Here is a 57,671-nt window from a genome sequence, read left to right on the forward strand (position 1 = left end):
GCTACCGCGTCCACCAGGACCCGGCGCACCAGGCGATCGCGGGTACGGCCGAGGGCGGCACGTGGGCGCTGCGCACCGGGCTCTCCCGGCCGGGCGGGTTCGGCTACGTCGGCTCGTTCTCCGGCCTGGCCACCGAGGCCGGCGGCAAGCCCGACGCGCACGCGATCAACCGCACCGTGAAGCTGCTGCGCCTGTACACGGGCAACGTGACCGACCCCGCGTACAACGCGACCGTCCGGCTGACCAGGGCGCTCGACCGCGCCGGCGTGCGGTACGGGTTCGACGGGGTCAACCCCGACGCCGGCGGGAACTGGCACGCCTGGCGGGAGAACCTCATCGACTTCCTGCCGCGGCTGTTCCGCAAGGCCGCCGACAACGGCCCGAGCCCCGGCCACGGCAGGCTGAAGGGCGAGTTCGTCCCGCCCAAGCCCGGCACCACGCCGACCCCGTTCGTGTCCGAGGACGGCTTCGTCACCTTCGACACCCCGGCCGGGTACAGCGGCGCCCGGCACGTCACGGTGTGGGCGAACTGGGGCCCCAACGGGAGCTGGCTGCGCGTCCCGATGACCCGGGCCGGCGACCGGTGGCGGGTGACCGTCGGCCCCCTCGAGCCGTGGTTCTACTACTACCAGTTCTTCGTCGACCTCAAGCAGGTCAAGGACACCGCGAACCCGACGAAGATCACCTCCGAGCCGACCTGGAGCACCTTCCTCGTCAAGGGTGAGCGGGCACGCCTCGTGACCGACGTCCCCAAGGGCAAGGGCGGCAAGGTCGAGAGCCTGACCTACCGCAGCAACGTGGTCAACGAGGAGCGCACCGCGCTGGTGTGGCTTCCGCCCGGGTACGACCCGCGGCGCGCCGAGCCGTACCCCGTGCTCTACCTGCAGCACGGCGGCGGCCAGAGCTACACCGACTGGGTGGAGATGGGGCGCGCCAAGCAGATCCTCGACAACCTGTTCCTCGACGGGAAGCTGGTGCCGATGGTCGTGGTGATGGGCAACGGCAACGTGCCCGACTTCACCCGGGAGCTGCTGGAGAACATCGTCCCCGCGGCCCGCGACCGCTACCACGTCTCCGGCGACCCGGCGCGGCAGGCACTCGCCGGGCTGTCGATGGGAGGTGCGCAGACGCTCGAGGTGCTCAAGGCGCGGCCGGGCACCTTCGGCTACGTCGCGGCGTTCTCGTCCTGGTTCGGCCCCGCCGACGGCGTCGACGTGGACGCGATCAACAACGGGACGAAGCTGCTCCGGCTGTACGTCGGCGACCAGTCGGACTTCGTGTACCCGCTGTTCATGCAGTCCCTCGCCACGCTGGACGAGCTCGGCATCCGGTACGAGTTCGACGGGCCCACCCCGGGCCCGCACGGCTGGGACGTGTGGCAGAAGAACCTCATCGACCTGGCGCCGCGGCTGTTCCGGCGCTAGGCCGGGCCCGCCCGCGCCCCCTCCCCGGTGCCGCCGTCTCCGCGCGGTGGCACCGGGGACCGGATGTTAACGCTCACATTCGATCGGGTGGACGAGGGCGCCGGTCGCGGCACCGGCGTCCCTCGCCCACCGGCCGCCCGCCCGGCCTCGGCGGCGGCGCACGGTCCCGGGTGCGCCGCGATCCCGGAGGGGAGATGACCGTGAAGAGGAGAAGACTGCGCCACGCGATGGCGATGGTGGCCGCCGCGACCGCGCTCGCCGCCTGCTCCGCCGGCGGCGGGGAGCCGGGCGCCGGCAAGGCGAGCAACTGCACGAACGAGATCCCCAAGAAGAACCTGCCGGTCGTGACGATGTGGGGCTGGTACCCGAACATGAACCTCGTCGTCGACAACTTCAACCGGCTCAACGACGAGGTGCAGGTCTGCTGGACCAACGTCGGCCAGGGCGGCGACGAGTACGACAAGTTCCAGACCGCGATCACGGCGGGCTCCGGCGCGCCCGACGTGATCATGATCGAGATGGACCGCATCCCCACGTTCCAGATCCAGAACGCCCTCGTCGACATCCGGCGGTACGGCTACGAGCAGGTGAAGGAGAACTACGGCGAGGGCGCGTGGAAGGACGTCTCGGTCGGGGACGCGATCTACGGCGTGCCGGTCGACGGCGGCCCGGTGGCGATGATCTACCGCAAGGACATCTTCGAGAAGTACGGCATCACGCCGCCCAAGACCTGGGCCGAGTACGAGCAGGCCGCGCAGAAGGTGAAGGACGCGGGCGGGCCGCTCTTCGGCGACTTCGCCGCGAACGTCTCGGCCCTCACCATGGCGCTCCAGATCCAGAAGGGCGCCAACCCGTTCACCTACGACCCGACCCAGCCGAGGACGATCGGCATCCGGCTCAACGACCAGGCGTCCAAGGACGTGCTCGCGTACTGGGAACGCCTCGTCCGCAAGGGCCTGGTGGGCACCGAGGACCAGTTCACCCCCGAGTACATCTCCGGCGTCATCAACGGCCGGTACGCGACGTACATCTCGGCGGCCTGGGCGCCCGGCTACCTCACCGGCGCCGGGGTCGGCCAGGGCGAGGACACCGGCAAGTGGGCGGTCGCGCCGCTGCCGCAGTGGGACCCCGACAACCCGGTGCAGGTGAACTGGGGCGGGTCGGCGTTCTCGGTGACGAGCCAGGCGAAGAACCCCGAGCTCGCCGCGAAGGTGGCCTACGGCCTGTACGCCGACGACGAGTCGCTCAGCCACGGCTGGAAGAACCAGATCATCTTCCCGCTCAACCTCAAGGCGCTGAACAGCCCCGAGTTCGTCGACCACAAGGTGCCGTTCTTCGACGGGCAGCAGGCGAACAAGGAGGTGTACGTCCCCGCGGCCAACGCCTACCAGGGCGTCACCTACAGCCCGTTCGGCCAGTACTACTTCGACGCGATGACGAAGCAGGTCAGCGCGCTCATCCAGGGCTCGGTCACCGCCGAGCAGGCCGCCGACCGGCTCCACGAGGACGTCGTGACCTACGCCAGGGAGCAGGGTTTCACCGTCCAGTGACGCCACGGGCGGGCCGGACGCCCCGGCCGCCCGGCCCGCCCGCGATCCCCCGCATCGACCCCGGAGCCCCACATGCCCCTCCTGATCGAGAAGGACGCGCCGCGCGTCCGGGAGAAGCCGCGCACGGCCCGCGGCAGGGTGCGCCTCCGCGAGCACCTGCTGGGCTGGCTGTTCGTCGGGCCGTTCGCGTTCGTCTTCCTGGCCTTCCTCATCGCGCCGCTCGGTTACGCGGCCTACCTCAGCCTCTTCCAGCGGAAGCTGATCGGCGGCACGAGCTTCGTCCTGTTCGACAACTACCTCAAGGCGTTCACCGACCCGAGCTTCCTGTCCGGGACGTGGTTCGTCATCCGCTTCTCGCTGGTCGCCATCCCCCTGCAGATCGGCATCGCGCTCGCGCTCGCCCTCATCCTCGACGCGGTGACGTCGCTGTTCGCCCGCTTCGCCCGGCTCATGATCTTCCTGCCGTACGCGATCCCCACCGTGATCGGCGCGATCATGTGGGGATTCCTCTACAGCAAGAGCTTCGGGCCGCTCGCCGACGTCTTCGGGCTGTTCGGCGCCGCCGCCCCCGACCTGCTCAGCAGCAACCTGATCTTCGCCGGCCTGGTGAACATCGTCACCTGGCAGTGGGTCGGCTACTACATGATCATCCTGTACGCGGCGCTCCAGGGCATCGACCCGACCCTGTACGAGGCCGCCCGCATCGACGGCGCCGGACGCTGGCAGATCGCGCTCCGGATCAAGATCCCGCTGATCACCCCCGCGCTCCTGCTGATCCTGGTCTTCTCCCTCATCGGCACCCTGCAGTTCTTCAACGAGCCGCAGATCCTGCGCCCGCTCGCGGCCGGCGCGATCGGGCCGGACTTCACCCCGAACATGTACGCCTACCAGCAGGCGTTCGGGCTCGCGAACATCAACTACGGGTCGGCGATCTCCTTCGCCCTGGGCGGGGTGGTGTTCGTCGGGGTCTACGCCTTCCTGTTCCTCACCCGGAAGCGGAGGAGTTTCCTGTGACCCGTCACCGCCCCGGCACCGCGCGCCGCCGCCCGCCGAGCCGCCACCTGCCCCTGCAGGTGTTCCTCGGCTTCGTCGTCGTGTACTTCCTCGTGCCGTTCTGGTGGGTCGTGGTCAACGGCTCCAAGGACGCGGCGGGACTGTTCGGCGGCGGCAACACCCTGTGGTTCGCCGGCCGCGTCGACTACCTCGGCAACCTGCGCGAGCTGTTCACCTACGACGGCGGCATCTACGGCCGGTGGATCCTCAACTCGGCGCTGTACGCGCTCGTGGGCGGGGTCGGCGCGACGATCCTCGCCGTCCTCGCCGGCTACGGCTTCGCCCGGTACCGGTTCGCCGGGCGGCGCTTCGGGTTCGCCCTCGTGCTCGGCGCGCTCATGGTGCCCGCGACCGCCCTGGTGATCCCCACCTTCGTGATGTTCGCCGGGCTCGGGCTCACCAACACGATCTGGGCGGTGATCCTGCCGTCGCTGCTCAACCCGTTCGGCGTCTACCTGATGCACGTGTACGCCCGCGACGCGATCCCCGCCGAGATCCTCGACGCGGCGCGCGCCGACGGCGCGGGCGAGCTGCGGGTGTTCCTGCGGGTCGCGCTGCCGCTGATGCGGCCCGCGGTGGTGACCGTGCTGCTGCTGTCCGCGGTGGCCTGCTGGAACAACTACTTCCTGCCGCTGGCCATGCTCTCCGACAACCGCCTGTTCCCGGTCACCGTCGGGCTCGGCGTCTGGCAGGGCATCGCCTCGGCGAACAACGCCGGCACCACCCCGCTGTGGAGCCTCATCATCCTCGGCGCGCTGGTCTCGGTGATCCCGCTGGTCATCGCGTTCTTCACGCTGCAGCGGCACTGGCGCGGCGGCCTCGCCCTCGGCGGCCTGCGGTGAGGAGCGGGCGACGCCCGGCCGGACGCCGCCCGCCGCGGCCCGGCGGTCAGGGCAGCTGCCGTACCGACATCACCGCCCAGGGCAGCAGCTCGACGTCGAGCTCGAGCACGCCGGAGGCGGGCACGGTGAGCGGGTAGCGGAGCAGCGCGTCGGCCGCGGTGCGCAGGTACTCGGTCTCGGCCCGGGAGGGGTTGACCGGGGAGCCGAGCCGGTACCAGGCCTCGGCCGGGTTGCCGTGCTCCCAGTCGAGGATCTCCACGAGGAACGTGGTGCCCGGCCGCAGCCCGCCGATCGAGTGGCGGATCCGCCGGGTCGGCCCGACCTCGGCGAGGTGGCGGGTCGCCTCGTAGGAGCCCACCGAGGGCAGGCCGCGCAGCGCCATGTCGTCGGGGTAGTTGAAGAACACCGCGGACACCGCCGAGGTACGGCTGTCGCGGGTGATCACCCCGTGCGGGGTGGCGTGCAGCAGCCGGTCGCCGAGCCGCGCGAGCATGGCGAACGCGTGGAACGTCGGCTTGTGCACGCCGCTCTCGTTCACCAGCCCGAAGCCGCCGTGGAACGGGCCGATGCCCGCGCCGCCCTCCTCGAACACGTCGGTGAAGGTCCAGTACGAGATCGAGTCGGCGAGCGTGGCGCACTTGAGGTACGCCCGGGTGATGTAGGTGGCCGCGAACACCGTGTCGTGCATGAAGTCGCGGCTCGACGGCGAGGTCGACCACTCGGTGATGTGGATCTCCGCGTCCGGGTACGGGCTGTTCTTCACGATCTCCCGCAGCAGGGTGAGGTCGTCGAAGGTGGCGTCCGCGTACCGGGTGATCTGCACCGCCCGGCCGTCCGCGCCGTAGGCGTAGTCGGTGGGGTAGAGGTGGGTCGAGATGAAGTCGATCGGCAGGTCGCGGCGGGCGCACCAGTCGATGAAGTCCTCGATCCACACCGGCCGCCAGTCGAGCGCGTCCACGTCCGTCGCGGCCGCGGTCTTGTGGGTCGCGGAGCGGTCCTCGGTCTCCCCCTTGTACCGGTCGTCGGGCACGAACACGCTCGTCGCGGGACCGCCCACGCGCAGCGCCGGGTCGATCCCCTTGATCGCCCGCACGGTGTGCTCGTACAGCTCGAAGTACTGGGTCTTCGTGCCGGTCCAGAAGTGCGGCACCAGGTTCGGCTCGTTCCACACCTCGAACCGCCACCGGCGCACCTCGTCGAGGCCGTACCGGTCGATCCAGTGCTCGACGGTCCTGGTCACGAGCTCGACCCAGCGCCCCATGTCCTTGGGCGGGCTGCAGTGCGCGCCCCACCAGAACAGCGTCTCGGTCTGCGTGGCCAGCTCGCGCGGCATGAAGCCGAGCTCGACGAACGGCCGGACCCCGCTGTCCACGATGAAGTCGAACACCTTGTCCACGTAGCTGAACGTGTGCACGGGGGCGGGCAGCGGCGAGTTCGGCCCGAAGCCGCCGCCGTAGCTCTCCCGGTAGACGAACATGTCGTCGTGGAACAGGCCGTGGAAGCGGACGGACCGGAATCCGAGCGTGGACACCGCCTCGGTGAACTGCTGCCGCCAGTCCGCACGCAGCGCCTCGTTCGCCCGCCCGGCGCCGACACACCTGCTCCAGACGTGCGGCAACGCGCTCTCGGCGCAGGGCTCGCCGTCGACGAGCAGGCGGGACTCGAGCACACCGTCGATGGTCATTCGGTTCACTTACTCCTCTGGGTCACGTGTGGGCGACGGATGCCGGCGGCACGGCACGCCGGGCCCGGGCCGCCGGCGCCCGGCCGCCGCGGATCGGGTGCGGGCGGTACGGCGGGGCCGCCGCGGGGCACGGCTAGCCCTTGACGGCGCCGAGCGACAGGCCCGCCCGCCAGTAGCGCTGCAGGCTGAGGAACGCGATGATCAGCGGGATGATCGTCAGCAGCGAGGACGTGATCACGAGATTCTGGATGAGCGCCCCGGCCCCGGCCTGCGACCCGAGCTTGTTCCACTGGTTGATGCCGACGGTCAGCGGGTACCAGGCGGGGTCCTTGAGCATGATCAGCGGCAGGAAGTAGTTGTTCCAGATCGACACGAAGGAGAACAGCAGCACCGTCACGCTCGCCGGGGCGAGCAGCGGGAGCGCGATCCGGAAGAAGGTGCGGAACTCCCCGGCGCCGTCGATCTTCGCCGCCTCGAGCAGCCCGGTCGGCACGGCCTCGGCGGCGAACACCCACATCAGGTACAGCCCGAACGGGTTGAGGAAGGACGGGATGAGGATCGCCCACGGGGTGTTGGTGAGGCCGAGCTTGGCGAACAGCAGGAACTGCGGGATCGCCAGGGCGATGCCGGGGACCGAGATCGAGCCGAGGATGACGAACAGGAAGACCCGCTTGCCGCGGAAGTCGAGCTTGGCCAGCGCGTACCCGCCCAGGGCGGCGAGGAACGTCGACACGGTGGCGCCCACGACGACGTAGAGCACGGTGTTCGACAGCCACCGGGAGTAGACGCCGTCCTGGTAGGTGAACACCTCGACGATGTTGTCCCACAGCGCGAACCTGCCGCCGGGGGCGAGCCCGAACGTCGACACGAAGTCGGCCTGCGTCTTGGTGGAGTTGATCACCAGCCAGGCCAGCGGCAGCAGGCAGTACAGGGTGAACAGGCCGGTCAGCACGGTGAGGGTGACGCTCTTGCGCGGGTTGCCCACCGTGTGCAGCCGCGGGCCGCGGCCGGTACGGCGGGCCGGCGCGGCGGCCGTGCCGGACCCGGCGCGCAGGCTACCGATCGAGTGCATTCCTCAACCCTCTGATCTGGACGGCGTAGGCGATGGCGATCGTGATCACGGCCATCACGAGCGCGAGCGCGGCCGCGTAGCCCTGCTGGGACCCGGTGAACGCCAGGTGGTACGCGTACAGGTTCGGCGTGTAGTGGGTGGTGATGCCGCTGTTCGCGACCATCGACTGCAGGATCTGCGGCTCGTTGAACATCTGGAAGGTGCCGATGATCGAGAAGATGATCGTGACGACGAGCGTGCCGCGCAGCGCGGGCAGCTTGATCCAGCGGATGATCTGGAACTCGTTCGCCCCGTCGATCGCGGCCGCCTCGTACAGCTCGCGCGGGACGGCCTTGAGCGCCGAGTAGAAGATGAGCATGTTGAACCCGGTGAACGCCCAGGTCACCATCACGCCGATGGAGATGAGCGTGGTGTCCGGGGTGAACGGGTCGATGCTCGTGCCCAGCGCCCGGTTGAGGCTGCCGAACAGGCCGTACTTGACGCCGAGCATGAAGCCCCACATGAGGGTGGACACGATCGCCGGCACCGCGTAGGGCAGGAAGATCGTCACCCGCATGAACTTGGCGCCGTGGACGCGCAGGGAGTCGAGCGCGAGCGCGACCGCCATGGCGAACAGCAGCATGATCGGCACCTGGATCAGGGTGAACCACACGACGCGCCCCACCCCGTCCCAGAACTGCGGGTCCTGCAGCAGCTTGGTGTAGTTGGCGAGGCCGACGAAGGTGTCGCCGCCGAGCAGCCGCTGCTGGAACAGGCTGAGGTAGGCGGCGTACAGGATCGGGACGATGAACACGAGCGCGAACAGCGTCCCGAACGGGGCGATGAACGCGTACCCGGCCCACGATCGCCGCCGCCGGTTCGGTGTCGGGTCCCGGGTCGCGCCCGCCGTGTGCTCGTCCGTGGGGGCGCTCGTGCCGATCCGGCTTGCCAGGTCCATGGTGTGCTTCCTCCGCGGTCCGCTGACGGTCTGGTCCCGCCGGTTCCGGTGCCGCGCCCGGCGCGCGCACGGCGCGTGCCCGAGGTGTCCGCGGTACGGCCGCGCGCACGCCGGGCGGTTGGGGCACCGGCCGGTGGCCTAGCTCACCTCGAAGCCCTGCTCGTTGCCGTACTGGGCGGAGCGCTGCCGCCACTGCTCGAGGATCTCGGCGAGGGATCCCCTGCCCGAGGTGTAGTAGGGGGTCGCGATGTCCTCGTAGATGGTGCGCGCCCACTCGAAGAACGGCGGGTACTGCCAGCCGGTCCCGACGATCTCCGAGGCCTCGGCGAGCACCGCGCCGGTCTGCTGGCCGCCGAAGTACTCGTTGGCCTTGCCGCGGAACTCCTCGCTCTGCAGCACCGAGAGGTTCGGCACGAACGCGCCCGCCTCGACCCGGGCCGCCACGCCCTCGCCGTGCGTGAAGTACTCGAGGAACTTGAACGCGGCCTCCTTGTGCTGCGCCGCCTCCGGGATGCCGAACGCGCTGCCGCCGTTCTCCGACCCGACCTTCTCGCCCTCGCTCCACTGCGGCATGAGGGCGACCCGGAAGTCACCGGCGGCCTTCGGCGCCCGCTCCGGCAGGGTCGCGGTGAGCCAGCCGCCCATGATCTGGCTGGCGAGCGTGCCGTCGTTGAGCGCCCGGTTCCACTCGTCGGACCAGCCGCGGATCTTGGTGTTGACCAGGCCCTCGTCGAGCATCCTCTGCCAGAAGGCGATCGCCCGCTTCGAGCCCTCGTCGGTGAAGTCGATCCGCACCTTGGTGCCGTCCACCTGGTACGGCCGGCCGCCGGCCTGCCAGATCAGCGAGAGCAGGAAGAACGGGTCGCCGGTGTCCTGGGCGATGTAGTAGCCGTCGCCGAGCGCGCGGATCTTCTTCGCCGCCTCGTAGTACTCGTCCCACGTGGCCGGCGGCTCCTCGATGCCGGCCTTCTTGAACGTCGCCGCGTTGTAGAACATGGCCGAGGGCCCGTAGTCGGACGGCAGCGCGTACACCTTGCCGCCCACCGTCACGTGCTCCCACGCGGCCTTGACGTAGTCGTTCGCGAACCGCTCGGCGCCGAACTGCCCGAGGTCGGCCAGCTTGCCGGGGATGGCGAAGTACGGCACGGCGAAGTACTCGAACATCACCAGGTCGGGGACGCCGGAGCCGGCCTGGATGGCGTTGTCGAGCGCCTGGTACTCGTCCTGGGACGAGCCCGCGTTGACGACCTCGACCTTGATGTTCGGGTTGGCGGCCTCGAACCCGGGCACGGCCTTCTCGACGGTGCCGTCCCAGCTCCACACCGTGATCTTCACCGGGCCGTCGCCGCCACCGCCGCCGTCGCCGGTACCACCACCGCCGCCACCCGAGCAGGCGGTGAGCGCGAGCGTCGACACGAGAGCCGCGGACAGGAGTTTCGCCTTCAGCGAGAGCCGCACGAGCCTCTCCTCTCGCCGGGTTACGAAAGAATTTCGCAACTTGTTCGGGGTGTGGTTGGACATTAAGGTGCCGGTAACGCCGTGTCAATGGGGTCGTTACATCGAAATCGCCCCGGTTTCGGAGCGGTGAAGGGGGCGTGATACCTTCGAAAAAGTTTCGAAGCCCGGAAAGGAGCCTGGATGCCACGGCGAGGTCGTTCCGAGCGGGTCACCCTGGCGGACGTCGCCCGGCTGGCCGGGGTGTCGCCCACGACCGCCTCCAAGGTGCTCAACGGGCGCAGCGACGTGGGGGCGCGCACCCGCGAGCGCGTCCTTGCGGTCATGGCCGAGCTCGGCTACCGCCCGACGACGGCGCGGCACACCCGTCCCCGGGAGCGCGCGATCCTCACCGTGCTCGACTTCGTCGAGTCACGCTACGCCGGGACCGTGCTCCAGGGCATCCTCCTCGCCGCGAACGCCGCCCAGGCCGAGCTGCTGCTGCGCCTGCCGCCCGAGGATCCCGCGAGCACGAGCCGTACCGCGGCGCGGGCCTGGCTGGAGGAGCGGCAGGAGTCCGGCGTGGTCGGCATGATCGTGCTCGCCGCGGCCGTACCCGACCCGGTGCTGCTCGCCGCCGAGGACCTCGGGCTGCCGGTCGTGGCGATCGATCCGATCGACACCACCGAGTCCCGGGTGGTGAGCATCGGCTCCACCAACTGGGCGGGCGGCCGCTCGGCGACCGAGCACCTCATCAAGCTCGGCCACCGCAGGATCGCCTGGATCGGCGGGCCGCTCGGCTCGGCCCCCTCGGTCGAGCGCTTCCACGGCTACCAGGCCGCGCTCGACTCGGCCGGTATCACGCCGGACCGCGCGCTCGTCCGCCACGAGGCGTTCTCCTTCGAGGCGGGCTTCCGGCACGCCCTCGACCTGCTCTCCCTCGACGACCGGCCGACCGGGATCGTCGCGGGCAACGACGAGATCGCCCTCGGCGTGCTCGCCGCGGCCGGGCGGCTCGGCATCGCCGTACCGCGCGAGCTGTCGGTCACCGGGTTCGACGACACGCCGCAGACCGAGTGGACCACGCCCCGGCTCACCTCGGTACGGCAGCCGCTCGCCGGGATGGGCCGGATGGCGGTGGAGACCGTGCTCGCCATGGCGGACGGCGTGCAGCCCGCGTCCCGGCACCTGCAGCTCGCGACCACGCTCAGCGTCCGCGACTCGACCGGCCCCGCCCCGGCGTCCTGACCCCGGTCAGCGGCGTTCGCGCAGCACGCGCTCGGCGGCGAGGCGGCCGGAGATGAGCACGGGCGGCACGCCGATGCCGGGCGCGGTGTACATGCCCGCCAGGTGCAGGCCGGGGACGCGGCGGGCCACCGAGGCGGGACGGAACCAGGCGGTCTGGGTGAACCGCTGGTCGAGCGCGAACGGCGTGCCCGCGCTGTGGCCGCGCCGCCGCCAGGCCGGCGGGTCGAGCACGAGCCGGGGACGGGCGGACAGGTCCGGGTAGCCGAGCCCGGCCAGGCGCGCGAGCAGCCGCTCCTCCAGGTACGGCCGGAGCCGGGACCAGTCGGCGCGCAGCAGGTTGGGCGCGGGCTCGAGCACGCTGAGCACGGCCTGCCCGGCGGGCGCCGCGTCGGCGTCGCAGGCCGGGTGGGTGACGAGCAGGCTGGGGTCCGGCTGCGGCAGCCCGCGGTCGAGCGCGTCGAACGCGGCGTGCCAGGCGCGGCCGAAGTGGATCGTGTGGTGGGCCTGGCCGGGCAGCGGCCGGTCGAGGCCGGCGTGGATCACCAGGCAGGAGGGGGAGTAGCGGGGGCGGCGCAGCCGCCAGTCGGCCGCCGCCGCGGGCAGCAGGCCGCTCGCGTGCGCGGCGGGCAGGTCGCAGGCGACCACCACCTGGCGGGCGGGCAGCGCCGACCCGTCGGCGAGTCGTACCCCGCGCACGCCGTCGCCGCCGGTCTCCACGCGCACGGCCCGCACGCCGTACCGGAACGCCGCGCCCTTCTTCTCGGCGAGCGCGGCGAGCGCGGCCGGGATCGCGGCCATGCCGCCGCGCTCGGGGAAGTAGACGCCGCCGACGAGGTCCATGTACGCGACGACCGCGTAGACGCCGAGCGCGCGGTGCGGCGGCAGGCCGACGTACATCGCCTGGAAGGTGTGCGCGCGGACGAGCCGGTCGTCGCGCAGGCACGCGGCGGCGAGCCGGTCGAGGCGGCGGAACCCGCCGAGCACGGCGAGCCGGAGCAGCGTCCACGGCCGCAGCATCGACCGCAACCGCGCGGTGTCGGCGTCGATGAACGCGGGCCACGCCAGCGCGAACAGCTCGCCCAGCCGTCGCCGGTAGGCGAGATAGCGGCCCGCCTCCGCCGGGCCGCACAGCTCGCGCACCCGCTCGGCCATGACCTCGGCCTCCGGCACCACGTCGAGGTGGGTGCCGTCGGGGAAGGCGAGCCGGTAGGCGGGGTCGAGCCGCCGCAGCGGCAGCCACGCGTGCAGCTCCTCGCCCGCCGCGCCGAACAGGCCGGCGAGCACCTCGGGCATGGTGAGCACCGACGGCCCCACGTCGAACCGGTACGGCCCGGCGCGCTCGACGGCGCAGCAGCCGCCGGGGCCGTCGGCCGCCTCGACCACGGTGACCTCCCGCCCGGCCGCGGCGAGCCGTACCGCCGCGGCGAGCCCGGCGAGCCCGGCCCCGACCACCACGACCGGGCCGCCCCGGCCGGTCACGCGCCACCTCCGGCGGCCCGCCCGGCCACGCCCGGCGGCCGGGCGTCGCCGGGCGCATGCGGGTCACCCGCTCCGGCCGGGCGGGACCCGCGGCATGACGGTGTCGGGCGGCACGACAGCATTCGGACCTCCGGCGTTCCCCCGATGAACGGTCGCTGCGCCGGTACGTGCCCCCTCGTGCCGCGCCTAGTCCCCGCCCCGGCGGGTCAGGTGAGCCAGGCCGCGGTGTCGGCCGGCAGCAGGCCGTCCTCGAGCGGGCCGCTGGCGAGCAGGACCTCCCGGTGCGGCGGCGGCGCGATCGGGGCGGGGGAGAGGTTGACCACGCAGGTCAGGCCGGAGTCGCGGGTGAACGCGAGCACCTCGGGGCCGAGGTCGAGCCAGGTGAGCGTGCCGTCGCCGAGCAGCCGCCGCCGGATGCGCAGCGCGTTCCGGTACAGGGTGAGCATCGAGCCCAGGTCGCCGGTCTGCGCCTCCACGGTGAGCTTGCGCCAGTCCTCCGGCTGCGGCAGCCACGGCCGCCCGGCGCCGAACCCGAACGGCGGCTCCTCCCCGGACCACGGCAGCGGCACCCGGCAGCCGTCCCGGCCGGGCACGGTGTACCCGGACCGCCGCCAGATCGGGTCCTGGCGCAGCTCGCCGGGGATGTCGTCCACCTCCGGCAGGCCGAGCTCCTCGCCCTGGTAGATGTACACGCTGCCGGGCAGCGCCATGGCGAGCAGCGCGGCCGCGCGGGCCCGCCGGTAGCCGAGCTCGAGGTCGCTCGGCGCGCCGTCCCGCCGGTTCGCGTGGTCCCAGGAGGTGTCGGCCCGGCCGTACCGGGTGACCACGCGGGCCACGTCGTGGTTGGACAGCACCCAGGTCGGCGGGGCGCCCAGCGGGGTGTGGGTGGCGAGGGTGCGCTCGATCACCGCGCGCAGCCGGGCCGGGTCCCACGGGCAGGCGAGGAAGTCGAAGTTGAACGCGGTGTGCAGCTCGTCGGGCCGCAGGTAGCGGGCGAGCCGCTCCTGGTCGGGCAGCCACACCTCGCCGATGAGCACCCGCCCGCCGTACTCGTCGCTGATCCGCCGCCAGCTCCGGTAGATCTCGTGCACCTCGTCGAGGTCGGCGTACTCGCCGCGCAGGTCGGCGGGCTTGGCGAGCAGCGCGGCCGAGTCGATGCGGATGCCGTCGACGCCGCGGTCGAACCAGAACCGCAGCACGTCGTGGAACTCGGCGTGCACCTCGGGGTTGGTCCAGTTGAGGTCGGGCTGCTCCGGGGCGAACAGGTGCAGGTACCACTGCCCGTCGGGCACCTGGGTCCAGGCCGGCCCGCCGAAGATCGACTCCCACTCGCCGGGCTCGTCGCGGAACCAGAACCGGGCGCGCTCGGGGGAGCCGGGACCGGCGGCGAGCGCCTGCCTGAACCATTCGCTCTCGGTCGAGCTGTGGTTCGGCACCACGTCGATGATCACCCGGATGCCCGCCTCGTGGGCCTCGGCGATGAAGCGCTCGGCCTCGGCGAGCGTGCCGAAGGCCGGGTCGATGTCCCGGTAGTCGGCCACGTCGTAGCCGCCGTCGGCGAGCGGCGAGGGGTACCAGGGGGTGATCCACACGGCGTCCACGCCGAGCTCGGTCAGGTACGGCAGGCGGGAGCGCAGCCCGGCCAGGTCGCCGACGCCGTCGCCGTTGCCGTCGGCGAAACTGCGCAGGTAGACCTGGTAGATCGCGGCTCCCCGCCACCACGTTTCGGACATGCGGAAGGTGACTCCTTGTCGCGTTGGGATCGGTCGGGACGTCGGTGATTCGGGGTGGGGCTCAGCCCTTGAGGCCGCCCGCGGTGAGTCCGGCCATGATGTGCCGCTGGAACAGGAAGAAGACGATGATCGACGGGATGCTCGCGATCGTCAGGCCGGCGAGGATCGCGTTCTGGCCCACCGCGCCGGCGGTCTGCGACAGGCCGACGCTGATCGTCATCTTCTCGCTGTCCGGCAGCACGAGCAGCGGCAGCACGAAGTCCCGGTAGACGTTGACGATGGTGAAGATCGAGACCACGCCGAGGATCGGCCGGGAGACCGGGATCACCACCGACCACAGGATGCGCACCGGCCCGGCGCCGTCGAGCGACGCGGCCTCGAGCAGCTCCCGCGGGATCGAGTCGAAGAACCGCTTGAGCAGCAGGATGTTGAACCCGTTCGCCGCGGCCGGGAACCACAGCGCCCACGGCGTGTTGAGCAGGTGCCAGCCGAGGATCGGCACGTCGACGATGGTCAGGTAGAGCGGGATGAGCACGACCATCGGCGGGATCATCAGCGTGGCGAGCATGCCGCCGAGGATCACGTTCCCGAAGATCGGCCGCAGCCTCGACAGGGCGTACGCCGCGGACACGTCCACCGCCATGACGAACAGCCAGCCGCCCACCGCGTAGAAGGAGGTGTTCCACAGCAGCAGCCCGATGTCGAACAGCTCCCACGCCTCGAGGAAGGCGTCGAGCGACGGCTCGGCCGGGAGCAGCGTCGGCGGCATGCGGGCGATCTCCTCGCCCGTCTTCATCGCGCCCGTCGCCATCCAGTACAGCGGGAACACGAAGACGAGCGTGAAGACCACGACCACGGCGACGAGCACGGTCCAGTAGGCGAACCGGCCCCACGGCGTGGTGAGCGCCAGCGGCGAGATGATCGCACGCGTCCGCGGCTCGACCCGGCGGCGCGGGCGGCGGGCGGGCCCGTCTCCCCGCACTGGGGCGGCCGGCCGGTCCAGGGTGAGGTTCGGCATCGCTTCCCCCTCAGCGCGTGTTGTCGCGGGTGAGCCGGAGCTGGACGGCGGCGAAGACGAGCAACACGATCATGAGCATCATGCCGAGGGCGCCGCCCGCGCCGTAGTTGCCGCCGTACACGAAGGCGTACTGGTACATCAGGTAGGCGACGGTGACGGTGGCGTTCTCCGGGCCGCCGCCGGTGAGCATGTACGGCTCGATGAACACCTGCATCGTCGCCACGATCTGGAGCATGAGCATCAGCAGCAGGATCAGCCGGGTCTGCGGGATCGTGACGTGCCGGATCTTGGCGAGCACGCCCGCGCCGTCGAGCTCGGCCGCCTCGTACAGCTCGGACGGGATGTTCTGCAGCGCCGCCAGGTAGATGAGCGTGGCGGTGCCCATGTTCATCCAGGTGGACACCAGCACCAGCGAGATCAGCGCGGTGTCCGACGAGTCGAGCCAGGCGAGCGGCGGCAGGTGGAGGAACGCCAGGATCTGGTTGAACAGGCCCGGCCCCGGGTCGAGCAGCCAGCGGAACAGCAGCACGCTGACGATCGGCGGCAGCATCACCGGCAGGTAGACCACGAACCGCAGATACGCCCGGGCGTGCCGCAGCTCGTTGAGCAGCAGCGCGACCGCGAACGGCACGGCGTAGCCGCACAGCAGGGCGAGCAGGGTGAACGCGATCGTGTTCCACCAGGCCTGGCCGAACGCCGGGTCCCGGATCACGGTGCGGAAGTTCTCCAGGCCCACCCACTCCGGCGGGTCGATGAGGTTGGTGCTCTGGAAGGCGAGGACGAACTCCCGCACCATCGGGTACCAGGCGAACAGCGTGAAGCAGAACAGCGCGCCGCACATGAACCCGTAGGCGGTGAGGTTGCGCCGCACCGCCTGGCCGAGCCGGGTACGGCCCGGCCGGGACGGGCCCTCGCGGTACGGCCCGAGCCGCCACCGTGGCCGCGGGCCGGGCCCCGCCGGCGCGTGCCGGCCGGGGCCCGTCGTCGCGATCCCGGTCGCCACGGTCGGCTCAGCCATTGCTCGCGAGGATCGTGTTCGCCTTCGCCTCGGCGTCGGCGAGCAGCCTGTCGATGTCGGCGTCGCGGCGGCTCAGCACGGCGGACATGGCCACGTCGAGCACGGCGTACAGCTCCTGCGCCTTCGGCGGCTCCATCTTCGGCGGGATCGAGGCCGAGGCCTCCACGTACGGCCGGTAGTTCTCCACCGGCAGCACCGCGTTCTCCCGGCGGGCCTGCTGGATCGCCTTGCCGGTGGGCGAGTCGCCGTACACGTCGTTGTCCGGGATGCCGACCGGGTTGCCGATCGCCTTGCCGCGGGCGAAGTCGAAGCGGCCCTTGCCGACGGTGTTGAACTGGAAGTCGATCCACTTCATGCCGGCCCGGGCCTGCTCGGGCGTGGCCTTGGGGTTGATGAAGTACGCCTCGCCGCCGCTCAGCGCGGCCTTCGCCTCGGGAATGCCGGTGATGCCGTAGTCGGCGTAGTCGCCGTCGAACTTCTGCACCACGTCGGTGATCACGTCGGGCGCGCCGAGCATCATCCCGACCTTGCCGCCGCCCATCGCCATCATGAGCGACTCCCAGCCGTTGTACAGCTTGGCGCCCATGCTGTCGTCCACCCAGCGCATGTCGTGGAGGTACTGCAGGACCTCCTTGCCGATGGGGGAGTTGAACGCGGCCTTCTTGCCGTCGGGGGTGACCATCTCGCCGCCCCGGGCGTACACGTGCATGGTGAAGTGCCAGCCGCCGGTGTTGCCGCCGGAGTACTCGCCGAAGCCGACGTGGTCCGGGCCGAGCGCGGCGATCCTCTTGGCCGCCTCGCGGACCTCGGCCCAGGTCTTCGGCGGGGCGTCCGGGTCGAGGCCGGCCTGTGTGAACAGCCTGCGGTTGTAGACCAGGCCGACGCTGTAGTGCACGTTCGGCACGCCGTACACCCGGCCGTCCCGGGTGACCAGCTCCTTGACGTCCTCGCGCAGGTCCTTCCAGTTCTTGATCTCGTCGAGGTACGGGGTGATGTCGAGGGCCTGCCGCTTGCCGATCACCTCGTCGTAGTTGGTGACGGGGACCATGAACACGGTCTCCATCTGGCCGCCCGCGAGCTTGGGCCCGAAGGTCTTGGGGTCGAAGCAGGGCTGCTGGTCGGTGCTCCTGACGATCACGCCCGGGTTCGCCTTCTGGAACTCGGCGACGTCGTCGTCCCACGCCTTGCGGTTCTCCGGGGCGGTCTTCGCGGGTTGGCAGGCCACGGTGATGTGGACCTGCCCGCTCCCGGCGGTCTCCGCGGGGTCGCCGCCGCCGCACCCCGCCGTGCTCACGGTCAGCCCTGCCGCCAGGAGCAGTCCCGCGGTCCTGCGAAAGCCCGATCTGCGCATCGTCTGGCCCTTCTCCCACGCTCGATGGACGGTGAGGCGCCCCGCCGTGTGGCGTTGAGCATAGACTCGCGAACAGATCGCAGCAATATCCGGATTGTGGAGCGCAAGATTACAACTGAATCACGTCAAGGATTTCGAACCTGGTGGCGATCATGGGTGATACGTGGGCTTATGTGCCTCCAGGGGGCCGCGCGTGCTGCGGAAACGCTCCGGGAACACGTCCGACGCAAGCCGGCGAAAGCGGCCGCAAGTGCTTGCGCTGGATTGCGCTGACATGACGTCGCGTCCTGCAAGCCCTGTTGCGGCCAGGCTTCGCTGACACGGCCGTCACCACCTGGGATTTCGCGGTACGGCACGCGTGGTGTCCTAAGTCGGCCATTTGCGTAACTCAGTCAGAACATTGCAGTTACCTGTCGGTCATCTTATGGTTTGCCCACCCCCGGCCCCGAGAGGGAGCAGACCATGAGGCACAGACCGGCCGTCCTACCCCTGATCGCGGCGCTCGCCGCCGTCCTGCTCGCCGTCGGCCTGCCGGTGCCCCCGGCCGTGGCCGTCGCGCACGCCGCCGCGGGCCCCAACCTCGCGGCGGGCAAGCCGGTGACGGTGTCGAGCACCCAGCCCGGCTACCCCGGGAGCAACGCCACCGACGGCAACCAGGGCACCTACTGGGAGAGCGCCAACCACGACTTCCCGCAGTGGATCCAGGTCGACCTCGGCCGCGCGGTCGACGTGAACGAGCTGGTGCTCCGGCTTCCCGCCCACTGGGAGAGCCGCACCCAGACGATCGAGGTGCGCGGCAGCGTCGACGGCACCTCGTTCACCCGGCTCGCCGCCCCCGCCGCGCGCCTGTTCAACCCGGCCGCGACGATCACCTTCGGCACCGCCAGGGTGCGGTACATCCGGCTGGACATCACCGCCAACACCGGGTGGCCCGCCGGCCAGATCTCCGAGTTCGAGGTCTACGGCCCCGGCCAGGACCCGGAGCCGGGGCCGGGTGACGGCACCGATCTCGCGCTCGGCAAGCCGATCGAGGCCTCCTCGCACACGTGGATCTACGTCCCGGGCAACGCCAACGACGGCGACGTGACCACGTACTGGGAGGGCAACGGCCACCCGAGCACGCTCACCGTCTCGCTCGGCGCGGACGCCGACCTCACCTCGATCGTGCTCAGGCTCGATCCCGACCCGATCTGGGGGAGGCGCACCCAGACCATCGAGGTGCTCGGCCGTACCCAGGGCGGCGGCTCCTTCACCACCCTGGTGCCCACCGCCGACCACACCTTCGACCCCGCCACCGGCAACACCGTGACCATCCCGGTGAACGGCAGGGCCGCGGACGTGCGGCTGCGGTTCACCGCGAACACCGGCGCGCCCGGCGGGCAGGTCGCCGAGTTCCAGGTGTTCGGCGAGCCCGCGCCGAACCCGGACCTCACCGTCACCGCCGTCTCCTGGACGCCCGCGAACCCCACCGAGACCGACGCGATCACCCTGTCGGCCACCGTGCGCAACGCCGGCACCGTCGCCTCCGGCGCCACCACCGTGGCGTTCCGCCTCGGCGAGGCCGAGGTGGGCACCGCCGACGTCGGCGGGCTCGCCCCCGGCGCCTCGGCCACGGTCACCCGGAACATCGGCACCCGCGACGCGGGCACCCACGCCGTCTCCGCGGTCGTGGACCCGGACGACAAGGTGATCGAGCGCGACGAGGGCAACAACTCCCACACCGCCCCGTCCTCGCTGGTCATCCGGCCGGTGGACGGCTCCGACCTGGTCGCCACGGCGGTCTCCTGGACGCCCGCCAACCCGGCCGCGGGCGACGAGGTCAGCTTCACCGTGACCCTGAGGAACCAGGGCACCGTGGCCTCCGCAGGCGGGGCACACGGCATCACGCTCACCGTCCTCGACTCCGACGGCGACACGATCAAGACGCTCACCGGCACGCACAACGGCGTGATCGCGCCCGGCGCCACCACCGCGCCGATCACCCTCGGCGGCACCTGGACCGCGGCCAACGGCGAGTACACGATCCGCACCGTGGTCGCCGCCGACGCCAACGAGCTGCCGGCCAAGCGGGACAACAACACCCGCACCGACCGGATGTTCGTCGGGCGCGGCGCGCGCATGCCGTACGACATGTACGAGGCCGAGGACGCGGTCATCGGCGGCGGCGCGGCCGTGGTCGGCCCCAACCGCACGATCGGCGACCTCGCCGGGGAGGCGTCCGGGCGGCGCGCCGTCACCCTCGACACCACCGGCGCCTACGTCGAGTTCACCGCCAAGGCCCCGGCCAACACCCTGGTCGTGCGGTTCTCCATCCCGGACGCGCCGGGCGGCGGCGGCATCGACGCCACGCTCAACGTCTACGTGAACGGCACCTTCCATAAGGCGCTCAACCTCACCTCCAGGTACGCCTGGCTGTACGGCGACGAGGCGAGCCCGAGCAACTCGCCGTCCGCCGGCCCGCCCCGCCACATCTACGACGAGGCGCACCTCATGCTCGACACCACCGTCCCGGCGGGCGGGAGGATCCGGCTGCAGAAGGACCCGGCCAACACCACCCGGTACGCGATCGACTTCATCAACCTGGAGAAGGCCGAACCGGTGGCGAACCCCGACCCGGCCCGCTACGCCGTACCGGCCGGGTTCTCCCAGCAGGACGTGCAGAACGCGCTCGACCGGGTCCGCCAGGACCCCGCGCTCGAGGGCGTCTACCTGCCGCCCGGCGACTACCGGACCGACGGCAAGTTCCACGTGTACGGCAGGGCCGTCAAGGTGATCGGCGCCGGGCCGTGGTTCACCAGGTTCCACTCCCCGGCAGACCAGGAGAACACCGACGTCGGCTGGCGGATCGACCCGTCGGCGAACGGCTCGACGTTCGCGGGCTTCGCCCACTTCGGCAACTACACGCAGCGGATCGACGGCCCCGGCAAGATCTTCGACATGGCGAACGTCTCCCGGATCACCATCGACAACCTCTGGGTCGAGCACCAGGTGTGCCTCTACTGGGGCAGCCACGTCGACCACGTGACGATCAAGAACTCGCGGATCCGGAACATGTTCGCCGACGGCGGCAACTTCACCAACGGCAGCACGAACAACCTGGTCAGCAACGTCGAGGCCCGCGCCACCGGGGACGACGGCTTCGCGCTGTTCGCCGCCACGGACAACGTCGACGGCGACCAGTCCGGCAACGTGCTGGAGAACCTCACCGTCATCCTCACCTGGCGGGCCGCGGGCATCGCCGTGTACGGCGGGCAGAACAACACCGTCCGCAACGTCTACATCGCCGACACGCTCACCTACCCCGGGATCACGATCAGCTCGCTCGACTTCGGGTACCCGATGCGCGGCTTCGGCCCCGGCGTGACCCGGTTCGAGAACATCTCGATCGTCCGCGCGGGCGGCCACTTCTGGGGCGCGCAGACCTTCCCGGCGCTGTGGGTCTACTCCGCGCAGCGGCAGTTCCGGGCGATCCGGGTGAGCAACGTGGACATCGTCGACCCGACGTACCACGGCATCATGTTCCAGACCTTCTACAAGGACGGCGTCGCGCAGAACCCGATCACCGACATCGAGTTCAGCAACGTCACGATCTCCGGAGCGCGGAAGAGCGGCGACGCGTTCGACGCGAAGTCCGGCTTCGGCATCTGGGTCAACGAGCTCCCCGAGCCCGGCCAGGGCCCGGCGGTCGGCTCGGCGACCTTCCGCAACCTCACCCTGCGGGACAACCACACCGACTACCGCAACATCACCACCACGTTCACCCTCCACCTGAACTGACCCACGCCGACGGCGCCTTCACCGCGGACTCGGCCGCGGTGAAGGCGCCGCATGCCGTCGTCGGCCGGCGTCCCGCACCGCTCACCGCTTCAGGCGGCGGGGGACGCCCCGCGGGCCTGGGGCGCTCAGACCGCCGCCGTTCCGGACGGTCGGGGACGCCGTGCCGGCGGCGCGGGAACCCCGTGTATGCATTGTCGGAAAGGCCCAATGCGTTGCCTTCAGACGATGTCGGTCCGTATTTCAGGCATGACGAAATCCCGCCGCGGACCTCGGCAGCTCGAGTTCCGTGGTCCGTCGCGTCACGAAAAGGCCGAATTTCCCCCGCCTGACCAGATGGACCGCCGTTGACCGCGCGGTATGCGCCGCCGGGGCACTCAGCCCCGCTCCCCGCATTGCGGCGGCCACGCGATCAACGGCGGTGTGAACCAAATGTAAGAGGGTCGGTAAGGAAAGCGGTCGGTGGAGTGGATCACACCAGGTCTCGAAATGCGTTCCCGTTGCCGCGAACTGGGAAAACGAAAGTGGCGTGAGTGACGTACCCGCGACTTCCGGCGGCGTAGGCGCTGTGAATTTTCATGCGGGTCAGGGATACGATGCCGGCGCCGGGAAACAGGAGTCTGCGATTGCCACGTTCCGCGCGCCCGGTGGCGACGTTGTGCCACACGATCTACCGGCCCGGTCAGGCCGCCCGCAGGGGTGTCGCAGGATTTCGCCGACCACGGCGGCCGCAGTACGCGACGGTTGGCGGCCACCCATGACCGGAGCGGCTTTCGCGGCGGTGCCGCCTCGGCGCGTGCACCTCGGCTTCGTGCGCCGGGCCGACCGTTCGACCGCCGCGCCCGGTGCGAAGACGGTACGGCGGCCGCCTGGGTTACGCGGGCACCCGGGCGCGGGCCGGGCCGGTCGAGCCGCGGACCACGAGTTCGGGCTCGAAGAGCAGCTCCTCGGCGGTGACGGAGACGCCGTCGATCTGGTTGACCAGCAGGGTCACCGCGGTGCGGCCGATCGCCTCGATCGGCTGGCGCACGGTGGTGAGCGGCGGGTGCGTGCAGTTCATGAACGCCGAGTCGTCGAAGCCGACCACCGACACGTCCTCGGGCACCGACATGCCGAGGCGGCGCACCGCGCGCACCGCGCCGAGGGCGAGGACGTCGCTGGCGCAGATGATGCCGGTGATGCCGCGCCGTACCAGCCGGGTCGCCACCGCCTGCCCGCCCTCGAGGGAGAACAGGGTGCGCTCGATCGTGTCCGGCTCGGCGGGCAGACCGGCGCGCCGGGCCTCGGCGAGGAACGCGTCGAGCTTGCGGCGGGACGGCACGTGGTCCTCGGGGCCGAGCACGATGCCGATGCGCTCGTGGCCGAGCGCGACCAGGTGCCGGTACGCCTGCTCCACCGCCACCTGGTCGTCGGTGGACACGCAGGGGAAGCCGAGCCCCTCGGTGGCCGCGTTCACCAGCACGACCGGCAGCCGCAACTTCAGCAGCCGGTGGTAGTGGTCGTGCGGCGCGTCCTCCTCGGCGTAGTGGCCGCCCGCGAACACCACGCCGGAGACCTGCCGCTCCAGCAGCATCTCGATGTAGTCGGCCTCGGACAGCCCGCCCGCGGTCCGGGTGCACAGCACCGGGGTGAACCCCCGCTGGGCGAGCGCGCCGCCGACGACCTCGGCGAGCGCGGGGAAGATCGGGTTGCCGAGCTCGGGGAGCACCAGCCCGACCAGCCGGGCGCGTTCGCCGCGCAGCTGGGTGGGCCGCTCGTAGCCGAGCACGTCGAGCGCGGTGAGCACCGCCTGCCTGGTTGCCTCCGAGACGCCAGGCTTGCCGTTGAGCACCCGGCTGACCGTGGCCTCGCTCACGCCGACCTTCTTGGCGACCTCCGCCAGCCGGCGCGTGGTGGTGCGGCCCGACGCCCGATTTTCCGTCACGCCGCAAGCATACGACAGGATTACGCAAACCGCTTGCGGTCACGGCCGTAAAGGTGGCGTGTTCACCTCGCGTGCCCGGGCGCCGGCGGCGGGTCGGCAGAGCAGGTCCGCCTGACGAGAGCAACGTGAGCCGCATCGGAACGCCGATCATATGGGGAAGTCACCCATCTCCGGCTTCGTAAGGAGCCGCTCGAGGGAAATCCGATTTCGCCGGGTGGTGACAAGGCTTTATCGATCCCGGTCGACGATGCGGTTGCGGACGAGCGTCAGGGTCTCGCGCCATTCCTGGGCGGCTGCGGCCTTGCGGGGGACGAGGGCGTCGAACTCGCGTGCCCGCACCATCACGGCGTAGGCGGGTACCGGCCGGCACGTGATCGCCAGGACGCCGAGGCGGCACGCCTCCTCGAGCTCGCCCTCCTTCACGAGCGCGGTGGCGTACGCGAGACGGGTGAGCGCCGGGTCGGTCGTCGCGGCCTTGTCGAACTCCGCGAGAGCGCGTGCGGCGGCCTCGCCGGTCCCTTCGACGTCGCCGAGCAGGGAACGGGCGCGGGCCTCGTAGAACGCCTGTCGCCGCTGCGGGAAGGAGAAGATGCTGCCGTTCACGCTTTCCGGATCGCAGCGCGTCAGCGTCGTGCGGGCCGCATTGTTCGCGCGTTCGAACGCGTCGCGGTCACCGAGGGTCGCGTGGGCGATGGCCACGAAGCTCCACATCCACGCCACCGTGGGGGTGGCCTTGGTCGCCTGTTCAAGGCGTGGGGTGATGTGCGCGAGCACGGCCTGCGGGTCGTTCGCGTAGGTGGGGAAGTACGCGTCCGCCGCATAGGCGTGATCGGCGAAATGCCGATCTCCCGCTTCTTCGGCCGCATGCATGGCGGTTCTCCACCAGCGGCGGGCCAGTTCCGTCTGGTGCAGCGAGAACAGATACTCGCCCATCGTGTAGCTCAACCGCGCCCCTACACGCGCCAGACGCTGCTGCACTCTGGTTGGCTGGTGGTTCTTGAGTAATTCGCGGACGCTCGAGAGGTGCAGAAGTGCTTCCCTGATGACGCTTTCGTGTGAGGCGGTCCTTTCTCCCCGGCCGAGTTCCTGCGCTACGGATTCCAAGAATGACAGCTTTGCTTCGCTGGTCGTGGTGGCGTGGAGGGCCTGCTCGAGCTGATCGGGACCGTGGACCACACTGTCCAGCAGCCCGGCGGTCACCGTCATCGCGCCGAGCTGGAATACCTGTCGCCGTTCCGTGGCCGCCTCCTCCGGTCGGGAGGGTTCGGGGCAAATGCTCCGAGCTTCCTTTTCAGGATCGTACGGCGCAAGTAACTCGGCAACGGTGTAGCCGGGGAACATGCGCTCCAGCACCCGGCAGCGGTCGGCGGAGGGTTTCGTCTTGACCTTGCCGGCGAGCCAGCGGACGTACTGTTCGCGACCCGGTGCCGTCGTGATCAAATTGCGGTCCAGCTTTCGGGCCACTTTGTCGTATTCGCGACAGAAGGCGCGATGTGTCGCGAGGTGTCGCTTGGTGAGCAGCACCTTCAGGAGTGTTTCCCGGCGCTCTGCTTCCGCCATCCGCCTCACCTACTTTCCGAGTTCTTGGTGTCACGGAGAGTGGTGGTGATGGCGATCACTGTAACGCCAAAGCACGAGCAAAGCGCGCGTTTTCGCAGGTGCGGTGACACACGGCCCGGCGGGTGGGCGTTCGTGCCACCGTGACGCCACGGTCATGCCGCACCCGTGTCCGCGACGACCCCCTACGGCCACGCCGTCCGTACCCGGCCATCCGCCATGCGTGGCCCGGCGTGCCGCCGGGCGACGGCGAACGAGGGGAGACAACGACAGAAGATCCGCACCGGCGCGGCCTGGCGGGACGTCCCCACACGCCATCGGTCCGGCGCAGGCGGTTCCACGCGCCGGCCACGCGCCACGACAAGAACACAAGATCCCCAGGTCACGCCGACGACCTGGGGAGACGATGGTGGGCGATACTGGGATTGAACCAGTGACCTCTACCGTGTCAAGGTAGCGCTCTCCCACTGAGCTAATCGCCCGGGGTGAGGTGGAGACGGGATTTGAACCCGTGTACGCGGCTTTGCAGGCCGCTGCCTCGCCTCTCGGCCACTCCACCGAGGAGGCCCTGTCAGCGCTAACCGAAAGACCTCTCCGAGCGGACGACGGGATTCGAACCCGCGACCCTCACCTTGGCAAGGTGATGCTCTACCAACTGAGCCACGTCCGCATGTCGCCCGCGGGGGGTTCGCCCTGCGGTGACTCTGAAACTGTAGCGGGTTTTTCGGCGTGGTGCCTACTCGAATGCTCGGGCGGCGGGCGCGTGCCTCGGGCGTACCGGCCGGAGGCCGGTCAGCGCAGCACCGGAAGCGCCCGTACCAGGCGGGTCCGGGACCACCACGCGCCGAGGCCGAGCGTGTCGCCCGCGTGCGACAGGGCGAGGGCGATCAGCACGAGCGCGTAGACGATGTGCTGGTCGAGGAACGGGTTGCTCTCCACGGGCAGCCCGGCGAGGTAGATCAGCGCCATGAGCACGGCGCCGCAGACCGCGGCGAGGCGCAGGCCGATGCCGAGTAGCAGGGCGACGCCGACCCCGGCCATGCCGATCATGAACAGCCAGTCCGCGTACGGCCGGCCCGCCATGGCGTGGAACAGCTCGGCGAACGGGCCGTCGGCCGCGGAGAGGTAGCCCCGGGTCGGGGAGCCGCCGTTGAGCCAGGCCTGCGAGGCGGCGACGGGCCGGCCCAGCCCGGCGAGGCGGTCGGCGAACACCCACAGGAAGATCAGGCCCATCGCGACGCGGAGCAGCGCCCAGGCCACCCGGGCGCCCCGCAGCGGGTCGCGCGGCCGTACCTTGCGGCGGGTCCCGGCCCGGCGGCGGGACCGGCGGGGTACCTCCGCCACGCGCACCGCCGCCGGACGCGTGGGGTCGGTCCCGGGATAGGGCAGGTAGGGAGGGAGCATCCGGGCGGCGGCGCCGCCGACCGTGTCGCCGGCGAGCGGACCGGCGGCGGTGCGGGGCAGGTCCAGGCGGCCCCGGCCGTCCGCGGGCGTCCGGGCGGCCCGCACCCCGGGTGGTTGCCCGCCGTCGGACGTGCCGCGATCGGCCGCCCCCTCGTCGCGCCCGGGGCCCTGATCGTACGCGGCGTACGCGCCGGATGCGGATGTGCTGGGATCGTGTGACGGTGCGCCGGCAGGCCATGCCTGCCACGCCTCCCTTTGTGTGGCCATGACGCTTCCCCCCGATCTTCACGGTTGTGCCGGGGATCATGCCCATGACGTGCGGATTCTATGTACGGCAAGCGGAATGAGCGATCCGTCCGGGGCCATGGGGGAGGCGGGCCGCGGTAACCGGAGGGTGACGGGCTCGGGTAGAAATGACCGGGTGGGGACGTCGCTGAAGATCGGGCCGCTGGAGGTGTGGCCCCCGGTCGTGCTCGCGCCGATGGCCGGGATCACCAACTCCGCGTTCCGCACCCTCTGCCGGGAGCAGGGCGGCGGGCTGTTCGTGTCCGAGATGATCACGAGCCGGGCGCTGGTGGAGCGCGACCGCAAGACGCTGCGGATGATCCGGTTCGGGCCGGGGGAGACCCCGCGGAGCGTGCAGCTCTACGGCATCGACCCCAGGGTCGTCGGCGAGGCCGCGCGCATCCTCGCCGACGAAGGGCTCGCCGACCACATCGACCTCAACTTCGGCTGCCCCGCGCCCAAGGTGACCCGGCGCGGCGGGGGAGCGGCCCTGCCGTACAAGCGGGAGCTGTTCCGGCGCATCGTGCGGGCGGCGGTCGAGGGCGCCGGGACGCTGCCGGTCACCGTGAAGATGCGCACCGGCATCGACGACGACCACCTCACCTACCTCGACGCGGGCCGCATCGCCGCCGAGGAGGGCGTGGCCGCGATCGCGCTGCACGGCCGTACCGCGCTGCAGCACTACGGCGGGGCCGCGGACTGGTCGGCGATCGCCCGGCTGAAGGAGGCGGTGCCGCAGGTCCCGGTGCTCGGCAACGGCGACATCTGGAGCGCGGAGGACGCGCTGCGCATGGTGCGCGAGACCGGCTGCGACGGGGTCGTGGTCGGCCGCGGCTGCCTCGGCCGCCCCTGGCTCTTCCGCGACCTGTCCGAGGCGTTCAACGGCTCGCCCCGCCGCGCCCGGCCCACGCTCGGCGAGGTGGCCGCGACCATGCGGCGGCACGCCGCGCTGCTGTGCGAGCACCTGGGCGACGAGCGGCAGGGGGTGGCCGACTTCCGCAAGCACGTCTCCTGGTACCTGAAGGGCTTCGTGGTGGGCGGGCCCCAGCGGCGCGCGATCGCCATGGTCTCCACGCTCGCCGAGCTGGAGGAGCTCACCGCGGCGCTCGACCCCGGCCAGCCGTGGCCGGAGGCCGCCGAGGGCCCGCGCGGCCGGGCGAACCCGCGCAGCCGGGTCCCGCTCCCGGAGGGCTGGCTCGACGACCCCTACGACCTCGCGGTGCCCGACGCGGCCGCGGAGAGCGACACCTCGGGCGGCTGAGCGGCCCGCCGGGCACCGGGTTCACCGGTCGCGCGGCCTTGATCCCGCCGTCGTCCGGTCTCCGCCCGATCGGCCGGGAGGACATCGCCGCCGTCGTCGGCCATTGCCGCTCCCGCCGTGAGAACGGCTTTCGGCCGCCCGGTTTCGGTCCTGTCGGGAAAGTGTCTTTATAGGGGCATAAGGCGGGCTGTAAGCGGACCGTAGGGCACGGCAAGCCGCCTGCAGGCGGTCTGTCGTCCAATGAAGGCGCATTCCCCGACCACCGGACACGGCGCGTACCGCGGCGATGTCCCTCGCCCCCTGGGAGACCTCAGTGAACCGTACTCTGCGCCTCCTCGGAATCACCGCCACCGCCGGAATCGTCGCCCTGAGCCTTCCGGGCGTGGCCGCCCAGGCGCACGCCGAGACCAGCACCGCCGCCCCGAACTGCAGCGCACTGGCCAAGTACTACGACGCCGTACCGCGGCCGGACCTCGGCAAGGGCATCGTCCGTACGGTCAACGTCCAGATCGCCCAGGCCACGTACTGCCTCATCAACGCCGAGCGCGCCAAGGCCGGGCTGCCGGCGCTGAAGTGGAACGAGAAACTGCACCGGTTGGCGGTCGAACACGCCCGTGCCGCCGTCAAGCTGAAGTGGTGGAAGGACGGGGCGGACCCGCACAAGAACCCGGTGACCGGCTCGACCCCGGAGAGCCGGATCAGGGGAGCCGGTTACTGCGCCAACGGCCGCTCCTGGTCCGTCGCCGAGATCGCCTACACCGACTGGGGAGGCAGGGGCACCCCGCGGGCCGCGGTCCGCTGGTGGATGAACAGCGACAAGCACCGCCCCCACATCCTGAGCCGCACGCTCACCGAGATCGGCGGCTTCGCCATCGGCGGTGCCGCGGACCCGAAGGGGGCGAATGCCACCGACGCGGGCACCTACGTGATGAAATTCGGCAGCTGCCGGTAACCGCCCGGCGCGAGACGCGCACCCACCGCCCGGCCGACTCGGCGGGGCACCGGCAGGCCCATCGGGTACGCCGGGCCGGAGCACGCCGACCCGGCGTACGGCGATGCGGACCACGGGTCAGCCGAGGCGGTCGAACGCGGTGACGCGGACGACCGCGCGGCCCTCCTCGTCGGAGGCCGCGAGGTCGACCTCGGCCGAGATGCCCCAGTCGTGGTCGCCCTCGGGGTCGTCGATGATCTGCCGGACCCGCCACACGCCCGGCTCGCTCGTGTCGATGAGCAGCAGGTTCGGGCCGCGCGCGTCGGGGCCGGTGAGGATCTCGTCGTGCTCCTCGTAGTAGGCGTCGAGGGCCGCGGTCCAGTCGATGTCCGGGGCGAGCTCGGCGAGCTCCTCCTCCTTCTCCAGCGCGGCGAGCTCGACGAGGCGGAACATCGCGTTGCGCACGAGCACCCGGAACGCCCGCTGGTTCGCGGTGACCGGCTTGGGCTTCTCCTCGATCTCCTCGCTCTCCTCCAGCGCCTCGTCGGGGTTCTGCAGCTTCTCCCACTCGTCGATGAGGCTGGAGTCGACCTGCCGCACCAGCTCGCCGAGCCACTCGATGAGATCCTGCAGGTCGTCGGTCTTGAAGTGCTCCGGCACGGTGCGGTCGAGCGTGCGGTAGGCGTCGGCGAGGTAGCGCAGCACCGTGCCCTCGGCGCGGGCCAGCTCGTAGTACTGCACGTACTCGCTGAACGTCATCGCCCGCTCGAACATGTCGCGGACGATCGACTTGGGGCTGACCGTGTAGTCGCCCACCCACGGGTGGCCGCGCCGGTAGGTCTCGTACGCGGAGAACAGCAGGTCCTCCAGCGGCATCGGGTAGGTGATCTCCACGAGCCGCTCCATGCGCTCCTCGTACTCGATGCCCTCGGCCTTCATCTCCGCGATCGCCTCGGCCCGGGCCTTGTTGAGCTGGGCCTGCAGGATCGGCCGCGGGTCGTCGAGGATCGACTCGATGATCGAGACGATGTCGAGCGCGTAGGTGGGGGACTCCGGGTCGAGCAGCTCGAACGCGGCGAGCGCGAACGTGGACAGGTTCTGGTTGAGCGCGAACTCGGGCTGCAGGTCCACGGTGAGCCGGGCCCGGCGGCCCTGCTCGTCCGGCTCGGGCAGCTGCTCGACCACGCCGCCGGCGAGCAGCGAGCGGTAGATCGCGATCGCGTGGCTGATGTGCCGCCGCTGCGCCTTGCGGTCCTCGTGGTTGTCGGTGAGCAGCCGCTTCATCGCCTGGAAGCAGTCGCCCGGCCGGTTGATCACGTTGAGCAGCATCGCGTTGCTCACCTTGAACCGGGAGACCAGCGGCTCCGGCTCGGCCTGCCGCAGGCGGTTGAAGGTCTCCTCGCTCCAGTTGACGAAGCCCTCGGGCGGCTTCTTGCGCACCACCTTGCGCCGCTTCTTGGGGTCGTCCCCGGCCTTGGCGAGCGCGCGCTCGTTCTCGATCACGTGCTCGGGGGCCTGGCACACCACGTAGCCCGCGGTGTCGAACCCGGCCCGGCCCGCGCGCCCGGCGATCTGGTGGAACTCGCGGGCGCTGAGCAGCCGCACCCGCTTGCCGTCGAACTTGCTCAGCGCGGTGAACAGCACGGTGCGGATCGGCACGTTCACCCCGACGCCGAGGGTGTCGGTGCCGCAGATCACCTTGAGCAGGCCGGCCTGGGCGAGCCGCTCCACCAGCCGCCGGTACTTCGGCAGCATGCCCGCGTGGTGCACGCCGATGCCGTGCCGTACCAGGCGGGACAGCGCCCGGCCGAACCGGGTGGTGAACCGGAAGCCGCCGATCATCTCGGCGATCGCGTCCTTCTCCTCCCGGGTGCACATGTTGATGCTCATCAGCGCCTGTGCCCGCTCCATCGCGGACGCCTGCGTGAAGTGCACCACGTAGACCGGGGCCTGCTTCGCCTCGAGCAGCTCCTCGAGGGTCTCGTGCAGCGGCGTCATCCGGTAGGAGAAGTACAGCGGTACCGGCCGGGTCGCCGAGCGGATCGTGGTGGTGGGCCGCCCGGTCCGCCGGGTCAGGTCCTTCTCGAACCGGGTCATGTCGCCGAGCGTCGCCGACATCAGGATGAACTGCGCGTGCGGCAGCTCGATCAGCGGCACCTGCCAGGCCCAGCCGCGGTCCGGGTCGGAGTAGAAGTGGAACTCGTCCATCACGACCTGGTCGACGTCGGCCTCCTCGCCGTCGCGCAGCGCGATGTTCGCGAGGATCTCCGCGGTGCAGCAGATGATCGGCGCGGACGAGTTCACCGCGGCGTCGCCGGTCATCATGCCGACGTTCTCGCTGCCGAAGATCGCGCACAGGTCGAAGAACTTCTCCGACACCAGCGCCTTGATCGGCGCGGTGTAGAAGGTGCGGCGTCCCTCCGCGAGCGCGGCGAAGTGCGCCCCCGCCGCCACCAGGCTCTTGCCCGACCCGGTCGGCGTGGCGAGGATCAGGTTGTTGCCGCTGACGACCTCGATCAGCGCCTCCTCCTGCGCCGGGTACAGCGTGAGGCCCCGCTCGGCGTTCCACTCGACGAAGGCCTCGTAGATCGAATCGGGGTCGGTCTCGGCAGGAAGATGCTCTAGGAGGGTCACGTCCTCCATACTGCCGAAGACGCCCGACATGGTCGAAACGCGCAGGCGAAGGTCCCCGGCCTATGCTGCTCGGGTGGCGACCACCGTGACCCCCGCCGCCCGCGACGCCGACCTGGCCGCCGCGTGGCGGCGCCTCACCCCCGACAGCGCGGCCTCCCGGGCCGTGTGCGCCGAGCTGCTCGCCCGGTGGGCGGAGCCGCACCGCCGCTACCACACCCGCGACCACCTGCGCGCCGTGCTCGCCGCGGTCGACCGGCTCGCCGACCTCGCCGCCGACGCCGACGCGGTACGGCTCGCCGCCTGGTTCCACGACGCTATCTACGACGGGCGGCCGGGGTGGGACGAGGAGCGCAGCGCGCAGCTCGCCCTGGCCCGGCTGCCGCGGTGCGGGGTGCCGCCCGGCCGGGTCGCGGAGACCGCCCGGCTGGTCCGGCTCACCGCCACCCACGCGCCCGAGCCGCACGACCGCGACGGCGAGGTGCTGTGCGACGCCGACCTGGCGATCCTCGCGGCGCCCGCGGACGGCTACGCGGCCTATGCGGCGGCGGTCCGGGAGGAGTACCGGCACGTGCCGGACGCGGCGTTCGCGGCGGGCCGCGCCGAGGTGCTGGCCCGGCTGCTCGCCATGCCGCGGCTGTTCCGCACGCCCCTCGCGCGCGAGCTGTGGGAGGAGCGGGCGCGGGCGAACCTCGCCGCCGAGCTAGCCCGGCTGGCGCAGCCTGCGCCGCCGCAGCCCGGCGGCGGTGAGCCGCATGACGAGCACGCGTGAGCTCACCGGCTCGGCACCCAGCATGATCGCCCGCTCGTAGGCGGTCTCCGGCACGTCGTAGTGGTCACGGTCGAACGCCCGCGGGGGCGCGCCGAGCCGCGCGGCGAACTCGTGCAGCTCGTCGAGCGAGTGGTCGCTGACCAGGTGCGACCACAGCAGCCCGCGCGGGCCCGGCCAGATCGGCGGGTCGATCAGCACGGCCATGCCGGAACTCCTCGCGACGGCGTCCTCGCCGGGCCCGTGCCGGCCCGGCGGCCACATCGTAGCGGCGGTACGGCCGGGCCCCGGCGGCCCCGGCCGTACCGGCGGTCACAGGCCGAGGTCGTCGAGCTCCTTGTGCAGCGCGGCGCGGGACGACGGCGGCCGGAAGGCGCCGGGCCGCGCGTTGCCCGGGGGAACCGCGCCGGGGATGCCGCCGGGCGGGACCGTGCCGGGCGGGACGATGCCGGGCAGGTCGCCCGGCCGTGCCGTACCGGAGGGCGGCGAGGCCGCGGCGGCGGGGCGGCGCTCGCGGAACAGCCAGCCGCCGAGGATGCCGCCGACGAAGCCGAACAGGTGGGCCTGCCAGCCCACGCCCTCCTGGGGCAGCAGCCCGGCGAACTGGTAGGCGAAGCACAGCGCCATCACGACGCCGATCACGATGTCGATGAGATGGCGGTCGAACGCCCCGCGGACCAGGATGTAGCCGAAGTACCCGAAGACGATGCCGCTCGCCCCCGCGCCGACCGTGCCGGGGCTCGCGGTGAACCAGGCGCCCAGCCCGCTCGCCACCGCGATCAGCCCGGTGACGCCGAGGAACCTGCGCACGCCCCGGTAGGCGGCGAGGAAGCCGAAGATGAACAGCGGGCCCGAGTTGCCCTGGATGTGCGACCAGCTCCAGTGCAGGAACGGCGCGGTGAAGATGCCGGGCAGCCCGTCGGTGTCCCAGGAGCGCACCCCGAACCGGTGACTGAGGTCGTACCCGGTCAGCCAGTTGACGATCTGGAGCGCCCAGATCACCGCGAGGAAGCCGACCATGACCCAGAACGCCTTCCGGGCCTCGGCGACCATGATCTCGGCGGTGCGGCCTTTCTCCATCCTTTCCTCCCCTGGTGGCCCCCTGCCGAGACGATAGCGGCCCGGGGCGAAGGGAAGGAAGCGCGCGAACGGGGACCTCGCCGTACGGCGAGGCCCCCGCCGGACCGATTCGCCCGCCGGTCAGCGGCGCTCGAGGATCACGACCGGGATCTCGCGGTCGGTCTTCTTCTGGTACTCCGCGTAGTCCGGCCACACCTCGACCATGTACGGCCACAGCTCGGCCCGCTCCTCGGGCGTGGCGGTGCGCGCGTTCGCCTCGAACCTGTCGGCGAGCACCTGCACCTTCACCCGCGGGTTGGCCTGCAGGTTGAGGTACCAGTCCGGGTGTGCCGGCGCGCCGGCCTTCGACGCGACCACCACGTAGACGTCGCCGTGCTTGCGGTAGATGAGGGGTGTGGTGTGCTCCTTGCCGGAGACCCGGCCGGTGGTGGTGAGCAGGAGGGTCGTGGTGCCCCGCTCCCACTCGTGGCCCTCCCGGCCGTCGGTCTCCTGGTAGCGCCGGACATGCTCCTTGCCGAACAGCATCAGCTCACTCCCAAGGTCGTCGATGGCGGGTTCGTTACCCGCCCTCACGGCGATCATCCCTCTCCGTGACGGCATGCGCGGACCGCGGTTCTTTACCCGGTCCGGCGGTGTTGCGGATGGCAAAGACAGTGGATGGTGCGGTTATCGTTAGGCGTGCTCAGCGAAAACACCGCCCATCGCGGCGACCCGCTGGTCGCCGTCACGCTGCCCGATCCCGCGCGCTCGGTCGTCGCCATCCCCCCGCCCGGTGACGGCCCCGGGTACTGGTCCGGGGCGCCCAGCGCCGTGCTCGCCGACGGAGAGGTCTACCTCGCGTTCCGGCTGCGCCGCCCGATCGGCAAGGGCCGGGGGTATGCGGTGGTGGTCGCCCGGTCGGCCGACGGCGTGCGGTTCGAGCCGCTGCTCACCATCACCAAGGAGCAGATGGACGCCGAGTCGCTGGAGCGGCCGCGGCTGGTGCGCACCCCCGGCGGCGTCTGGCGGTTGTACCTGAGCTGTGCCACCCACGGCAGCAAGCACTGGCGCGTGGAGCTGCTCGAGGCCGGCGACCCGGCCGGGTTCGACCCGCGGCAGGTCCGGGTGGTGCTGCCCGGCGACGCCAAGACGGCGGTGAAGGACCCGGTGATCGTCCACCGGGACGGCCTGTGGCACCTGTGGGCCTCCTGCCACCCGCTCGCCGACCCCGACGAGGCCGACCAGATGGTGACCGACTACGCCACCAGCGTGGACGGCGTCGAGTGGTCCTGGCACGGCACCGCGCTCGAGCGCCGCGAGGGCTGCTGGGACGCCCGCGGGGTGCGGGTGAGCGCCGTGCTGTTCGCCGGCGAGGGCGACGAGCGGAGCGTGGTCGCCTACTACGACGGCCGGGCGAGCGCGGCGGAGAACTACGAGGAGCGCACCGGCGTGGCGATCGGGGCCGACCCGGCCGCGCTCACCGCGCTCGGCACCGCGCCGAAGGCGGTCTCGCCGTACGCCGGGGGCGGGCTGCGCTACCTGGAGGTCCTGCCGATGCCGGACGGGCGGAAGCGCCTCTACTACGAGATGACCCGGCCCGACGGCGCCCACGAGCTCCGCACCGAGCTGCGCTGACCGTCCGCGACGGGGCCCGCGCCGGTCAGCCGGTCTCGGGGCTGGGGCGCGGGCGGCCGTTGCGCGCCTGGCGCTGGCCCTCCGGGCGGGCGCCGACGAGGCCGCCGGAGCGTTCCCGGGGCCGCAGCCAGTCGCTGAAGTCGGCGCCGGTGACCCGCTGCAGCAGGCGGATGTCGTCGGCGAAGTAGCCGATGAGGGCCTGCCGCTGCGCCCAGGTGAGCGGCTGGCGCGGCCGGGCCCGCCGCTGCAGGCGCTGCTCCAGCGCGTCGGAGAGGGCCGCGCCGACCCGGCCCGGCACCCGGGCGCCGACGCGCTGCGCCGCGGACAGCAGCCGGTGCCCCAGCGTGGGCTCGGGGTGCGCGGTCACGTTCTCCCGCGGGATCTCGGTGACCAGGCCCGGGGTCACGCCGAGGAACGGGAAGATCCGGTCGAGCGTCTCGGCCGGGCGGTCCACCAGGTCGCGGTAGCGGAACACGAGCACCTGCTCGCGGGGGAACAGCCGGTACAGGTGCTCGAGCTGCTCGCCGTACCGGCCGAGGCGCACGTAGTGCCAGAACGGGGCCCACCCGGCGGCGATGCGCCGCTCCTCCTCGGCGCAGGCCCGCACCACGTCGTCGATCGGCTCCAGGCCGGCCGACCACAGGTGGGTCCAGTTGGAGTGGGCGCGCTCGACCGGGTCGCGCAGGATCGCGATCAGCCGCGCGTGCGGGATGAGCTCGCGGATGCGCCGCTGCGCCGCGCGGTCGTAGAGGTAGAACGGCGTGGACTCGCCGCACAGCGCGCCCTTCGGCGCGCCCGCGAACAGCGCCTCGTAGTCCTCGCGCCGCCAGACGTGCTCACGGTAGGTCCGGGCGTCGCCGGGTCCCCCGCCCCTGGTCGGCGGCGGGCCGTCGGTGAGGAAGAACTTCGGCTCCTTGACCGGCGACATGTACAGCTCGGGGTGACGGGAGAGGGCCGCGTGGAGGGCCGTCGTGCCGGCCTTGGGGGCTCCGATGACGAGGAAATCCGGGAGGGGCATGCCCACCTCCAGCAGACACACGGTAATACCTACCAAAAGTAGGTGGATTGTCGGAGTGTGTCACCGGCCGGATGCGGCCACCGGCGCCGGGGGCCGAGGAACGGAGCGCGGCGCGGCGCGTCCGGGGTGCGGTGCGCATGGATGGCGTATTGCCCCGCCGCGTGGTGATCATCCCTTCCCGGCGGCGGCACGGAACGTGATCCGGGTCACTCCGCCGCCGGGCGCTCAGCGGATCACTCGAGCTCGTAGAGGGTGTTGCCGTAGGCCTCGATGATGAGGCGGGCGAGGGAGGTGTGGGCGCCGATGGGCTGGGCGCAGCCCGCGCCGATGCTCTCCGCGGCGGCGCGCACCTCCGCCGGGTCGGCCTCGGGGCCGATGATGCACGGGGCGATCGCCAGGCGGGACGCGCCGATCTTGTGCAGCCGCTCGGCGGCGTCGCGCGGCCCGGGGCCGTCGTCGACCGACGCCGCCACCACCGGGATCGCCAGCCGCGCGGCGAGCAGCACCGCCGTGGTGTCGGCCGCGCGCACCGCCTCCGGACCGCCCGCGGTGAGCACGATGATGCCGTCCACCGGGGAGGCGATGTTGAACAGCCGCACCCGGTCGGCGCGGGCGAGCCCGGCGTCGGCGAGCCGGATGTGCATCACCTCGGCGATGAGCGGGTGCGGGCCGAGCGGCGGGTTGATCATGACCTGCGTGCCGCTCGCCGCGATCGCCTCGCGCACCATCCGGTACACCTTCGGGTGCGGCCCGGTCACCAGCGGGGCCACCACGGCCGAGACGGCGCCCTGCGGCCGGCTCGCGGCGATCTCGTCGAGCTCCTTGGCGAGCCCGTCGATGTCGTCACCCAGGTGCACCAGCCGTACGTCGACCTGCGGGTTGTCGACCCGGAGCATGCGGGCGATGTCCTGGGGGACCTCATCGTCCCGGCCCGGAGCGGCCACCACGAGCGCGGGCGCGTCGGGCGGCAGATCGCTCGGCACCGGACGACGATGGCGGCCGGTGCCGCCCGGCCGCGAAGAGGATGAGCGGTCGCGTATCGGCAGAGGCGGATGGGGCGGCAGGCCTTCGTTCACATTGGCGGATTTTAGGGGGATGTCGCGACCTTTGCCGATCGAATGATCGATCAGTGACCAGGCACCCTAACGATGTGGAAAGGTTTGTCTCACTTTCCTTCCACTGTGCGGGTGAGGTCGTCGGGCGAGGGCGAGCGCGCCGGGCGCAGCCTCGCCGTGCGGTGGGGCAGAGGTCCGGACACGGGCCGTACGGCACGGCGCCGCGGCCCGCGAGCCGCCGCGCCGTACGGCGGGGCCGGGAGGCGGCGGCCGTACGGGCCGAGGGAAGGGATCCGGTCATGACCGAGGTGCTCGAGGTGGCCGGGCGACGGGTGACGATCACCAGCCCGGACAAGGTGATCTTCCCTGCCGCCGGGTACACCAAGCTCGACCTGGCCCGCTACTACCTCGCGGTCGCCGAGGGGGCGCTGCGCGGCGTGGCCGGGCGGCCCATGATCCTCAAGCGGTTCCCGCGCGGCGTGGCGGAGGAGCCGTTCTTCCAGAAGCGCGCCCCGGCGCGGCGCCCGGACTGGATCGAGACGGTCACGCTGCGCTACCCGTCGGGGCGCACCGCCGAGGAGGTCGTGGTGCGCGACGCCGCCCAGCTCGCCTGGGCGGTGAACCTCGGCTGCGTCGATCTCAACCCGCACCCGGTGCGCGCCGAGGACCTGGAGCACCCCGACGAGCTGCGCATCGACCTCGACCCGGTGCCCGGCGTGCCGTGGCGGCAGGTGGTCGAGGTGGCCCTCGTGGTCCGGGAGGTGCTGGGCGACCACGGCCTGGCCGGCTGGCCGAAGACCTCGGGCTCGCGCGGCTTCCACGTGTACGCCCGGATCGCGCCGCGGTGGACCTTCCCCGAGGTACGGCGGGCCGCCCAGGCGGTCGCCCGGGAGGTGGAGAACCGGGCGGGCGGCCTGGCGACGAGCCGCTGGTGGAAGGAGGAGCGGCAGGGCGTGTTCGTCGACTACAACCAGAACGCCCGCGACCACACGGTCGCCTCGGCGTACTCGGTCCGCCCCACCCCCGACGCCCGGGTCTCCACCCCGCTCGCCTGGGACGAGGTCACCGGCACCGACCCGGTGGACCTCACCCTCGCCACGGTGCCCGCCCGTTTCGCCGAGCTCGGCGACCCCTGGCGGGGGATGGACGCGGCCGCCGGGAGCCTGGACGGCCTGCTCCGGCTCGCCGACCGGCTCGGCCCGCCTGAGCGGCCGCCCAAGGGGGAGGGACGCCGCCGGGTGACGATGCCGCTCATCGAGATCGCCCGCGCCCGCACCGCGGCCGAGGCGCTCGCCGGGCTGGAACGGTGGAAGGCCCGCCACCCGGAGGTCGCGGCCCGTCTCGAGCCCGCCGACGTGCTCGTCGACTCGATGCGCGGCCGCAGCTCCACCTGGACCCGCATCCGGGTCAACCTGCGGCACGTGCCCGAGCCGGAGCGGCCGCCGCAGGAGCCGCTCGAGGTCGACTACGACCCGTGGGGCGGCCCGCCGCCCCCGGCGTGACCGCGCCCGAGCCGGTCGAGGCGGGCGGCGAGCGGCGCGCAGCCGGCGACCACGGCGGTGGCGACCCCGCCGACCACGAGCACCGCGCCGACCACGTCGGTGGGGTGGTGCACGCCGAGGTAGACGCGGGCCCAGGCCTGGGCGGCGACGAGGACCGCGCCGGCGGCGGCGACGAGGCGCAGGCGGGCCGTGCCGTACGCGAGCAGGCACGCGGCGATGACGAGGGCGAGCGTCACGGCGACGTGGCCGCTCGGGTAGCCGTACGGGCTGGGCTCCGGGATGAGCTGCCGCTCGGGGGCCGGGCGGGGCCGGTCGATCGCGACCTTGTAGAGGGTGTTCGCGCTCCAGCCCGCCGCGACGACGAGCGCGGTGAGCAGCGCCCCGCCGTACCGGCCGAGCAGGGCGAGGAGGAGCACGGCCGCGGCGCACACGGCGATCACGGCGGGCGGCAGGAAGGCGACCCGCAGCGCGTCGGCGACCGCGGTCAGGAGCGGGGCGCGCAGCTCGTGCACGGCCGCGGCGAGGCGGGCGTCGGCGGCGGTCCACGCGGGGGTGCGGGCGAGCAGGCCGAGGACCGCCGCGGCGGCGAGGGGCAGCGCGACACACCCGGCCCACACGGCCACGGCCCGGCGTCGGGCCGGTGGGCGCGCGGGCGGGCCGGGCGGGGCCGCGACGGGGCGTGGTCGCGGACGATGCGATGTCATCCGCGCCATCCAACCGCGTTCGCCGTGATCATTACGGCCGCGGGCGGCCGGAGCCTGCCGGGCGCGTCAGCGGGCGTGGGCGCGGGTGAGCCGGCACAGGTCGTTCCACCGGTCCGGGTCGACCGGGAACGCCGCCTCCCGCTGGGGCCGCAGTACGGCGGCGCACTCGTCGATCGCGGCGGCGAGCATGTCGTGCAGCCGCCGGTCGGCGTCCTGCACGCACGCCTCGGCCACCCCGCGCACCGCGATGTGCACCGCGTTCGGCGCGGCGATGCGCCGGAAGCCCTTCGGCGAGATCTTGAGACCGCGGCGGAACTCCTGCGCCTGCCGGGCGGCGTGCGGCGCCTGGTCGAGCGCGTCCCGGCTGCGCTCCGACAGCTCGCCGGGCGTGCGGCCCTCCAGCTCGGCGAGCACGTGCTCGGCGGCGAGGATCGTCACGGCCATGGTGAGCTGCCGCTCGGCGGCGACCACGGGGAGCGCGTGGACGGCGCAGACGAGCGCGATGCGGGGGTCGACCCGCGGGTCGTCGCCGTTGAGGCCGATCACCGAGGGGATCAGGTGGGCGAGCCGCGGCCGCGCCTCGTCGGAGGTGTAGTCGTTCACCAGGCGGGCGAGGGCGGCGAGCAGCGGGTGGGTGCAGTCGGGGTGGTCGCTCCAGCGCTCCCCGGCGAGGTACGAGGCCATCTCCATGAAGCACGCGCCCTTGCGCGGGTTCCGGTGCCTGCCGCGGGACAGCACCGGAACGAGCGTGGGCGGGTGCGCCTGCCGACTGTGCACAAGACACTCCAGAGGATCGCTCGGCCTGCCTCTACCCAGTCTGCGCCTCAGGTCACCGGCGCGCCAGAGGCCCGGGCGCCGCCCTCGGTACGGCATATCCGCATTAGTCACAAACCGCTCAAATGTGCACGAAAGTAACAGTTGTCGTAATAGGGATATGCGGTCGGCCGGGATGTCCGGACGGATAACAAATGTGGACCGTAGGCACACGATTCACGCACGTTTCGTGGCGTGGGCCGCGGGCGTTCTGCGATGATCCCCTGCGTACAGAGAGCCGGACTCCGAACCGACGGACAGTGACCGAATGCCCCCCATAGACCAGATCACCCAGTTCGCGGCGACCAATCCGGTCGGCACCGCCATCGTGTGCGTGTTCGCCTTCGTCGTGCTCGTTCTCGCCTACTTCGTGGTGCGCGGCCTGTGCCGGAACCTCGTCCGGCTGCTGCGCACCTGGGCGCAGAACCGTCCGCCGGAGGACATCCTCACCATCGTCGCCGCCTGCATCGCCACGGGCGTGTCCGCCCAGGGCATGTGGCGCTTCTCCGGTGACGTGCTGGGCTTCGACGGGCCGCTGCGGCTGCTGCTGTTCGCGTTCATCGAGGTCGCGGTGATCACGAGCGCGGTCCGGGCGCGGCGCAACATGCGCGAGAACTACTCCGCGGGCATCGACGGCGTCGCCGTCTGGGCGCTCACCTCGCTGTCGGCCGTGCTGTCCAGCCTCGACGCGCGCAGCCCCGCCGAGGCGCTGTTCCGCCTCGCCGCCCCGCTCGTGGCCGCGTGGCTGTGGGAGCGCGGCATGGCGATCGAGCGGCACCGGATCACCGGCACCAAGCGCATCAACTGGCGGATCACCCCCGAGCGCATCCTCGTCCGCCTCGGGCTCGCCGAGGTGAGCGACCGCTCCGCGAGCGAGGTGGACGCCCACCGCAGGCTCACCCGGGTCGCGCTCGCCGCCAAGCGCGCCCGCGCGCTGCGCGCCGCCGGCGCGAGCGAGTGGCGGATGCGCCGCGCGCTCGCCAAGCTCGACCGGGCCGTGGACCAGGCCGTGGAGTACACCGGTCTCGCCGTCGACCCCGCCCGCCAGCAGGCGCTTTTGTCCCAGATTGGAGCGCTCTACAACAGTTCGGCGCTGATGGACCTCTCGCCGCCGGTGCCGTGGGCGCCCACGCAGAACCAGCAGGCCCAGCAGGTGGTGGTCGAGCAGGCCGCGATCTCCGCCGGCAACGGCTCGGGCGGCGGTGACGCCGCCGGGGCGGACCGTTCCCGGCCGCGGGTCGCGGACGCGAACGGCCAGGCGAACCGGGCGGCGATGCTCGACGACGATGACGAGGACGAGGTGGAGGTGCTCGAGCCCGCGCCGCAGCAGCACCTCGACCCGGCGCAGCGGGCCGCCCTCTACCGCGCCGCGCGCGCCTACTGGGACCAGCAGATCGAGCGCAAGATCGTGCCGCGGGCGGCCGACATCGCCAAGGAGACCGGTCTCCCGATCGCCCTCGCCCGCGAGTACCGGGCGCTGTGGAAGCTCGAGCCGCGCGCCCACGCGCTGCTCGAGGCCGCCTACCACGAGAACGGCGGTCGTGACACCGGCACCTTCCCGGCCATCGAGGTCGAGGACCGCGTGCTCACCACCAACGGCTCCGCGCCCAGCTGAGCCGTCGCCACGCGGCATACGGCGAATCGCCGCCCCGGACCTCCGGGGCGGCGATTTCCGTGTGCGGCCCCGCCGCCGCGGGGCCTCTCCGGCGCCGGGGCGGCGGGGCCGCACGGACCCCCTCCCGCCCACGGGCGCGCCGATGTCGAAGCTCTGTCCCCCCTGATCCCCCTATTCCGTTCTGTCCCGTCCCCCGGTTGCGGATTCCTCGCCGCGTCGGCGGCCACGCTCCGGCGTCCGCCGGTCAGCCGCAGTCGCAGCAGTCGCAGTCGCATCTCTTGCAGCACCGGCAGCAATCGCAGCAGTTGTTGCAGTAGGAGCAGCCGTCGCAGCAGTCGCAGGGGCATTCGCAGCGCTCGCGGCAGCTCTTGCCGCGGTTGGGGCTCCACTTCGGCTGGTACCAGCCGCAGGTGCAGATCTTGCACAGCTCGGCCGGGCAGACCACGAAGAAGCTGCGGACCTTGGGCACCTCGCCGGGCGGGTGCTCGGTGCCGTGCCGGTGGTCGTCGAAGGTGCGCGCCACGGCTCGCCGTACCTCGCCCACCAGCAGCGCCCGCACCAGCGTGCGGCGTTCCAGGTCCAGGTCGGCGACGGCGAGCTCGATGCCGTGGGCGGCGTCGTCGCAGAGGCGGCGCACCTCGGCGAGCGGGGTGCCGGTGGCGAGGATCGGGTTGTACGCGCCGTTGCGGCGGTCGGCCTCGAGGTCCTCGACGGCGTCGAGCAGGTGGGCGAGGCGGCCGAAGAGCCGCCCGGCCTCGGCGAGCGCCGGCGCGTTGTGCGGCTTTCCGGTCAGCTCGCCGGTGTGGGCGAAGACCGCGGACACCGCGGTCTCGGTGGGTTCGGTGAGCTCCAGCAGGGTGAGGCCGCCGCGCGCCTCCAGCAGCGGCTGCCGCGCCAGCGCGTCGCGCAGCACCTCGCCGTCGAACCCGAGGGCCGCCGCCTCGTGGTCGCTCGCCCGGCTCCACCGCTCCGCGACCCGCCGCGCCGCCGCCCCGACGAGGGGGCGCGCGTAGACGCCGTCCCGGTCGCTCAGGTGGTCGCCGATCTTTCCGGCGGCGAGCGCCAGCGACGCGGCGGCGGCGAGCCGTGCCCCCTCCGCGCGGGCGTCCACGACGTCGGCCCGGGAGAAGCCGCGCAGCGCGCAGGGGGCCGCCCGGCGGTGCGGGGACAGCTCCGGGGCCTGCGCCTCGACGAGCACGGAGACCAGCAGCCCGTCATAGTTGGTGACCAGCCGGGCGAGGTGGCCGTGGCGGTCGCGCAGCGTCAGGCAGAGCCCGCAGAGGTGTGCCATCCACTCCGCATGGAGCGATTTACACAAGGTATGGCGACAAGGTCGAACGATTCCAAACACGGGCGATCACCTTAGACCTCCCCGAGGGCGGGATGGGGGCGATTGGCCGGATCGATGAGGGCGCCGGCGAGGTCGCCGCCCGTCGCGGGGCCGGCTCGTACGGCGAGCCGTACCGGATGCCCCCGTGATCAGGCGGGGTAGGCGTGCGTCTCGGTGGCCTTGACCGCCGCCCAGACCCGGCCGCCGGGGGCGAGGTCGAGCTCGGCGAGGGCCGCGGGGGTGATGTCGGCGGCGGCCGCGATCGGGCCGGTCAGGTGTACGCGCACGTTGTCGCCGTGGCGCTCGACGCCGTCGACCTCGGCCTGCCACAGGTTGCGCGGCGTGCCGTCCGGGCGGGTGCGGAACAGCGCGACGGCCGAGGGCGGGAAGGCGACGAACGCGGCCCCGTGCAGCGGCTCGGCGACGCTGAACTCGATCTCGCCGACGCGCACCCGGTGGCCGTCGCCGTCGCCCCGGTAGAGGTTGAGGCCGACGAGGCGGGCCACGTAGTCGGTGCGGGGATGGCGGGCCACCTCGGTCGGCGGGCCCTGCTGCACCACGGCGCCGTTCTCGATCACGACGAGCCGGTCGGCGAGCGCCATCGCGTCGAGCGGGTCGTGGGTGACGAGCACGGTGGCGCCGTCGAACTCGGCGAGGTGGCGGCGCAGCCGGGCCCGGATGTCGAGCCGGGTGTGCGCGTCGAGCGCGGCGAGCGGCTCGTCGAGCAGGAGCAGCCGGGGACCGGCGGCGAGCGCGCGGGCGAGCGCCACCCGCTGCGCCTGCCCGCCGGACAGCCGGCCGGGCCGTACCCCGGCGAACCCGGCGAGGCCGACCCGCTCCAGCCAGGTGGCGGCGACGCGGCGGGCCTCGGCCTTCGGCACGCCCCGGCAGCGCGGGCCGAAGGCGACGTTCTCGAGGGCGGACAGGTGCGGGAAGAGCAGGTAGTCCTGGAAGACCATGCCGATCGGGCGGGCCTCGGGCGGCAGGTCGTGCAGCGGGCGGCCGTCCAGCTCGATGTGGCCCGCGGTGAGCGGGGTGAGCCCGGCGAGCGCGCGCAGCGCCGTGGTCTTGCCCGCGCCGTTCGGGCCGAGCAGCGCGACCACCTCCCCGGCGGCGACCGCGAGCGCCACGTCGAGCCGGAACCGGGGCCGCTCCACCACGAGCCGGCAGTCCAGCGTCACAGCCCGCTCACCCACCGGTCCCGCAGCGCGGCGAGGATCGCCACCGACACGGCGAGCAGCACGAGGCTGAGCACGATCGCGGCCTCCGGCTCGGTTTCCAGCGCGAGGTAGACGGCGAGCGGCATCGTCCGGGTGGTGCCCGGGTAGTTGCCCGCGAACGTGATCGTCGCGCCGAACTCGCCGAGCGCCCGCGCCCAGCAGAGCACCGCGCCCGCCGTGACCCCGGGCGCGACCAGCGGCAGCGTCACCCGGCGGAAGGTGGTCCACCGCGACGCGCCGAGCGTCGCCGCCGCCTCCTCGAACCGCGGATCCGCGGCCCGCAGCGCGCCCTCGACGCTGATCACCAGGAACGGCATCGCCACGAACATCTCGGCGATCACCACGGCGGCGGTGGTGAACGGCAGCGTGATCCCGAACGCGGCCTCCAGCCACTGGCCGACGAGCCCGCGCCGGCCGAGCACGAGCAGGAGCGCGACGCCGCCGACCACCGGCGGCAGCACGAGCGGCACCGCCACCAGCGCCCGGACCAGGCGGCGGCCGGGGAAGTCGACCCGGGCGAGCAGCCAGGCGAGCGGCACGCCGAGCAGCAGGCACAGCCCGGTGGCGACGGTCGCGGTGACGAGCGACAGCCGCAGCGCCTGGAGCACCGCGGGCTCGGCGAGCCGGGCGGGCAGCGTGGACCAGGGGGCGCGGATCAGCAGCCCGGCGAGCGGCAGCACGAGGAAGACCAGGCCCGCGACGGCGGGCACGAACAGCATCCACGGCGCCCGGCCGCGGGGCGCGCGCCGTGGCCGCCCCGGACGGCCGGTACGGCCGGCATCGGGGCGCGCGGCGTCGTCCGCCGCGAGGGCCGCGACGGACGGGACGTCGCGGGCGGATCGGGACCGATGCCGCACCACTGCAGACCTCCTCGCCGACCTGCCGGTCGGCCGCGCGGGAATTCGGATCGCGCCCAGGGCGCCGGTTCAGCTTAGCCGCAGCAGATAAGAGGACGCATCTCCTGATGTCCTGGAATGCCCCCTATGAGGATGGAGGTATGTCCTCGCACGTGCGAGGGTTCTGCGTACGGCGCGCGCAACGACGGCGAACGAGGGCGATGCCCTGGGTGGTTCTACGTCGCGCCATGCCGTAACCGGTGGGGCGGCCCCGGCCGACGGAACTCCGTGTCCAACGGATGTTCCGAGGCGTGCCATCGGCCCCGAGGCGAGGTAGCGTCAACGAACGGGCTCGATGCGGGAGGGTGATCCGATGGCCGACGAGGACGTGCCGGCACGGCTGCGGGAGATCTGCCTGTCGCTGCCGGAGGCCGTCGAGAAGCCGTTCGGCGGGCACAGCGCGCCGTCGTTCCGCGTCCGGGACAAGCTCTTCCTCATCACCTCCGAGGACGGCCGGTCGATGATGTTCAAGGCCGGCCCGGGCGTGCAGGAGGCCCTCGTCGCCTCCGATCCCGAACGGTTCTTCGTCCCCGCGTACGTCGGCCACAAGGGCTGGGTGGGCGCCTGGCTCACCGTGGACCAGGACTGGGACGAGATCGCCGAGCTCATCGAGGACAGCTACCGCCTGATCGCCCCCAAACGCCTCGCCGCCCGAATCCGGCGGTCCGCGTCCGGCGACGGCCACCGGTGAAAACCTTTCATTAGGCCTCCGCTTCAACGCGACGACTTTCTCCGCACATCCGAACGACCTCACCAGGCGCGAGTCTCCGCGGCCATCCGATCACGTCCCCGCGGGGCTCCCAGGCCGCCGGGTGACCCGCTCCGGAGCAGCGCCGGGCGCCCGGGCGGCCGCGGAGCCGCCGGTCGCCCGCGCAGAGGCGCGGACAGGAACCCGAGCATCATTCGGTTTGTTCCGCGTTCACTCCGGCGATCGGGACCGTTTCATGAACGTTTCATGAAAAGCGAGCACCACTCGCAACCTGTGCGCCGTGAAACGTCGCGGCAACGAGACGCCCCGCCACGAATCGTGGCGCCGCGTGGCCTTTACCCCGACGACTCCGAACCTTTTCCCGCCCAGCGGACTCTTTTAAGTCGGCACCGGTTTGGAGCGAGACCGGACGCCCGCCCGATGGGCGAGCGCCGTCCTCCGGTGCCGTCGATGGCAGGTTCCTGACTTCAGGTCGACAGGCGGGACGGGGGACGTCATGCGATGAGCGCACAACAACGGGGGATGGCGTACTTCAACGCCGGACGCTGCGAGATCTGCGGGGTCGAGCTGCGCAAGCGGCCCGGTACGGCCGGCCGCCCGGCCCGGTTCTGCTCCGGCACCTGCCGCCAGCGGGCGCGGCGACGCCGGATGGCCGCCGAGAAGGTCACCGCCACACACACGCTCACGGCCCGCCTGCCCGTCGTCGGCGAGGGCACGGTACGGCACGGCCCGGCCGGCTGGCCGGACGGCCGGCCGTACCCCGAAGCGGCCGGTCCACGGGCGACCGGCACGAACCACACCGGCCCGATCATGCCCGTGACCGCCGCGGCGCAAACCGAGGGCGACGGCGCCGATGCGCTGCCGCAGGCCCCGCCCACGACGGAACCACCGGCGCCGGCCGAACCGGCCGCCGAACCCCAGGCCGCGACGGACCCGCACCCGGACGCGGCCCCGGACAGCGGCGGGCCCGCCCCGCTGTGGCCCTCGCACCCGGGCGGCCACGCGGCCGGGACCACGGCGGGGGAGACCGCCGCGGCCCCGGACCCGGACGAGCCCCGGTACCCGCCGCCCGCCGACCGGGACCGGCCCGGATACGGCACGCCACCGGCCGCGGTCGGCCTGCCCGCTCCGCTCGACGTGTTCGTCGGCCGCGAGGACGAGATCGCCGAGCTGAAGGCGCTGCTCGGCGTCGCCCGGCTGGTCACCCTCGTGGGCCCGGCCGGGACCGGCAAGACCCGGCTCGCGCTCGAGCTCGCCGCCCGGGTCGCCACCGGCCACCCCGACGGCGTCTGGCTGGTCGAGCTCTCCGGGCTCACCGACGACCGGCGGCTCGCCCACCACGTCGCCGAGAGCCTCGGCGTCCGCCCGGCCGCGGGCACCACCGCCGAGCGGGCCCTGCTGGCACGGCTGCGCGCCGGCCGTACCCTGCTCGTCCTCGACACCTGCGAGCACCTGGTGGACGCCGCCGCCCGCCTGGCGGTGACGCTGCTGCGCGCCTGCCCCGGCCTCACCGTGCTCGCCACGAGCAGGCGGCCGCTGGACGCGCCCGGCGAGCACCTCTACCCGGTGCACGGGCTGTCCCTGCCCCAGCCCCGGGCGCCGCGCAGCCGCGGTGAGCTGCTGCGCTCGGACGCGGTCCGGCTGTTCGTCGAGCGGGTCCGCGCGGTGAGCCCCGGCTTCGAGCTGACCCGGGAGAACGGCGACGAGATCGCGGAGATCTGCGCCCGCCTCGACGGCAACCCGCTCGCGCTCGAGCTCGCCGCCCGGATCGCCCGGCTGCGGCCGGTCGGGCACATCCTCGCCCGGCTCGACGACCGGCTGCACCTGCTCAACCAGGGCGCCCGCACCGCCGAGCCGCGGCACCGCAACCTGCGGACCGCGATCGCGTGGAGCTACGACCTGCTCGACCCGGACGAGCAGCGGATGTTCCGGCGGCTGTCGGTGCTCGCCGGATGGTTCACCGCCGACGACGCCCGGCGGGTGTGCGGCGACGACCTCACCACGGACGCGGCGCTGCACCTGCTCGGCCGGCTGGAGAGCAGCTCGCTGCTGGCGACCGAGCCCGGCCGCCCCGGCGGCAGGTTCCGCATCATGGAGTCGATCCGCCTGTACGCCCAGGAGCGGCTCGCCGCCGAGGGCGAGGAGGACGACGCCCACGAGCGGCTGGCCGCCTGGCTGCTCGAGCTCGCCGCCCCGGTGGCCGGCGACGGACGGCTGCTGCGCTCGGTCCGGGAGCTCGACCCGCTCGCCGCGGCGCACCACACGCTGCGGCACGCGCTCGACCGGGCGATGCGCCGCGGCGACGACCGCCGCCTGCCCCTCGCCACGGCCCTCGCCTGCGGCCTGTGGCACCTGGGGCGGATCGGCGAGGCCAGGCGCGTGCTCGGCGCGGTGCTCGCCCGCACCGAGCCCACCTCGCCCGGGCGTGCGGCCGCCCTCGGCTGCGCGGCCGTGCTCGCCGTACTCGACGGCGACGGCGAGCAGGCGCTCGACCTCGCCACGCGGGCGCTCGAGCCGGCGCACGACCCGATCACGCGCGCCCGGGCGCTGCTCGCCCTGCAGACGGTACGGCGCTGCCTCGGCGACCTCGCGGAGGCCGACCGGCTGGCGGAGGACTGCCTCGCCCTGCTCGACGAGGCGGCCGACCCCGCGGACCGCGCGGTGGTCCTGCACGAGCGTGCCCGGCTCGCGGTACGGCGCGGCGACCTGGACGGCGCGCGCGCCCTGCTCGACCGCTGCCTCGCCGCCCACGCCGATCGCGCCGCCCGCCGCGGCCGCCCGTACGGCGAGGCCGAGCCGGTGCCGGTCGACTGGGCGCACACCGCGGCGACCGTGGCCCTGCTCGAGGGGGACATCGACGACGCGGCCCGGCGCTGGCGGGAGATCCTCGACGCGTACCGTCCTCCGGGCGGCGAGGCGTCGCCGCTCGTCCTGGAGTGCGTCGCCGGGCTCGCCGCCGTGGCCGCCCGGACGGGCGACGCCCTCCGCGCGGTACGGCTCGCCGCGGCCGCGGGCGTGCTCCGCGAGGGGCCCCTGCTGCGCGGCGGCACGATCCCCCGGGAGGCCCTCGCCGAGGCGGTGACCGGGGCCCGCGCGGCGCTCTCGGCCGCCGCCGCGTCCGCGGCGATCCGCGACGGCGAGCGCCTCGGCGGCCCCGACCTGATCGGGTACGCGCTCGGCGGCGCCTGGCGGGAACCGGGCGACGGCGACGCCGCCGATCCGGTCCTCACCGACCGCGAGCGCCAGGTCGCCCTCTTGGTGGCCGAGGGTCTGGCCAACCGCCAGATCGCCCGCCGCCTGCACGTCTCGGAGCGCACCGTGCACACCCATCTGGAGCGCATCCGGGCGAAGCTCGGCCTGCCGTCCCGCGCCCACATCGTGCGCTGGGTGCTGGAGGAGGGCACGACCGACTGACCGGGCCCGGTACGGCGAGCCGCCCGCCACCGGGGCCCGGCCTCATCACGGGGACACCGGCCCGAAACCCGCTCACGGCCCGGCGACCATGCCCGGGCCGTGAGCGTGAACGCGGGAAACGTCCACGACCCCGCAGGGCCGGGTGCCGCGATGCGGATTGGATCGCCCGCCGCGGACGATGACGTGCGGTCAGAGCGTCCGGCCGTGTGAGTATGCAAGGCGCCACGTGACTCGTGGGTGTGCCGGCACGGCCGCCAACGTGGGAGCCACCGCCCGGCGGACGCCGGTGACCATGCCCACGGTGAGCGGCACCGATCTACCCGGGAACGTGTCCGACGATGTGGACACGAGGTAGGCATACCGGCGCACGCCTTCCATATGGCAAAGGTGGGCCTTGGGCGGGAACCTTCTCGCCCTCGCTTCCTCTTCCCCGTCTGTCGTCCGGGCCGCCCGGACTGCTCGTTGCCTCGTCAAGCTGATCGGCCGATGCTCGGTCTCCTGGCCGGGCCTCGCGCCGTGCACGGACGCGGGCAGGGGCCTGCGTCCCGGTCATCCGGTCACCACCCTCGACCCCAGGCCCGGGCGGCGGCCTGTCCTGGTCGGTGGCCGCAGAGGACGCCCGGCTCCGTGGGGGGCGGCCTCAGGCCCGGGCCCACACGCTCCGATCCGCCATGCGGGCCGACCCGGGACGTTCGCCGTCTGCGACACAGGTCCCGTCGGTCAGACGTTCGGCCACGTCTCCGGGCCGAGTCGTCCCGGCGCCGTGGACACGCGCTGCCGTTCCGGTGGGACCAAGCGGTCTTCGGCCCTCTGTATGAGAAGCGTCGTCGAGACCTTGGGCGCCCGGGATCCTGGCGGCGCTCAGGAGCGCGGATCGTTCGGGCGACGGCTCGGGCGCATGGGCCACGTCCGGTCGGGATCCCGCGCCCAGGGCCATTCCGCTTCGGACGGATCCCGGTGGCCGAGGGCGGCGGTGTCCGCGGCGTGGCCGTCGGCCGTACCCGGCGCCCAGGAGGTGCCCTGTGCGGCCCGCGGGGGGTCGAACCAGGGGCCGGAGGACGGCTGGGACGTTGATTCGTGGCCACCGGGGGACGACGGCCAGACGCGGTGCCCGGTCGCGTCCGGCCCGTGGTGCGGGGCGGCCGGGGTCGACGGCCCGTGCTGTGCCGGGTACGGCTGCGCGGTGGGCGCGCCGGGCCGCGGGCCGGAGGGCGGGAGCGCGGACAGGTAGGCCTCGTACGGCAGGGTGGCCTGGGCGTCCGGGTTCTGGTAGCCGGAGGAGGGGGAGCTCGCCGGGTGACCGGGCTGCGTGGGCGGCACCTGGGGCGGGTGGCCGGTGTGTGCGTCCTGCCGGTGGCACTGCGGGTGGTAGTGGTGCGTGGCGGCCGGGTCCGGGTTCCAGGTGGCCCCGTTCCGGGTGGGCCACTGCGTGACGGGGAGCGACGCGGCGGCCTGCTCGGTCACGGTCGGCCATGTGGCCGCCTGGGCGGTGGGGACGCCCCCGGCGGGCCGGGCCGTGTTGGCGTAGGCCGCGGGGTGGGGCGCCGCGTGGTGGGCGCCGACCCCGGCCGGCGTGGCGGCGGGCTCCGGCGTGGCGGCGACGGGCGTGGCCGCCGGCCGTGCCTGGGCGGGCTTGGCGCCGCCCGGCAGGTCGAGCAGGAACCGGCTGAGCCGCGTCGCCTCCAGACCGCGGTGCAGGGTGAGGCAGATCCAGGCGATGAGCGCGGTCATCAGGATCGGCTCGAGGAGGGCGAGCGGGAGCCCGAAGGGCGTCGCGGCCAGCGCGGAGAGCGGCCGGGCGAGCGCCAGGTCGAGCAGCGCGAGCAGCGGCATGTGGATGACGTAGATCGGCAGCGTGCGGCGGCCGATGCCGATGAGCGGGGTGGCGATCCGGTCCCACCGGGCCAGCATCGCCGAGCCGGTCACGCCGAAGGCCGCCGCGGCCACGCAGACCACCGGCCACACCCCGGGGACGTCCTGCGTCCCGGTGACGACCATGACCACGAGCAGGCCGCCGTACACGCCGGTGGCGAGGGCGAACCGCGGCCAGTTCACGCCCTCCGCGAGCCGCTCGACGTACTGGCGGAAGTACAGGCCGAGCAGGAAGAACACCAGGTTCTGCAGCAGGCCGGCCCGGTTGCCGGGGACGGGCACGAGCTCCGACGCGGCGGCGACCGACAGGGCGAAGGCGGCGCCCAGTACGACGAACCGGGGGAGCCGCCACGTCACCTTGGCGATCACGAAGTACAGCGCCAGCGCGTACAGGTACCAAAGATTGGACGGCGTGATCGTGAGCTGCTCGAGCAGCCCGAGCGGGCTCGTCGCGCGGTCGGTGGGGAAGTCCGGGGCGAGGCTCAGCAGGGCGGTGTGGATGAGCAGCCACACCACGTACAGGTAGAGGAACTTCGCCACCCGCGACCGGGCCGAGATCCGCCACGGCCGGTGCACCGCGCCCAGCGCGAACATGCCGGAGATGGTGAAGAACAGCGGCATGCGCAGCGGCAGCAGCAGCTCGCACAGGGTGCCCCACACGCCGGGGATACGCAGCCCTTCCGGCCACTCCAGCCGCAGGTACTGCTTGGCCACGACATGCCACAGGACCACGAGCAGGATGCACAGGCCCTTCGCGGTGTCCGCCCAGCGGACACGTTCGGCGCGAGCGGCCGACACGGACACGATGGAAACCCCCCGGACAGCACGCCGGATCGGCGGCGGGACACGACAAAGAACCGGCGCAGACAGGCCGGCTCATCGACGATGCCGACGGCGACCGGGGCGGCACATCCGCAGCAATCGCAATGAAGTTCCGTGACACGGAAGTACGGGGACGTACGTCAACCGATCCCGCAATAACCGGATGCGACCGAAATCTGCCGGAGCGTAGCGGCACACCCGTCCCGCAGGCCACGCGTCGGGCCGACGGGAGCCCGCCGCCCGGCGATCATTACCGGGCTCCCCGCCGGTCCGGTAGCGGCAGGCGTGGCCGGCACCGCCATCATGTGGCCTACGTCGCCCTGAGCGTCCGGCCGGGCGGCCGGACGGGCGACGCCATCCCCGCGGTACGGCTCGCCGCCACGGCGGCCGTCCTCCACGGCGGTCCGCCGCCTCGCGGACCTCGCTGCCTCGGCGTCATCGCAGGGCGGCCACCAAAGCCGGCGCTCGGCTCACCTGCGCGGTGCACGGCGCGACCTCCCGGTGACCACGCCCGGACCGGGACCGCGGCCAACGGCACCTGGGCCGGAGAGGGACATGCACGGGGCGGGGCCGGCCGCCAAGGCCAAGTGGTGTTTCGGGAACCGTTCTCCGGAGCGGGTCCGGTCGAGCGGCGGGGCGTGTTCCGCGCTACGCGTCAGCCGGCCTCGAACCATCCGGTCGTGTGGTGACCCGCATGGCGGGGAGTGCCGGAGCGAGGGTGATGCGCCGCACCCGAGCAGGAGGCCTCGCCCGCAAGGTTGAAGGGAGACGCCGATCCCGTCGCACCTTGCCGTTGCCGCCGCGATCGGTGGCCGTGACCGCCGCGGTGGCCTCGATCCGATCAGGCACGCTCGCCGCCCCTGGCACGGCCGGCCGGGGCGTGCGTGGGTGACGATTACCGATCGCCGGGATCGGCCGCCGTTCCGGAGGGCTTTTCCCGTAAAGAGGGGCTCGGTGGCGTTGCGGAAGACGCGGCCGGGTAGCGGTTCGGTAACTTCTTGCCAAGATTCCGGCAGATCGTGAGATTGCTCACGCTAATCGTCGCGGAAGCCGATCGAGCGGCCGCACGCGGGCATTCGGGGTGAACCGGGCCTGTCGTCGCCCGCCTCGGGTGCGCCACACACCGGAGAAGAGAACCCCGTGGCGGCCGGAGTTCTCGCTCCGGCGATTCTCTCCAGGAGGTCTATACCATTTCCGGGATCCTGGGAGATGTCGACCGCCGTAGGCCGGGAGAAACGAACGGCCTTTCGCGGACGATGCCGCGCCGGATATGCCGCGGGGGAGAGGCGAGAGGACACGGGCGACTTGAACGCCCGGTCGGTGTCCCGATGCGGCCGGTAACCGGGAGTGATGTTTCCCTTCGGCGCCCGCCCTTGCCCGCGGAATGGGGCCACCCCGCGCCCGCGCGGGGATTCGGAACATCGGCGGCGCCTGCGACGCGGGCTGTGCCCGCTATGCAGGCCGAGACACATGCGGAACGGAACGTTGAATCCGCCACAAGAGCGCCGCGGAGATTGCCGGCGCGAGGCCGCCGATACGCGGATGCGCGGCCGTAAACCGCTACGCGGACGACGTGGGATGGGAGTCGTCGTGGCCGGGAGGGTGCGACGTACGGCACCGTCCACGACGACGGGGAGGCCCTCGGCCGGTGGCGCGACCGGAAACCTACGGATTGCGGGCGGACGTGGAACGCGCGGCCGACGCGGCGGGCCGTACACCGCCGTCGGCGGCGAGCGCGGCGTGCGGGGGCGACGCGGCCGGTCCGGGGCGGGCACGGTGGGCCTGGTGTGCGGCGGGACTCCACCGACGCGACCACGACCGTTCGTGCTCGTCGCGGCCCGCCCGATTCGGCGGTCCCCCGGCCACGGAGGTGGCGGGGGGACCGCCGGATTCGCCCGGCCGCAAGCGCGTCAGGACTTGCCCGACGTCTTCGCGCCGGTCACGAGGCTCGGGTCGTTGGCCTCGTAGGCCTTGGCGAGGTGCGTGGAGATACGGCCACGCTCGCTCACCGGCAGGCCGTGCTGCTTCGCCCAGGCGCGGATCTTCGCGGAGCGCTGGCGGTCGCCGCTGCTCGCGCGCGAGCTCTTGCCCCGCTTCGACCCGGGCGCGGGCGCCCGGCGCGCGGCCTCCCTGAAGGGCTTCAGCGCGTTGCGCAGCTTCTCGGCGTTGGACTTGTGCAGGTCGATCTCGTAGGAGATGCCGTCCAGAGCGAACTTGACCGTCTCGTCGGCAGGCGAACCGTCGAGATCGTCGGTGAGAGTGATCACCGTCTTGAGCGCCATGGTGTCTCAGTCCTCCGTGCTCGGCATTTGTTGTGCTCTGCCCCGGCCGGGGATTCCTCGTTTGATGCCGCCCGCGATCGTCCCTCGCCATGCAACCGGTCAAGGCAAATCATCAAATCTCATTATTGCCGATACCCATTAGTTCCATCAAACCGCGCGCATACGGGCTCGGGCAAAAGTTACGGAGGGTCTAGCCCTGTGTCACATGGTGAGTTGGCCGCCATTAGCGAGGCGGCCGCCCCGAAATGCCGTGTGGGAGCGCGTCCACGGCCCTGTGGAGGGCCCACGACGTTCCCGTGACCGGACCCCGCCGGGTTCGCCCCGGTCTTCCCCATCATGACCAGGAACGGGGCGGCGGGTGGGCGCACGGCGAGTGACGAGATCACAATAGGGCAAGCCGGGCGGTCGAATCACCACCGAACGCGACAAACTATCACCGACCGCCCGGCAATGCATGATGTCATGTCGGGAACCACCGTTCCGTCACATCGTCCGGTCCGGGCCCGCCGAACCTCGGCGTCAGGTAAAAAGTGACATCGACCCTCACAGACGGACAGGGCCCCCAATGGGCCGCCCTTCATCATTTTCCGCTAACGCGCGGGCTTTTCCCGCGCCAGGCTCGGGAGGCGCAGTTGCCCGCTTGCGCCGCGTTAAGCCCGCGGTTGTGGCGCCGCGCCATTCGCCGCATCCGCCGCGATCGGGCGCAGAGCCGTACCCTCGTCCCGTCCGCGTCGCCGGCCTCCCGCATTCCCCAGGGGGCCGCGCGTCACGCCGCCGCAAGGGTAGGGCATCGCGCCCGGGCGTCCGTAACCGCCCCCGGTCTCCCGCGCGTCGCCCCGGTACGGCACGGCCGCCGCGGCGACGGGGGTGCGGGTTCGGCACGGCCGGTGGAGATCGCTACCCTTCCGGCGCATGGCAGTACGTCCGACCGAAAAGTGGCGCCATGACGCCGATGTCCTGTGGCGGCGGCCCGAGCCGCTGCTGGAGCTGATCGACGAGGCGTTCGGCGCGTTCGAGGGCGAGGTGGCCGGGCTCGGCGAGGACCCGGACGACGAGAAGGTGTTCGACGTGATCCGCCGCGTGGTCGTCGAGCTCAACGTCCTCGACCAGGAGCACGGCGCCGCGTTCGACGAGGTGGACCGCGCGGACCTGTGCGCCTATATCGAAGAGGTCCTCACCGAGCACGGCATCGACCTCCCCGCCCTCGCGGAGCGCCGCGGCATCAAGCCGTCGGAGATCACCGACGAGTGGCGCGAGTGGTGATCCCGGCCGCCCGGCACACCTCGCGCCGCACCCGCTCGGCCAGCGCGGCGAGCCGGGGCGTCTCGCGGACCGGCGGGGGCGTCGGCCCCCGCAGGGCCCGCGCCTCGGGCGGCAGCCGCGCGAGGTCCGCGGCGCAGCGCTCCCGCGGCACGCTCAGCGGCTCGGGCGGGGCGACGCGGCGCCCGGAGAGCATCACCGGGCGGAGCAGGAGCCGCCGGCCGGGCGGCGCGGGCTCGTCCCGCAGGCCGACCAGGTCGTCGTGCTCGCCACGGAAGATCTGTTTCGCGCCCGGCGCGGTCACCTTGCCCGCCGACAGCTTCATCACCGGCCTGCCCGCGTACACCACGAGCTTGTAGGCGCTGTCCAGGTACGGCGCGTCCGCCGACACCCCCACCTTGGTGCCGACCCCGAAGGCGTCGATCGGCGCGCCCGCCGCGACCAGGTCGGCGATCGCGTACTCGTCGAGCCCGCCGCTGGCGAAGATCTGCGCGTCGGTGAACCCGTGCTCGTCGAGCAGCCGCCGGGTGGCCCGGGACAGCTCGGCCAGGTCGCCCGAGTCGAGCCGTACCGCGATCGGGCCGGGCAGCCGCAGCCGCCGCGCCACCGCGATCGCCGCCCGCACCCCGCCGAGCGTGTCGTAGGTGTCCACGAGGAAGGTCGTGCGGCCGGGGAAGTCGGCGGCGAAGGTGGTGAACGCCTCCTCCTCGTCGGGGAACGCCTCGATGAACGAGTGCGCCATCGTGCCCGCCGCGGTCAGGCCGTACCGGCGGGCGGCCTCGACGTTGCTCGTCGCCGCGAACCCGGCGATCGCCGAGGCCCGGGCCACCGCGAGCGCGGCCTCGATCCCCTGGGTACGGCGGAACGCGAAGTCGACCAGCCGCGCCGGCCCGGCCGCGAGCACGCAGCGGGCCGCCTTCGTCGCCACCGAGGTCTGGAACGTGATGTGGTTGAGCAGCACGGTCTCCACCAGCTGCGCCTCGGCGATCGGCGCGGTCACCTCGAGCAGCGGCTCCCCGGCGAACACCACGTGCCCCTCCGGCACCGCCCACACGTCCCCGGTGAACCGGAGGCGGCCCAGCGCCTCGAGCACGTCCGGCCCGTAGCCCTGCGTCTCGGCCAGATAGGCGAGGTCGGCCTCCTCCAGGGAGAACCTCTCCAGGAACTCCAGGCAGTCGGCGAGCCCGGCCGCCACCAGGAACCCGCGGTCCTTCGGCATGTGGCGCACGAACAGGCTGAACACGGCCGTCCGGTTGCGGCCGTGCCGCAGGTAGGAGGCCGCCATGTTGAGCTCGTACAGGTCGGTCAGGAGCCCGCCGGGCATGCGTCCTCCTCGGTCCCCCCGGGGCGGCCCCGGGCGGTCAGCCGGTGCCGCCGTCGCCCGGCACCCGGGGTCCGGGACGCTCGTCCTCGGGGCGGGCGGCGCGGCCGACGAGGCCGGCGGCGAGCAGCAGCTCACGGGCGAGCCGGGCGGCCTGCACCGCGCGGTCCACGCCGGGCGGCTCGAGCGGGTCGCCCTGCACGCCCCGCGCGAGGGTCGCGTTGGCGTCGGCGAGCGCCTGGATCTGCCGTTCCACACGGTCCAGGCGCGCCCGCAGCAGCCGGACCTCCTTCTCCAGCGGATGCTCCGGCCCGGTGCTCATGTCGGCCGGTGGTGAGCCGGTCACCAGGTTCACCTCCGTGTCTGCCTCGGTCTCGCGGTCCCTTCGCCTCTTGCCCAGGAACCCCGGTCCCACGCCACCCCTTCACCGGGCGGCGCCGAAGCGGTGCGGACGCGTGTCACGGGCGGCCGGCGGAGGCGCCGCGGAGCATCCGGCGTCGCGGAGGGGCCGGAGGCCGTGGTCAAGGAGTACGGTCGCAGGAGCGGCCGCAGGCGGGGCGCGGCCGGGCGTTTCCCGCGGATTCGGCGGGGATTTCACGCGGATTCCGCCTGCTGCGGTACACATACCTGGGCGATCCCGTACGCGGGCCCTCCGGCCCGCCTGTTAACGTCACCATCAGGGGGTGAGAGCCGAATGGCGGTGAGGCGGGGCGACAGGCCGCGCTCCAGGCCGGCCGTGCTCGGCGACGTGGCCGCGCTCGCCGG

General features: G+C 72.6%; 43 protein-coding genes and 3 tRNA genes (2 of these 46 only partly in view). 16 read left to right on the forward strand and 30 right to left on the reverse strand.

What is annotated here, in order from left to right; genetic code table 11:
- The 4 genes from FHX40_RS08095 to FHX40_RS08110 form a co-directional block, all read left to right on the forward strand.
- Positions 1–1,424: the 3' portion of an alpha/beta hydrolase gene (locus FHX40_RS08095; RefSeq protein WP_211350202.1), read on the forward strand. It extends 676 nt beyond the left edge of the window; 1,424 of the gene's 2,100 nt are visible here — the last part of the coding sequence; its start codon lies off the left edge, out of view; it ends in the stop codon at positions 1,422–1,424.
- A gap of 200 nt (positions 1,425–1,624) precedes the next feature.
- Positions 1,625–2,974: an ABC transporter substrate-binding protein gene (locus tag FHX40_RS08100; protein ID WP_142259038.1), complete on the forward strand. Its 1,350-nt coding sequence runs from the start codon at positions 1,625–1,627 to the stop codon at positions 2,972–2,974.
- Between the two features lie 72 nt (positions 2,975–3,046).
- Complete coding sequence (locus FHX40_RS08105) at positions 3,047–3,988, forward strand: carbohydrate ABC transporter permease (RefSeq protein WP_142259039.1); 942 nt, start codon at positions 3,047–3,049, stop codon at positions 3,986–3,988.
- Positions 3,985–4,869, forward strand: a complete 885-nt coding sequence (locus tag FHX40_RS08110; RefSeq protein WP_142259040.1) for a carbohydrate ABC transporter permease — start codon at positions 3,985–3,987, stop codon at positions 4,867–4,869. The genes FHX40_RS08105 and FHX40_RS08110 overlap by 4 nt, the downstream gene beginning before the upstream one ends.
- Before the next feature lie 46 nt (positions 4,870–4,915).
- On the opposite strand, the gene FHX40_RS08115 is transcribed toward FHX40_RS08110, so the two are convergent.
- From FHX40_RS08115 to FHX40_RS08130, 4 genes are all read right to left on the reverse strand, one after another.
- Complete coding sequence (locus FHX40_RS08115; protein WP_142259041.1) at positions 4,916–6,553, reverse strand: GH39 family glycosyl hydrolase; 1,638 nt, start codon at positions 6,551–6,553, stop codon at positions 4,916–4,918.
- Between the two features lie 133 nt (positions 6,554–6,686).
- Entirely contained in the window at positions 6,687–7,625 is a 939-nt protein-coding gene (locus FHX40_RS08120) for a carbohydrate ABC transporter permease (protein ID WP_142259042.1), read from the reverse strand.
- Positions 7,609–8,562 (reverse strand): carbohydrate ABC transporter permease, encoded by a 954-nt coding sequence (locus FHX40_RS08125; protein WP_142259043.1) that lies wholly within the window; start codon positions 8,560–8,562, stop codon positions 7,609–7,611. Before FHX40_RS08125 ends, FHX40_RS08120 begins: the two co-directional genes overlap by 17 nt.
- A gap of 138 nt (positions 8,563–8,700) precedes the next feature.
- Positions 8,701–10,020, reverse strand: coding sequence for an ABC transporter substrate-binding protein (locus FHX40_RS08130; RefSeq protein ID WP_211350203.1), 1,320 nt, complete (start codon positions 10,018–10,020; stop codon positions 8,701–8,703).
- A gap of 180 nt (positions 10,021–10,200) precedes the next feature.
- On the opposite strand from FHX40_RS08130, the gene FHX40_RS08135 reads away from it, so the two are divergent.
- A complete protein-coding gene (locus FHX40_RS08135; protein ID WP_142259045.1) occupies positions 10,201–11,244 on the forward strand; it encodes a LacI family DNA-binding transcriptional regulator in 1,044 nt (347 codons plus the stop codon).
- Positions 11,245–11,250: 6 nt separating this feature from the next.
- Here FHX40_RS08135 and FHX40_RS08140 read toward each other — a convergent pair whose 3' ends face one another.
- The 5 genes from FHX40_RS08140 to FHX40_RS08160 all read right to left on the reverse strand — a co-directional run bounded on the left by FHX40_RS08140 (position 11,251) and on the right by FHX40_RS08160 (position 17,786).
- Positions 11,251–12,723, reverse strand: coding sequence for a phytoene desaturase family protein (locus FHX40_RS08140; protein WP_142259046.1), 1,473 nt, complete (start codon positions 12,721–12,723; stop codon positions 11,251–11,253).
- A gap of 206 nt (positions 12,724–12,929) precedes the next feature.
- A complete protein-coding gene (locus tag FHX40_RS08145) occupies positions 12,930–14,456 on the reverse strand; it encodes a glycoside hydrolase family 13 protein (protein WP_142259047.1) in 1,527 nt (508 codons plus the stop codon).
- A gap of 61 nt (positions 14,457–14,517) precedes the next feature.
- A complete protein-coding gene (locus FHX40_RS08150) occupies positions 14,518–15,474 on the reverse strand; it encodes a carbohydrate ABC transporter permease (protein WP_142259048.1) in 957 nt (318 codons plus the stop codon).
- A 10-nt stretch (positions 15,475–15,484) separates the two neighbouring features.
- On the reverse strand, positions 15,485–16,492 hold the full coding sequence (locus FHX40_RS08155) for a carbohydrate ABC transporter permease (protein ID WP_142259049.1): 1,008 nt from the start codon (positions 16,490–16,492) through the stop codon (positions 15,485–15,487).
- The gene (locus tag FHX40_RS08160) at positions 16,485–17,786 is read right to left on the reverse strand and encodes an extracellular solute-binding protein (protein ID WP_229788722.1); all 1,302 of its coding nucleotides are present in this window, start codon (positions 17,784–17,786) and stop codon (positions 16,485–16,487) included. Before FHX40_RS08160 ends, FHX40_RS08155 begins: the two co-directional genes overlap by 8 nt.
- 519 nt (positions 17,787–18,305) lie before the next feature.
- On the opposite strand from FHX40_RS08160, the gene FHX40_RS08165 reads away from it, so the two are divergent.
- Positions 18,306–21,620 (forward strand): discoidin domain-containing protein, encoded by a 3,315-nt coding sequence (locus FHX40_RS08165; protein ID WP_142259051.1) that lies wholly within the window; start codon positions 18,306–18,308, stop codon positions 21,618–21,620.
- An 871-nt stretch (positions 21,621–22,491) separates the two neighbouring features.
- Here FHX40_RS08165 and FHX40_RS08170 read toward each other — a convergent pair.
- The 6 genes from FHX40_RS08170 to FHX40_RS08195 all read right to left on the reverse strand — a co-directional run bounded on the left by FHX40_RS08170 (position 22,492) and on the right by FHX40_RS08195 (position 26,607).
- Positions 22,492–23,541: a LacI family DNA-binding transcriptional regulator gene (locus FHX40_RS08170; RefSeq protein WP_142259052.1), complete on the reverse strand. Its 1,050-nt coding sequence runs from the start codon at positions 23,539–23,541 to the stop codon at positions 22,492–22,494.
- Between the two features lie 228 nt (positions 23,542–23,769).
- Positions 23,770–25,101 (reverse strand): NsdA family TPR-like regulatory protein, encoded by a 1,332-nt coding sequence (locus FHX40_RS08175; protein ID WP_142259053.1) that lies wholly within the window; start codon positions 25,099–25,101, stop codon positions 23,770–23,772.
- 404 nt (positions 25,102–25,505) lie between these two features.
- Positions 25,506–25,580: transfer RNA gene (locus tag FHX40_RS08180), tRNA-Val, on the reverse strand.
- Between the two features lie 6 nt (positions 25,581–25,586).
- A tRNA-Cys gene (locus FHX40_RS08185) sits at positions 25,587–25,657 on the reverse strand.
- 38 nt (positions 25,658–25,695) lie between these two features.
- Positions 25,696–25,768: transfer RNA gene (locus FHX40_RS08190), tRNA-Gly, on the reverse strand.
- A 122-nt stretch (positions 25,769–25,890) separates the two neighbouring features.
- The gene (locus FHX40_RS08195; protein WP_142259054.1) at positions 25,891–26,607 is read right to left on the reverse strand and encodes a DoxX family protein; all 717 of its coding nucleotides are present in this window, start codon (positions 26,605–26,607) and stop codon (positions 25,891–25,893) included.
- A gap of 316 nt (positions 26,608–26,923) precedes the next feature.
- On the opposite strand from FHX40_RS08195, the gene dusB reads away from it, so the two are divergent.
- Together dusB and FHX40_RS08205 are read left to right on the forward strand one after the other, a co-directional pair.
- On the forward strand, positions 26,924–28,048 hold the full coding sequence (gene dusB / locus FHX40_RS08200; RefSeq protein ID WP_229789146.1) for a tRNA dihydrouridine synthase DusB: 1,125 nt from the start codon (positions 26,924–26,926) through the stop codon (positions 28,046–28,048).
- 313 nt (positions 28,049–28,361) lie between these two features.
- The gene (locus tag FHX40_RS08205; protein WP_211350205.1) at positions 28,362–29,000 is read left to right on the forward strand and encodes a CAP domain-containing protein; all 639 of its coding nucleotides are present in this window, start codon (positions 28,362–28,364) and stop codon (positions 28,998–29,000) included.
- Positions 29,001–29,117: 117 nt separating this feature from the next.
- Here FHX40_RS08205 and FHX40_RS08210 read toward each other — a convergent pair whose 3' ends face one another.
- Complete coding sequence (locus FHX40_RS08210; protein ID WP_142259056.1) at positions 29,118–31,622, reverse strand: DEAD/DEAH box helicase; 2,505 nt, start codon at positions 31,620–31,622, stop codon at positions 29,118–29,120.
- A 64-nt stretch (positions 31,623–31,686) separates the two neighbouring features.
- Here FHX40_RS08210 and FHX40_RS08215 point away from each other — a divergent pair, with 64 nt between their 5' ends.
- The gene (locus tag FHX40_RS08215; protein WP_373286910.1) at positions 31,687–32,382 is read left to right on the forward strand and encodes an HD domain-containing protein; all 696 of its coding nucleotides are present in this window, start codon (positions 31,687–31,689) and stop codon (positions 32,380–32,382) included.
- On the opposite strand, the gene FHX40_RS08220 is transcribed toward FHX40_RS08215, so the two are convergent.
- The 3 genes from FHX40_RS08220 to FHX40_RS08230 all read right to left on the reverse strand — a co-directional run bounded on the left by FHX40_RS08220 (position 32,314) and on the right by FHX40_RS08230 (position 33,984).
- Complete coding sequence (locus tag FHX40_RS08220; protein ID WP_142259057.1) at positions 32,314–32,586, reverse strand: DUF4031 domain-containing protein; 273 nt, start codon at positions 32,584–32,586, stop codon at positions 32,314–32,316. The genes FHX40_RS08215 and FHX40_RS08220 overlap by 69 nt on opposite strands.
- Positions 32,587–32,691: 105 nt before the next feature.
- Positions 32,692–33,459 (reverse strand): rhomboid family intramembrane serine protease, encoded by a 768-nt coding sequence (locus FHX40_RS08225; RefSeq protein WP_142259058.1) that lies wholly within the window; start codon positions 33,457–33,459, stop codon positions 32,692–32,694.
- Between the two features lie 120 nt (positions 33,460–33,579).
- On the reverse strand, positions 33,580–33,984 hold the full coding sequence (locus FHX40_RS08230) for a nitroreductase family deazaflavin-dependent oxidoreductase (RefSeq protein ID WP_142261630.1): 405 nt from the start codon (positions 33,982–33,984) through the stop codon (positions 33,580–33,582).
- Between the two features lie 153 nt (positions 33,985–34,137).
- On the opposite strand from FHX40_RS08230, the gene FHX40_RS08235 reads away from it, so the two are divergent.
- Positions 34,138–35,073, forward strand: coding sequence for a glycoside hydrolase family protein (locus FHX40_RS08235; protein ID WP_229789145.1), 936 nt, complete (start codon positions 34,138–34,140; stop codon positions 35,071–35,073).
- A gap of 25 nt (positions 35,074–35,098) precedes the next feature.
- Here FHX40_RS08235 and FHX40_RS08240 read toward each other — a convergent pair whose 3' ends face one another.
- Both FHX40_RS08240 and FHX40_RS08245 read right to left on the reverse strand, forming a co-directional pair.
- The gene (locus FHX40_RS08240; protein WP_142259059.1) at positions 35,099–36,091 is read right to left on the reverse strand and encodes a sulfotransferase family protein; all 993 of its coding nucleotides are present in this window, start codon (positions 36,089–36,091) and stop codon (positions 35,099–35,101) included.
- Between the two features lie 233 nt (positions 36,092–36,324).
- Positions 36,325–37,074 carry a sirohydrochlorin chelatase gene (locus tag FHX40_RS08245; protein WP_229789144.1) on the reverse strand — a complete coding sequence of 250 codons (750 nt, stop codon included), beginning with the start codon at positions 37,072–37,074 and terminating at the stop codon, positions 36,325–36,327.
- A 371-nt stretch (positions 37,075–37,445) separates the two neighbouring features.
- Between FHX40_RS08245 and ligD the strand changes: the two genes are divergently transcribed.
- Positions 37,446–38,648 (forward strand): non-homologous end-joining DNA ligase, encoded by a 1,203-nt coding sequence (gene ligD, locus FHX40_RS08250; protein WP_142259061.1) that lies wholly within the window; start codon positions 37,446–37,448, stop codon positions 38,646–38,648.
- On the opposite strand, the gene FHX40_RS08255 is transcribed toward ligD, so the two are convergent.
- Positions 38,612–39,271, reverse strand: coding sequence for a phosphatase PAP2 family protein (locus FHX40_RS08255; protein WP_170198763.1), 660 nt, complete (start codon positions 39,269–39,271; stop codon positions 38,612–38,614). The genes ligD and FHX40_RS08255 overlap by 37 nt on opposite strands.
- Before the next feature lie 147 nt (positions 39,272–39,418).
- The gene (locus FHX40_RS08260) at positions 39,419–40,129 is read right to left on the reverse strand and encodes a hypothetical protein (protein WP_142259063.1); all 711 of its coding nucleotides are present in this window, start codon (positions 40,127–40,129) and stop codon (positions 39,419–39,421) included.
- A 304-nt stretch (positions 40,130–40,433) separates the two neighbouring features.
- Here FHX40_RS08260 and FHX40_RS08265 point away from each other — a divergent pair, with 304 nt between their 5' ends.
- A complete protein-coding gene (locus FHX40_RS08265) occupies positions 40,434–41,780 on the forward strand; it encodes a hypothetical protein (RefSeq protein WP_142259064.1) in 1,347 nt (448 codons plus the stop codon).
- 244 nt (positions 41,781–42,024) lie between these two features.
- On the opposite strand, the gene FHX40_RS08270 is transcribed toward FHX40_RS08265, so the two are convergent.
- The 3 genes from FHX40_RS08270 to FHX40_RS08280 all read right to left on the reverse strand — a co-directional run bounded on the left by FHX40_RS08270 (position 42,025) and on the right by FHX40_RS08280 (position 45,049).
- On the reverse strand, positions 42,025–43,131 hold the full coding sequence (locus tag FHX40_RS08270; RefSeq protein ID WP_142259065.1) for a DUF5685 family protein: 1,107 nt from the start codon (positions 43,129–43,131) through the stop codon (positions 42,025–42,027).
- A gap of 128 nt (positions 43,132–43,259) precedes the next feature.
- On the reverse strand, positions 43,260–44,291 hold the full coding sequence (locus FHX40_RS08275; RefSeq protein WP_142259066.1) for an ABC transporter ATP-binding protein: 1,032 nt from the start codon (positions 44,289–44,291) through the stop codon (positions 43,260–43,262).
- Entirely contained in the window at positions 44,288–45,049 is a 762-nt protein-coding gene (locus FHX40_RS08280; RefSeq protein ID WP_142259067.1) for an ABC transporter permease, read from the reverse strand. The genes FHX40_RS08275 and FHX40_RS08280 overlap by 4 nt, the downstream gene beginning before the upstream one ends.
- Before the next feature lie 490 nt (positions 45,050–45,539).
- On the opposite strand from FHX40_RS08280, the gene FHX40_RS08285 reads away from it, so the two are divergent.
- A complete protein-coding gene (locus FHX40_RS08285; RefSeq protein ID WP_142259068.1) occupies positions 45,540–45,917 on the forward strand; it encodes an MmcQ/YjbR family DNA-binding protein in 378 nt (125 codons plus the stop codon).
- A gap of 519 nt (positions 45,918–46,436) precedes the next feature.
- Complete coding sequence (locus tag FHX40_RS08290; protein ID WP_142259069.1) at positions 46,437–49,349, forward strand: ATP-binding protein; 2,913 nt, start codon at positions 46,437–46,439, stop codon at positions 49,347–49,349.
- A gap of 861 nt (positions 49,350–50,210) precedes the next feature.
- Here FHX40_RS08290 and FHX40_RS25455 read toward each other — a convergent pair.
- Both FHX40_RS25455 and FHX40_RS08300 read right to left on the reverse strand, forming a co-directional pair.
- A complete protein-coding gene (locus FHX40_RS25455; protein WP_211350207.1) occupies positions 50,211–52,019 on the reverse strand; it encodes an acyltransferase family protein in 1,809 nt (602 codons plus the stop codon).
- A 1,934-nt stretch (positions 52,020–53,953) separates the two neighbouring features.
- Positions 53,954–54,325 (reverse strand): histone-like nucleoid-structuring protein Lsr2, encoded by a 372-nt coding sequence (locus tag FHX40_RS08300; RefSeq protein ID WP_142259070.1) that lies wholly within the window; start codon positions 54,323–54,325, stop codon positions 53,954–53,956.
- Between the two features lie 912 nt (positions 54,326–55,237).
- Here FHX40_RS08300 and FHX40_RS25025 point away from each other — a divergent pair.
- Entirely contained in the window at positions 55,238–55,588 is a 351-nt protein-coding gene (locus FHX40_RS25025; protein ID WP_170198764.1) for a hypothetical protein, read from the forward strand.
- Here the strand turns inward: FHX40_RS25025 and FHX40_RS08305 are convergent.
- Entirely contained in the window at positions 55,563–56,909 is a 1,347-nt protein-coding gene (locus FHX40_RS08305; RefSeq protein ID WP_142259071.1) for a nicotinate phosphoribosyltransferase, read from the reverse strand. The genes FHX40_RS25025 and FHX40_RS08305 overlap by 26 nt on opposite strands.
- Before the next feature lie 37 nt (positions 56,910–56,946).
- Positions 56,947–57,252 (reverse strand): hypothetical protein, encoded by a 306-nt coding sequence (locus FHX40_RS08310; RefSeq protein ID WP_142259072.1) that lies wholly within the window; start codon positions 57,250–57,252, stop codon positions 56,947–56,949.
- A 348-nt stretch (positions 57,253–57,600) separates the two neighbouring features.
- On the opposite strand from FHX40_RS08310, the gene FHX40_RS08315 reads away from it, so the two are divergent.
- Positions 57,601–57,671, forward strand: the start of a protein-coding gene (locus FHX40_RS08315; RefSeq protein WP_142259073.1) for a LacI family DNA-binding transcriptional regulator. The gene runs 982 nt beyond the window's last position; only the first 71 of its 1,053 coding nucleotides appear in the window; its start codon is at positions 57,601–57,603; the stop codon falls past the right edge of the window.

The organism is Thermopolyspora flexuosa (assembly GCF_006716785.1).
Taxonomy (GTDB): domain Bacteria; phylum Actinomycetota; class Actinomycetes; order Streptosporangiales; family Streptosporangiaceae; genus Thermopolyspora; species Thermopolyspora flexuosa.

Bases quoted from the DNA above. Each gene is read 5' to 3' on its own strand.
- FHX40_RS08105 (WP_142259039.1), top strand. From the start codon at position 3,047: ATGCCCCTCCTGATCGAGAAGGACGCGCCGCGCGTCCGGGAGAAGCCG.
- FHX40_RS08115 (WP_142259041.1), bottom strand. From the start codon at position 6,553: ATGACCATCGACGGTGTGCTCGAGTCCCGCCTGCTCGTCGACGGCGAG.
- FHX40_RS08120 (WP_142259042.1), bottom strand. From the start codon at position 7,625: ATGCACTCGATCGGTAGCCTGCGCGCCGGGTCCGGCACGGCCGCCGCG.
- FHX40_RS08125 (WP_142259043.1), bottom strand. From the start codon at position 8,562: ATGGACCTGGCAAGCCGGATCGGCACGAGCGCCCCCACGGACGAGCAC.
- FHX40_RS08135 (WP_142259045.1), top strand. From the start codon at position 10,201: ATGCCACGGCGAGGTCGTTCCGAGCGGGTCACCCTGGCGGACGTCGCC.
- FHX40_RS08145 (WP_142259047.1), bottom strand. From the start codon at position 14,456: ATGTCCGAAACGTGGTGGCGGGGAGCCGCGATCTACCAGGTCTACCTG.
- FHX40_RS08150 (WP_142259048.1), bottom strand. From the start codon at position 15,474: ATGCCGAACCTCACCCTGGACCGGCCGGCCGCCCCAGTGCGGGGAGAC.
- FHX40_RS08155 (WP_142259049.1), bottom strand. From the start codon at position 16,492: ATGGCTGAGCCGACCGTGGCGACCGGGATCGCGACGACGGGCCCCGGC.
- FHX40_RS08165 (WP_142259051.1), top strand. From the start codon at position 18,306: ATGAGGCACAGACCGGCCGTCCTACCCCTGATCGCGGCGCTCGCCGCC.
- FHX40_RS08175 (WP_142259053.1), bottom strand. From the start codon at position 25,101: ATGGCGGAAGCAGAGCGCCGGGAAACACTCCTGAAGGTGCTGCTCACC.
- FHX40_RS08210 (WP_142259056.1), bottom strand. From the start codon at position 31,622: ATGGAGGACGTGACCCTCCTAGAGCATCTTCCTGCCGAGACCGACCCC.
- FHX40_RS08220 (WP_142259057.1), bottom strand. From the start codon at position 32,586: ATGGCCGTGCTGATCGACCCGCCGATCTGGCCGGGCCCGCGCGGGCTG.
- FHX40_RS08225 (WP_142259058.1), bottom strand. From the start codon at position 33,459: ATGGAGAAAGGCCGCACCGCCGAGATCATGGTCGCCGAGGCCCGGAAG.
- FHX40_RS08230 (WP_142261630.1), bottom strand. From the start codon at position 33,984: ATGCTGTTCGGCAAGGAGCATGTCCGGCGCTACCAGGAGACCGACGGC.
- FHX40_RS08240 (WP_142259059.1), bottom strand. From the start codon at position 36,091: ATGCCCCTCCCGGATTTCCTCGTCATCGGAGCCCCCAAGGCCGGCACG.
- ligD (WP_142259061.1), top strand. From the start codon at position 37,446: ATGACCGAGGTGCTCGAGGTGGCCGGGCGACGGGTGACGATCACCAGC.
- FHX40_RS08265 (WP_142259064.1), top strand. From the start codon at position 40,434: ATGCCCCCCATAGACCAGATCACCCAGTTCGCGGCGACCAATCCGGTC.
- FHX40_RS08280 (WP_142259067.1), bottom strand. From the start codon at position 45,049: ATGCTGTTCGTGCCCGCCGTCGCGGGCCTGGTCTTCCTCGTGCTGCCG.
- FHX40_RS08285 (WP_142259068.1), top strand. From the start codon at position 45,540: ATGGCCGACGAGGACGTGCCGGCACGGCTGCGGGAGATCTGCCTGTCG.
- FHX40_RS08290 (WP_142259069.1), top strand. From the start codon at position 46,437: ATGAGCGCACAACAACGGGGGATGGCGTACTTCAACGCCGGACGCTGC.
- FHX40_RS08300 (WP_142259070.1), bottom strand. From the start codon at position 54,325: ATGGCGCTCAAGACGGTGATCACTCTCACCGACGATCTCGACGGTTCG.
- FHX40_RS25025 (WP_170198764.1), top strand. From the start codon at position 55,238: ATGGCAGTACGTCCGACCGAAAAGTGGCGCCATGACGCCGATGTCCTG.
- FHX40_RS08305 (WP_142259071.1), bottom strand. From the start codon at position 56,909: ATGCCCGGCGGGCTCCTGACCGACCTGTACGAGCTCAACATGGCGGCC.